At 63.4% G+C, this 56420-nt stretch carries 55 protein-coding genes and 1 tRNA gene (1 of these 56 running past the window's edge); 29 read left to right on the forward strand and 27 right to left on the reverse strand.

The genetic code is table 11. From position 1 onward, the window contains the following. Positions 1–176: 176 nt before the first annotated feature. Entirely contained in the window at positions 177–1196 is a 1020-nt protein-coding gene (locus E4L98_RS25345) for a S41 family peptidase (RefSeq protein WP_135204312.1), read from the reverse strand. A gap of 109 nt (positions 1197–1305) precedes the next feature. Between E4L98_RS25345 and E4L98_RS25350 the strand changes: the two genes are divergently transcribed. From E4L98_RS25350 to E4L98_RS25405, 12 genes are all read left to right on the forward strand, one after another. Then, on the forward strand, positions 1306–2085 hold the full coding sequence (locus E4L98_RS25350) for a uracil-DNA glycosylase family protein (RefSeq protein ID WP_135204313.1): 780 nt from the start codon (positions 1306–1308) through the stop codon (positions 2083–2085). 111 nt (positions 2086–2196) lie between these two features. Next, positions 2197–2673, forward strand: coding sequence for a Fe-S cluster assembly transcriptional regulator IscR (gene iscR / locus E4L98_RS25355; RefSeq protein ID WP_135204314.1), 477 nt, complete (start codon positions 2197–2199; stop codon positions 2671–2673). Positions 2674–2714: 41 nt separating this feature from the next. Beyond that, positions 2715–3971, forward strand: a complete 1257-nt coding sequence (locus E4L98_RS25360) for an IscS subfamily cysteine desulfurase (RefSeq protein ID WP_135204315.1) — start codon at positions 2715–2717, stop codon at positions 3969–3971. 24 nt (positions 3972–3995) lie between these two features. Further along, a complete protein-coding gene (iscU, locus tag E4L98_RS25365; RefSeq protein WP_135204316.1) occupies positions 3996–4391 on the forward strand; it encodes a Fe-S cluster assembly scaffold IscU in 396 nt (131 codons plus the stop codon). Positions 4392–4436: 45 nt separating this feature from the next. After that, positions 4437–4760: an iron-sulfur cluster assembly protein IscA gene (iscA, locus tag E4L98_RS25370; protein WP_135204317.1), complete on the forward strand. Its 324-nt coding sequence runs from the start codon at positions 4437–4439 to the stop codon at positions 4758–4760. A 6-nt stretch (positions 4761–4766) separates the two neighbouring features. After that, positions 4767–5282 carry a Fe-S protein assembly co-chaperone HscB gene (hscB, locus tag E4L98_RS25375; protein ID WP_135204318.1) on the forward strand — a complete coding sequence of 172 codons (516 nt, stop codon included), beginning with the start codon at positions 4767–4769 and terminating at the stop codon, positions 5280–5282. A 98-nt stretch (positions 5283–5380) separates the two neighbouring features. Further along, positions 5381–7261, forward strand: coding sequence for a Fe-S protein assembly chaperone HscA (gene hscA / locus E4L98_RS25380; RefSeq protein WP_135204319.1), 1881 nt, complete (start codon positions 5381–5383; stop codon positions 7259–7261). A gap of 20 nt (positions 7262–7281) precedes the next feature. Beyond that, complete coding sequence (fdx, locus tag E4L98_RS25385) at positions 7282–7623, forward strand: ISC system 2Fe-2S type ferredoxin (protein WP_135204320.1); 342 nt, start codon at positions 7282–7284, stop codon at positions 7621–7623. 2 nt (positions 7624–7625) lie between these two features. Then, positions 7626–7820, forward strand: coding sequence for a Fe-S cluster assembly protein IscX (iscX, locus tag E4L98_RS25390; protein ID WP_135204321.1), 195 nt, complete (start codon positions 7626–7628; stop codon positions 7818–7820). After that, positions 7807–8694 (forward strand): class I SAM-dependent methyltransferase, encoded by an 888-nt coding sequence (locus E4L98_RS25395; protein WP_135204322.1) that lies wholly within the window; start codon positions 7807–7809, stop codon positions 8692–8694. Before iscX ends, E4L98_RS25395 begins: the two co-directional genes overlap by 14 nt. After that, positions 8694–9704 (forward strand): low-specificity L-threonine aldolase, encoded by a 1011-nt coding sequence (gene ltaE, locus E4L98_RS25400; protein ID WP_135204323.1) that lies wholly within the window; start codon positions 8694–8696, stop codon positions 9702–9704. Before E4L98_RS25395 ends, ltaE begins: the two co-directional genes overlap by 1 nt. After that, on the forward strand, positions 9697–10377 hold the full coding sequence (locus tag E4L98_RS25405) for an RNA pseudouridine synthase (RefSeq protein WP_267874928.1): 681 nt from the start codon (positions 9697–9699) through the stop codon (positions 10375–10377). The genes ltaE and E4L98_RS25405 overlap by 8 nt, the downstream gene beginning before the upstream one ends. Before the next feature lie 34 nt (positions 10378–10411). On the opposite strand, the gene E4L98_RS25410 is transcribed toward E4L98_RS25405, so the two are convergent. The 5 genes from E4L98_RS25410 to E4L98_RS25430 are packed head-to-tail and all read right to left on the reverse strand — an operon-like array spanning position 10412 to position 14847. Then, a complete protein-coding gene (locus tag E4L98_RS25410) occupies positions 10412–12532 on the reverse strand; it encodes a prolyl oligopeptidase family serine peptidase (protein ID WP_135204325.1) in 2121 nt (706 codons plus the stop codon). A 52-nt stretch (positions 12533–12584) separates the two neighbouring features. Further along, positions 12585–13112: an RDD family protein gene (locus E4L98_RS25415; protein WP_135204326.1), complete on the reverse strand. Its 528-nt coding sequence runs from the start codon at positions 13110–13112 to the stop codon at positions 12585–12587. After that, positions 13102–13821, reverse strand: coding sequence for a DUF3106 domain-containing protein (locus E4L98_RS31100; RefSeq protein ID WP_267874929.1), 720 nt, complete (start codon positions 13819–13821; stop codon positions 13102–13104). Before E4L98_RS31100 ends, E4L98_RS25415 begins: the two co-directional genes overlap by 11 nt. 46 nt (positions 13822–13867) lie before the next feature. Continuing rightward, a complete protein-coding gene (locus E4L98_RS25425; protein ID WP_135204328.1) occupies positions 13868–14281 on the reverse strand; it encodes a DUF3619 family protein in 414 nt (137 codons plus the stop codon). Further along, entirely contained in the window at positions 14278–14847 is a 570-nt protein-coding gene (locus E4L98_RS25430; RefSeq protein ID WP_135204329.1) for an RNA polymerase sigma factor, read from the reverse strand. Before E4L98_RS25430 ends, E4L98_RS25425 begins: the two co-directional genes overlap by 4 nt. 480 nt (positions 14848–15327) lie before the next feature. On the opposite strand from E4L98_RS25430, the gene E4L98_RS25435 reads away from it, so the two are divergent. The 4 genes from E4L98_RS25435 (at position 15328) to E4L98_RS25450 (ending at position 19748) form a co-directional block, all read left to right on the forward strand. Further along, the gene (locus E4L98_RS25435) at positions 15328–17067 is read left to right on the forward strand and encodes an acetolactate synthase 3 catalytic subunit (RefSeq protein ID WP_135204330.1); all 1740 of its coding nucleotides are present in this window, start codon (positions 15328–15330) and stop codon (positions 17065–17067) included. Between the two features lies 1 nt (position 17068). Further along, complete coding sequence (ilvN, locus tag E4L98_RS25440; RefSeq protein ID WP_135204331.1) at positions 17069–17560, forward strand: acetolactate synthase small subunit; 492 nt, start codon at positions 17069–17071, stop codon at positions 17558–17560. 32 nt (positions 17561–17592) lie between these two features. Continuing rightward, entirely contained in the window at positions 17593–18609 is a 1017-nt protein-coding gene (ilvC, locus tag E4L98_RS25445) for a ketol-acid reductoisomerase (protein ID WP_135204332.1), read from the forward strand. Between the two features lie 113 nt (positions 18610–18722). Next, positions 18723–19748 (forward strand): DUF4351 domain-containing protein, encoded by a 1026-nt coding sequence (locus E4L98_RS25450; RefSeq protein WP_167761449.1) that lies wholly within the window; start codon positions 18723–18725, stop codon positions 19746–19748. Positions 19749–19809: 61 nt separating this feature from the next. Here the strand turns inward: E4L98_RS25450 and E4L98_RS25455 are convergent, their stop codons facing one another. Genes E4L98_RS25455 through E4L98_RS25470 form a run of 4 tightly spaced genes read right to left on the reverse strand, consistent with a single transcriptional unit; the run spans position 19810 to position 21743 of the window. Then, positions 19810–20004 carry a zf-HC2 domain-containing protein gene (locus E4L98_RS25455; protein ID WP_167761450.1) on the reverse strand — a complete coding sequence of 65 codons (195 nt, stop codon included), beginning with the start codon at positions 20002–20004 and terminating at the stop codon, positions 19810–19812. Further along, the gene (locus tag E4L98_RS25460; RefSeq protein ID WP_167761451.1) at positions 20004–20570 is read right to left on the reverse strand and encodes a sigma-70 family RNA polymerase sigma factor; all 567 of its coding nucleotides are present in this window, start codon (positions 20568–20570) and stop codon (positions 20004–20006) included. Before E4L98_RS25460 ends, E4L98_RS25455 begins: the two co-directional genes overlap by 1 nt. A gap of 4 nt (positions 20571–20574) precedes the next feature. Beyond that, the gene (locus tag E4L98_RS25465; RefSeq protein ID WP_135204336.1) at positions 20575–21492 is read right to left on the reverse strand and encodes a catalase; all 918 of its coding nucleotides are present in this window, start codon (positions 21490–21492) and stop codon (positions 20575–20577) included. 11 nt (positions 21493–21503) lie between these two features. Further along, entirely contained in the window at positions 21504–21743 is a 240-nt protein-coding gene (locus E4L98_RS25470; RefSeq protein ID WP_135204337.1) for a catalase family protein, read from the reverse strand. Between the two features lie 477 nt (positions 21744–22220). Here E4L98_RS25470 and E4L98_RS25475 point away from each other — a divergent pair, with 477 nt between their 5' ends. From E4L98_RS25475 to E4L98_RS25495, 5 genes are all read left to right on the forward strand, one after another. Next, on the forward strand, positions 22221–22985 hold the full coding sequence (locus E4L98_RS25475) for an SIMPL domain-containing protein (protein ID WP_135204338.1): 765 nt from the start codon (positions 22221–22223) through the stop codon (positions 22983–22985). A 58-nt stretch (positions 22986–23043) separates the two neighbouring features. After that, positions 23044–23796, forward strand: a complete 753-nt coding sequence (locus E4L98_RS25480; protein ID WP_135204339.1) for an SIMPL domain-containing protein — start codon at positions 23044–23046, stop codon at positions 23794–23796. 80 nt (positions 23797–23876) lie between these two features. Further along, complete coding sequence (pssA, locus tag E4L98_RS25485; protein WP_135204340.1) at positions 23877–24746, forward strand: CDP-diacylglycerol--serine O-phosphatidyltransferase; 870 nt, start codon at positions 23877–23879, stop codon at positions 24744–24746. 66 nt (positions 24747–24812) lie between these two features. After that, entirely contained in the window at positions 24813–26360 is a 1548-nt protein-coding gene (locus tag E4L98_RS25490; protein ID WP_135204341.1) for a 2-isopropylmalate synthase, read from the forward strand. Then, positions 26357–27271 (forward strand): sugar kinase, encoded by a 915-nt coding sequence (locus E4L98_RS25495; RefSeq protein ID WP_135204342.1) that lies wholly within the window; start codon positions 26357–26359, stop codon positions 27269–27271. Before E4L98_RS25490 ends, E4L98_RS25495 begins: the two co-directional genes overlap by 4 nt. A gap of 105 nt (positions 27272–27376) precedes the next feature. Here E4L98_RS25495 and E4L98_RS25500 read toward each other — a convergent pair whose 3' ends face one another. Both E4L98_RS25500 and bamE read right to left on the reverse strand, forming a co-directional pair. Then, positions 27377–28168, reverse strand: coding sequence for a hypothetical protein (locus tag E4L98_RS25500; RefSeq protein ID WP_135204343.1), 792 nt, complete (start codon positions 28166–28168; stop codon positions 27377–27379). 103 nt (positions 28169–28271) lie between these two features. Beyond that, on the reverse strand, positions 28272–28757 hold the full coding sequence (bamE, locus tag E4L98_RS25505; protein WP_135204344.1) for an outer membrane protein assembly factor BamE domain-containing protein: 486 nt from the start codon (positions 28755–28757) through the stop codon (positions 28272–28274). Positions 28758–28895: 138 nt separating this feature from the next. Between bamE and rpsO the strand changes: the two genes are divergently transcribed. The 5 genes from rpsO to E4L98_RS25530 all read left to right on the forward strand — a co-directional run bounded on the left by rpsO (position 28896) and on the right by E4L98_RS25530 (position 33626). Then, a complete protein-coding gene (rpsO, locus tag E4L98_RS25510) occupies positions 28896–29165 on the forward strand; it encodes a 30S ribosomal protein S15 (RefSeq protein WP_135204345.1) in 270 nt (89 codons plus the stop codon). A gap of 198 nt (positions 29166–29363) precedes the next feature. Next, complete coding sequence (pnp, locus tag E4L98_RS25515; RefSeq protein WP_135204346.1) at positions 29364–31493, forward strand: polyribonucleotide nucleotidyltransferase; 2130 nt, start codon at positions 29364–29366, stop codon at positions 31491–31493. Between the two features lie 170 nt (positions 31494–31663). Then, positions 31664–32068 carry a YybH family protein gene (locus E4L98_RS25520; protein ID WP_135204347.1) on the forward strand — a complete coding sequence of 135 codons (405 nt, stop codon included), beginning with the start codon at positions 31664–31666 and terminating at the stop codon, positions 32066–32068. Next, complete coding sequence (ada, locus tag E4L98_RS25525; RefSeq protein WP_135204348.1) at positions 32069–33130, forward strand: bifunctional DNA-binding transcriptional regulator/O6-methylguanine-DNA methyltransferase Ada; 1062 nt, start codon at positions 32069–32071, stop codon at positions 33128–33130. It begins immediately after the preceding gene. Positions 33131–33194: 64 nt separating this feature from the next. After that, positions 33195–33626 (forward strand): DUF29 domain-containing protein, encoded by a 432-nt coding sequence (locus tag E4L98_RS25530; protein ID WP_135204349.1) that lies wholly within the window; start codon positions 33195–33197, stop codon positions 33624–33626. Between the two features lie 21 nt (positions 33627–33647). On the opposite strand, the gene E4L98_RS25535 is transcribed toward E4L98_RS25530, so the two are convergent. Next, complete coding sequence (locus tag E4L98_RS25535; protein WP_135204350.1) at positions 33648–34601, reverse strand: MBL fold metallo-hydrolase; 954 nt, start codon at positions 34599–34601, stop codon at positions 33648–33650. A 143-nt stretch (positions 34602–34744) separates the two neighbouring features. On the opposite strand from E4L98_RS25535, the gene E4L98_RS25540 reads away from it, so the two are divergent. Beyond that, positions 34745–35173 (forward strand): DUF29 domain-containing protein, encoded by a 429-nt coding sequence (locus tag E4L98_RS25540; RefSeq protein WP_135204351.1) that lies wholly within the window; start codon positions 34745–34747, stop codon positions 35171–35173. Here E4L98_RS25540 and E4L98_RS25545 read toward each other — a convergent pair whose 3' ends face one another. Beyond that, the gene (locus tag E4L98_RS25545; RefSeq protein WP_135204352.1) at positions 35174–36607 is read right to left on the reverse strand and encodes a c-type cytochrome; all 1434 of its coding nucleotides are present in this window, start codon (positions 36605–36607) and stop codon (positions 35174–35176) included. A gap of 65 nt (positions 36608–36672) precedes the next feature. Further along, complete coding sequence (locus E4L98_RS31220; protein WP_135204353.1) at positions 36673–38313, reverse strand: methyl-accepting chemotaxis protein; 1641 nt, start codon at positions 38311–38313, stop codon at positions 36673–36675. Positions 38314–38439: 126 nt separating this feature from the next. Between E4L98_RS31220 and E4L98_RS25555 the strand changes: the two genes are divergently transcribed. Beyond that, positions 38440–39150 (forward strand): alpha/beta hydrolase, encoded by a 711-nt coding sequence (locus E4L98_RS25555; protein WP_135204354.1) that lies wholly within the window; start codon positions 38440–38442, stop codon positions 39148–39150. Here E4L98_RS25555 and E4L98_RS25560 read toward each other — a convergent pair. The 12 genes from E4L98_RS25560 to E4L98_RS25620 form a co-directional block, all read right to left on the reverse strand. Then, positions 39135–39230, reverse strand: a tRNA-Sec gene (locus tag E4L98_RS25560). The genes E4L98_RS25555 and E4L98_RS25560 overlap by 16 nt on opposite strands. An 8-nt stretch (positions 39231–39238) precedes the next feature. Further along, positions 39239–41140, reverse strand: coding sequence for a selenocysteine-specific translation elongation factor (gene selB / locus E4L98_RS25565; protein WP_135204355.1), 1902 nt, complete (start codon positions 41138–41140; stop codon positions 39239–39241). After that, positions 41137–42720 (reverse strand): L-seryl-tRNA(Sec) selenium transferase, encoded by a 1584-nt coding sequence (selA, locus tag E4L98_RS25570; protein WP_135204356.1) that lies wholly within the window; start codon positions 42718–42720, stop codon positions 41137–41139. The genes selB and selA overlap by 4 nt, the downstream gene beginning before the upstream one ends. Continuing rightward, entirely contained in the window at positions 42717–43718 is a 1002-nt protein-coding gene (fdhE, locus tag E4L98_RS25575) for a formate dehydrogenase accessory protein FdhE (RefSeq protein ID WP_135204357.1), read from the reverse strand. The genes selA and fdhE overlap by 4 nt, the downstream gene beginning before the upstream one ends. An 80-nt stretch (positions 43719–43798) precedes the next feature. Continuing rightward, positions 43799–44452: a formate dehydrogenase subunit gamma gene (locus E4L98_RS25580; RefSeq protein ID WP_135204358.1), complete on the reverse strand. Its 654-nt coding sequence runs from the start codon at positions 44450–44452 to the stop codon at positions 43799–43801. Beyond that, complete coding sequence (gene fdxH, locus E4L98_RS25585) at positions 44449–45363, reverse strand: formate dehydrogenase subunit beta (protein ID WP_135204359.1); 915 nt, start codon at positions 45361–45363, stop codon at positions 44449–44451. The genes E4L98_RS25580 and fdxH overlap by 4 nt, the downstream gene beginning before the upstream one ends. Before the next feature lie 18 nt (positions 45364–45381). Continuing rightward, entirely contained in the window at positions 45382–48453 is a 3072-nt protein-coding gene (fdnG, locus tag E4L98_RS25590) for a formate dehydrogenase-N subunit alpha (RefSeq protein ID WP_167761452.1), read from the reverse strand. Between the two features lie 115 nt (positions 48454–48568). Continuing rightward, entirely contained in the window at positions 48569–50071 is a 1503-nt protein-coding gene (locus tag E4L98_RS25600; RefSeq protein ID WP_135204362.1) for a histidine phosphatase family protein, read from the reverse strand. A 3-nt stretch (positions 50072–50074) separates the two neighbouring features. Continuing rightward, positions 50075–52183 (reverse strand): TonB-dependent siderophore receptor, encoded by a 2109-nt coding sequence (locus tag E4L98_RS25605; RefSeq protein ID WP_135204363.1) that lies wholly within the window; start codon positions 52181–52183, stop codon positions 50075–50077. A 100-nt stretch (positions 52184–52283) separates the two neighbouring features. Next, the gene (locus tag E4L98_RS25610) at positions 52284–53189 is read right to left on the reverse strand and encodes a carbohydrate kinase family protein (protein ID WP_135204364.1); all 906 of its coding nucleotides are present in this window, start codon (positions 53187–53189) and stop codon (positions 52284–52286) included. A gap of 1 nt (position 53190) precedes the next feature. After that, entirely contained in the window at positions 53191–54402 is a 1212-nt protein-coding gene (locus E4L98_RS25615; protein ID WP_135204365.1) for an AGE family epimerase/isomerase, read from the reverse strand. Between the two features lie 2 nt (positions 54403–54404). After that, positions 54405–55433, reverse strand: coding sequence for a LacI family DNA-binding transcriptional regulator (locus E4L98_RS25620; protein ID WP_135204366.1), 1029 nt, complete (start codon positions 55431–55433; stop codon positions 54405–54407). 312 nt (positions 55434–55745) lie between these two features. On the opposite strand from E4L98_RS25620, the gene E4L98_RS25625 reads away from it, so the two are divergent. Continuing rightward, positions 55746–56420, forward strand: the 5' portion of a protein-coding gene (locus tag E4L98_RS25625) for a glycoside hydrolase 5 family protein (RefSeq protein WP_229257566.1). Its footprint extends 648 nt past the window's final position; the window shows 675 of its 1323 coding nt (coding positions 1–675); its start codon is at positions 55746–55748; its stop codon lies off the right edge, out of view.

Consider the following 56420-nt stretch of genomic DNA (forward strand, 5'->3'; position numbering starts at 1 on the left):
CGCCCCCGGCGCGCCGGCCTGGCCGGGCGCGGGCGGCTTGTCGTCGCGGTCGATTTTCAGCCTCGAAATATCAGGAGTTGCCATGGCCGCCTCCCCAATCGGGTTGATATAAATGCATGGTGCGGCAAAAGCCGCGTGGCCGCAAGTCTTTCCTGATTTTTAGGGGGGGGCGTCGCTCAGCGCGTGAGGGCGTGCGTGTGGATGGCCTGTCTGGCCAGGGCGGTGGCGCTGTCCAGCGCATCGGCGGGGCGGACCATGCGGTCCGGCTGCACGCCCACCGTCTGCCAGTTGGCGCGGCTCGAGGTGTTGACGGCGCGGGTGACGGCGATGACGCCACGCAACTGGCGCGACAACGGCTGGCTGGCGCCGACCACCGCGTCGCCGGCGCTCGGCGCGCCGACCACCACCGCGCGGCCCTGGTATTGCTGCAGATCGTAAGCGAAGGCTTCGGCGGCGCCGCTGGTGCGCTCGCTGATCAGCACGAACAGCGGCTTGTCGCCGCCGAAGCGGGCGCCGCGCAAGTCGTCGTCGGTCCAGTATTCCTGCAGCGCGCGGCCGTCGCGATCGACCTGGTCGTGCAGGTGCAGCCGCTTGTCCTTGAAGACATAGCTGCGCTTGTCATCCAGCAGGTAACTGGACAGCAGGGCCGCCATCGCCTCGCCGTCGCCGCCGGCTTCGCGCAGGTCGATGATCAGGGCATCGTCATCGGCCGCCTGGGCCATGAAGCGGCCGGCCGCCTCCAGCGAGGCCCGGTGCAGCGGGCCGAAGCGGGTGATCTGCAGATAACCGATGTTGGCCCCGAGCTGCTGATATTTGCGCAAGCCGTAGTTGTCGGCCGGCGCCGGTGGCGCGGCCGGGCGCTGGCGCTCGTCGCTGAGGTCGTAGGGCACGTATTCGAGGTAGGTGTGGCGGTCCGGGATGATGGCCTGCACGTCGCGCGTCACCTGCGCCGCCAGACTGCGGGCGGTGCGCAATTCGTCGTAAGCGCCGTGCGCCAGTCGGCGGCGCAACTCGTCGGCCGCCTGTTTGGCGCGCGCCGCGTCGACGTGCTGGCCCGTCAGGCGCCGCGCGTATTCGCCGACGATGTGGGCGCGCGCGGGCGCATCCAGCGCCTCGTCCAGCGGCGGCGGCGGCGTTTGCGCACCCACGCCCGGCGACAGCATCAGCAAGGCGGCAAACCAGGCGTTACGGCTCAAAGTAGTCCTCCTCCAGCATGAATTAGTTCCCCGGCAATCTTAACACTTTCCGATCAGAAAACCTCGGCGGCGCGGTACAATCCCGCCTTTCCCCGAAAACGATGTCCCCATGACGATCCCGACCACCATCCTGGACGCGCTGGCGCGCGCCGATGCATCCTGGCACCCGCTGTTGCGCAAGGGCCTGGAGGCGATGATGCAGGCCACCCCCGACTATCTGCCGCAGCTGGCGCAGGATCAGTATCTGCCGACGGAGCAGCGCCTGTTCGCCGCCTTCGCGCAGCCGTTGGACAGGGTGAAGTATGTACTGGTCGGCGAGGGACCATATCCGCGAGCAGAGAGCGCCACCGGCGTCTGTTTCATGGATGGGGCGGTCGGCAGCCTGTGGTCGGACGAGGACGGCGGCGGCTTGTCCAAGCCGGTCAACAAGGCCACCTCGCTGCGCAACTTCATGAAGATGCTGCTGGTGGCCGATGGCCAGTTGCAGCTGGAGAACACGGCCGGCGCGGCCATGGCGGCAGTGTCGGCGCGGGCGCGCAGCGGCGCCGGCAGCCACATCCTGACGCTGGCCGAGATGCAGCAAAAGCTGACCGAACAGGGATTTTTGCTGCTCAATGCCTCGCTGGTCTTCCGCAGCCACGTGGCGCCGGCCAAGGACGCCAAGGCCTGGCTGCCATTCTTCGAGACCGTCATGGCCGGGCTGGCCGACCAGGCGGCGGTCACGCCAACCATGATTCTGTGGGGGAAGATCGCCGAGCTGCTGAGCAAGTTGCCAGTCATGAAACGTTTTCCGCAAATCGTCGCGGAACATCCGTATAACCTTAGTTTTATTGGCAATAAGCTTATGCATCAGCTGTTCCAGCCCATGCGGTTGCTGCAAGGGCGATGAGGTGGTCGCCAGCAAGCTTTATTAAAGTTTGGTATACTTGACTAAATCGATCAACTAATCCGGGTTTTGATTAGCGGAAAGATCGATATTTTAACCCGAACCGAGGTAGTGATGCGTCTGACCACCAAAGGCCGTTTTGCCGTGACTGCGATGATTGATTTGGCCATGCGCCAGGGCAAAGGCCCCGTCACGCTGTCTGGCATCAGCCAGCGGCAGGCGATTTCGCTGTCTTATCTGGAACAGTTGTTCGGCAAGCTGCGCCGGCACGAGATCGTCGAGTCCATCCGCGGTCCGGGCGGCGGCTACAGCCTGGCGCGCCGCGCCGACAAGGTGACGGTGGCCGACATCATCATCGCCGTCGATGAGCCGCTGGACGCGACCCAGTGCGGCGGCAAGGAGAATTGCCATGGCGCCGACGCGCACAGCGGCGCGCGCTGCATGACCCACGAATTGTGGGCCACGCTGAATGAAAAGATGGTTGATTATCTGGATTCCGTATCCTTGCAGGATCTGGTCGATCAACAGAAGCAAAAGAACGCTGAGCAGAACGTCGTGGTCATGCACCGCAACCAAGCCGCGCTTGGCTGAGCGCTTTTGCCCAAAACGATTACAGAACGGAGTAACCCCAGATGAACGCACCAGAAAAAAAGATCGCTGACGTGAACTTCCAGACCGCGCCGCATTTCCCGATCTACATGGACTATTCGGCCACCACGCCGATCGATCCGCGCGTGGCCGACGCCATGATCCCGTATCTGCGCGAGCAGTTCGGCAATCCGGCCTCGCGCAGCCACATGTACGGCTGGACCGCGGAAAAGGCGGTGGAAGAGGCGCGCGCCAACGTCGCCGCGCTGGTCAACGCCGATCCGCGTGAAATCATCTGGACCTCCGGCGCCACCGAGTCGAACAACCTGGCGCTGAAGGGCGCCGCGCAGTTCTACAAGACCAAGGGCAAGCACATCATCACCGTCAAGACCGAGCACAAGGCCGTGCTGGACACCGTGCGTGAACTGGAGCGCCAGGGTTTTGAAGCCACCTACCTGGACCCGCAGGATAACGGCCTGGTGAGCGTGGAGCAGATCGCCGCCGCCGTGCGTCCGGACACCATCCTGATCTCGGTCATGTACGTGAACAACGAGATCGGCGTGATTCAGCCGATCGCGGAAATCGGCGAATTCTGCCGCTCGAAAGGCATCATCTTCCACTGCGACGCGGCGCAGGCCACCGGCAAGGTGCACATCGACCTGCAAAAAACCAAGGTCGACCTGATGACTTTCACCGCCCACAAGACCTATGGTCCGAAAGGCGTCGGCGCGCTGTACGTGTGCCGCAAGCCGCGCGTGCGCATCGAAGCGCAGATGCACGGCGGCGGCCATGAGCGCGGTCTGCGCTCGGGCACCCTGCCGACCCACCAGATCGTCGGCATGGGCGAGGCGTTCCGCCTGGCCAAGGTCGAGATGGACAGCGAGATCGCCCGCATCAAGGCGCTGCGCGACCGTCTGGCCAAGGGCCTGCAGGAAATCGAGGAAACCTACATCAACGGCGACATGGACCACCGCGTGCCGCACAACCTGAACGTCAGCTTCAACTACGTCGAAGGCGAATCGCTGATCATGGCCGTGAAAGACCTGGCCGTGTCGTCCGGTTCCGCTTGTACTTCGGCCTCGCTGGAACCATCTTATGTGCTGCGCGCCCTGGGCCGCAGCGATGAACTGGCGCACAGCTCGATCCGCTTCACCATCGGCCGCTTCACCACCGAGGCCGACATCGACTTCGCGGTCGATCTGATGAAGTCGAAGGTCAACAAACTGCGCGAACTGTCGCCGCTGTGGGACATGTTCAAGGAAGGTATCGATATCAATTCGATCCAATGGGCAGCCCACTAATTTTTAAAGATACAGGAGCACAAAATGGCTTACTCGGATAAAGTGTTGGACCACTACGAAAACCCGCGCAACGTCGGCGCCTTCGAAAAAGGCGATGACAGCGTCGGCACCGGCATGGTCGGCGCGCCGGCCTGCGGCGACGTGATGAAGCTGCAGATCAAGGTCGGCGCCGACGGCGTGATCGAAGACGCCAAGTTCAAGACCTATGGCTGCGGTTCGGCCATCGCCTCGAGCTCGCTGGTGACCGAATGGGTCAAGGGCAAAACCCTGGACCAGGCGCTGGCCATCAAGAACACCCAGATCGCGGAAGAACTGGCGCTGCCGCCGGTGAAGATCCACTGCTCGATCCTGGCGGAAGACGCCATCAAGGCGGCAGTACAGGACTACCAGGCTAAGCACGGCGCCGCCGCCGCGGCGTAACTATGTGCCGTTCCCGCGCAGGCGGGAACGACAACGGAGAATCACATGGCAATCACCCTGACCGAAAAGGCAGCGAAACACATCAACCGCTACATCGAGCGTCGTGGCAAGGGCGTCGGTTTGCGCTTCGGCGTGCGCACCACCGGCTGCTCGGGTCTGGCCTACAAGCTGGAATATGTGGACGAAGTGGCGGACGAGGACAGCGTGTTCGAATCGCACGGCGTGAAAGTGTTCGTCGATCCGAAAAGCCTGCCGTACATCGACGGCACGGAGCTGGACTTCGCGCGCGAAGGCCTGAACGAAGGCTTCAAGTTCAACAACCCGAACGAGAAAGACGCTTGCGGTTGCGGTGAAAGCTTCCGCGTCTGACCGGTCATGCAAAATCACTTTGAGCTGTTCCATCTGCCGCAGCAGTTTGCCGTAGACGCGGGGGCGCTGGACAGCGCCTACCGCGACGTCCAGAACCGCGTCCATCCCGACAAATTCGTCAACGCCACCGACGCCGAAAAGCGCGTGGCGATGCAATGGGCCACCCGCGCCAACGAAGCCTACCAGACCCTGAAGAATCCGCAGAAGCGCGCGCAGTACCTGTGCGAGCTGAATGGCGTCGATCTGCAGACCGAGTCGAACACGGCGATGCCGATGGCCTTCCTGATGCAGCAGATGGAATGGCGCGAAGAACTGGGCGACGCCCGCGCCGCGAAGGACAGCGACGCGCTGGAAGCGCTGGACCAGCAACTGCGCGGCGCCCGCAAGCAGCAACTGGCGCAGATCGAACAACAGATTGACGCAGGCGATTTCGCCGCCGCCGCCCAAGGCGTGCGCGCGCTGATGTTCCTCGAAAAATTCGGCGAAGAAGTCCGCTTCGCCTTTGAAGCAATCGAAGCATAAAAAGTGGGGTCAGAGCCGACATTCGGACACGAACTCAAGCATTAAATAGTTGAGCCCGTGTCCGAATGTCGGCTCTGACCCCGAATTAAAGGTACACAATGGCACTTCTGCAAATTTCCGAACCCGGCATGTCGACCGCGCCGCACCAGCACCGGCTGGCGGTGGGGATCGATCTGGGCACCACCAATTCGCTGGTGGCGACTGTCCGCAACAGCATTCCAGAAGTGCTCAACGATGAGGACGGCCGCGCGCTGCTGCCTTCCGTGGTGCGTTATCTGCCGAATGGCCATGCCAATATCGGCTACAAGGCGCAGGCCGCGCAGACCATCGATCCGAAGAACACCATCGTGTCCGTCAAGCGTTTCATGGGCCGCGGTCTGGCCGATATCGCTTACGCGGAAAACCTGCCCTACGATTTCGTCGACAAGCCAGGCATGGTGCAGCTGAATACCATCGCCGGCGTGAAAAGTCCGGTCGAGGTGTCGGCGCAGATTCTGGCCACGCTGCGCCAGCGTGCCGAAGATTCGCTCGGCGATGATCTGGTCGGCGCGGTGATCACGGTGCCGGCGTATTTCGATGACGCGCAGCGTCAGGCCACCAAGGACGCGGCCCAGCTGGCCGGTCTGAATGTACTCCGCCTGCTGAGCGAGCCGACCGCCGCCGCCATCGCCTATGGCCTCGATAACGGTTCGGAAGGCATCTTCGCCGTCTACGATCTGGGCGGCGGTACCTTCGATATTTCGATCCTGAAGCTGAGCAAGGGCGTGTTCGAGGTGCTGGCCACCGGCGGCGATTCGGCGCTCGGCGGCGACGATTTCGATCACCGCCTGTTCTGCTATATCCACCAGCAGGAGAAGCTGGCGCCGCTGTCGGACGAGGACACCGCGCTGTTGATGGTGAAGGCGCGCGAAGCCAAGGAACTGCTGTCGACCAAGTCGGAAGTGATTGTCGACGCGGCGCTGAAGTCGGGCGAGCAGGTGCACATCAACATTACCGCCGAGACCTTCCAGGAGATCACCAGGCACCTGATCGACAAGACCATGAAGGCCATCAGGAAGGCGCTGCGCGACGCCAATGTCGATGCGGACGATGTCGATGGCGTGGTGATGGTCGGCGGCGCCACCCGCATGCCGCATGTGCACCGTGCGGTCAGCGAATACTTCCACACCACGCCGCACGCGAACATTGATCCGGACAAGGTGGTCGCGCTGGGTGCCGCCGTGCAGGCCAATCTGCTGGCCGGCAACCGCGCCCCTGGTGATGACTGGCTGCTGCTGGACGTGATCCCGCTGTCGCTCGGTATCGAGACCATGGGCGGTCTGGTGGAAAAGATCATTCCGCGCAATTCGACCATCCCGTGCGCCCGCGCGCAGGAGTTCACCACCTTCAAGGATGGGCAGACCGCGCTGGCGGTGCACGTGCTGCAGGGCGAGCGCGAACTGGTGGCCGATTGCCGTTCGCTGGCGCGCTTCGAGCTGCGCGGCATTCCGCCGATGGCGGCCGGCGCGGCGCGCATCCGCATCACCTATCAGGTCGATGCCGATGGTCTGCTGTCGGTGTCGGCGCGCGAGCTGCGCTCCGGCGTGGAAGCGTCGATCAGCGTCAAGCCGGCCTATGGCCTGGGCGATGACGATGTGGCGCGCATGCTGCAGGATTCCTACAAGTCGGCCGAAGTCGATATGAAGGCGCGCGCGCTGCGCGAAGAGCAGGTGGAAGCCGAACGCATTCTGCTGGCGACCCAGGCCGCGCTGGAGGAGGATGCGGAGCTGCTGTCGGACGACGAGCGTGTCGCGGTCGATGCGCTGATGGCCCGCACCCGCGAGATCTTGGCGCAGTCGCAGACCGGCGCGGTCGATCATCTGGCCGTCAAGGCGGCCGTGGAAGCGCTGGCACATGGCACCGAAGAATTCGCATCGCGCCGCATGGACCGCAGCGTGCGCAGCGCGCTGGCCGGCAAGGCGCTGGACCAGGTCGTTTAAACATATAAAGAGGTAAACAAGTGCCACAAATCGTATTCCTGCCCCACGCAAAACTGTGCCCGGACGGCGCGGTGGTCGATGCCCCAGCCGGCAAGACGCTGTGCGACGTCATGCTGGAGAATGACATCCACATCGAGCACGCCTGCGAGAAGTCCTGCGCCTGCACCACCTGCCACGTGCTGGTGCGCGAAGGCTTCGATTCGCTGAACGAGGCCAGCGAAACCGAGGAAGACCTGCTGGACAAGGCCTGGGGCCTGGAAGCGGTCTCGCGCCTGTCGTGCCAGGCCGTGGTGGCCGACGAGGATCTGGTTGTCGAAATTCCGAAGTACACCATCAATCACGCTAGCGAAGGCGGTCACTGATCATGAAGTGGACTGACATCACCGCGATTGCGGAAGCGCTGTACGACAAGTACCCGGACGTCGATCCGGCCACCATCCGCTTCACCGATCTGCACAACAAGATCATCGAGCTCGAAGATTTTGATGACGACAAGTCGCGCGGTGGCGAGAAAGTCCTCGAAGCAGTTCAGCAGGCATGGATCGATGAAGCAGCCTAAGAAACCGGTACACCAGATCGGTGCCACCGTCACCAGCGCCGACAACATGCCCGAAATCCGCGAAGGTCAGACTGTCGCGCTGCTGCAGGAGCTGCACATCCTGACCCGCGAGGGCAAGATGAACCAGGACAGCCGCCGCAAGCTGAAGCAGGTGTATCACCTGTACCAGTTCATCGAGCCGCTGCTGAAGGAAGTGCTGGCCGAGAAGGACAGCGTATCGCTGGTCGATCACGGCGCCGGCAAGTCCTACCTGGGCTTCATCATCTACGACCTGTTCTTCAAGGCGCTGCAGGGCGATTCGCACATCTACGGCATCGAGACGCGCGAGGAACTTGTGGCCCGCTCGCAGGAATTGGCCAAGCAGTTCAACTTCCCCGGCATGTCCTTCCTGCCGTTGTCGGTGGCCGAGTCCACCGAATCGAAGCTGCTGCCGGAGCAGATCGATATCGTCACCGCGCTCCACGCATGCAACACCGCCACCGACGACGCCATCCAGTTCGCGCTGAAGAAGAAGGCCAAATTCATGGTACTGGTGCCGTGCTGCCAGGCCGAAGTCGCGTCGGTGCTGAAGAAGAACAAGGGCCAGTCGCTGGGCAAGTCCGCGCTGACCGAAATCTGGCGCCACCCGATCCACACGCGCGAATTCGGCAGCCAGATCACCAACGTGCTGCGCTGCCTGCAGCTGGAAGCGCACGGCTACCAGGTCAATGTGACCGAGCTGGTGGGCTGGGAGCACTCGATGAAAAATGAACTGATCATCGCCACCTATAAAAACCTGCCGCGCAAGCGTCCGGCCGAGCGTCTGAAGGAAGTGCTGGACACCGTCGGCCTGCAGGAAATGAGCACCCGATTCTTTACCGAAGAGGCAGCGTAATGGACAACTGGCTCGATCTGCGCAGCGACACCATCACCCGTCCCGGCGCAGCGATGCGCGCAGCCATGAATGCGGCCGACGTCGGCGATGACGTTTATGGCGACGATCCAACCGTCAACCGCCTGCAGGAATATGCTGCCGATTTGTTCGGCTTCGAGGATGCGGTGTTCGCGCCCTCCGGCACGCAGAGCAATCTGCTGGCGTTGCTGGCGCACTGCGGTCGCGGCGACGAGTACCTGGTCGGCCAGGAAGCGCATACCTATCGCTATGAAGGCGGCGGTGCGGCGGTGCTGGGCAGCATACAGCCGCAGCCCATCATCAACCAGCCGGATGGCAGCATCGCGCTGGCCGACATCGAGTCCTACATCAAGCCGGATGATTTTCACTTCGCTCGCACCAAATTGCTGGCGCTGGAAAACACCATCAACGGCCGCGTGCTGCCGATGGAGTACGTGCAGCAGGCGACTGCGCTGGCGCATGATAAGGGCCTGTCCGCCCACCTGGATGGCGCGCGCATCTGCAATGCGGCCGTCAAGCTGGGTCTCACCCCGCGTGAGGTCGTGAAAGGTTTCGATTCCGTCTCCGTCTGCCTGTCCAAGGGCTTGGGCGCGCCGGTTGGTTCGCTGCTGCTGGGCAGCCGTCCTTTCATCAAGGACGCCAAGCGCTGGCGCAAGATGCTGGGCGGTGGCATGCGCCAGGCCGGCGTGATCGCGGCCGGCGGCCTGTATGCGCTGGAGCACAACATCCCGCGCCTGGCCGAAGACCACGACAACGCCGCTTACTTCGCCGGCGAACTGGCGAAGATGAAGAACATCAAGGTCAGCACGCCGCAGACCAATATCTTTTACGTCGACATTCCACAGTTCGTGCTCAAGGGCCTGGGCGATGTGCTGGAACTGACGCGCATCCGCGTCTCGCTGGCGCCGCGCCTGCGCATCGTCACGCACATGGATGCGAAGCGCGAGGACATCGAGCGTGCCATCACCGTGTTTGGAGACTTTTTTGGATAACGACGACAACAGCATCCGCCTCGCAAAGCGCGTGGCGGAGATGCGACCTTGCTCGCGCCGCGAGGCGGAGTTGTACATCGAAGGCGGTTTTGTCAGCGTCGATGGTGTCATCACCGAAGAGCCGGGCGCGCGCGTCACGCCTGAACAGCAGATCACCGTCGCCGATGACGCGACCTTGCTGGAGATCGTACCCGTCACCATGCTGCTGCACAAACCGGCCGGCGACGGCCAGCCGCAGCATCTGCTGAAAGCGGAAACGCAGACGCGCAGCGTGCCGGGCAAGCGCTTCCTCAAGCGTCATGTCGCGAATCTGACGCAGGTGCTGCCGCTGGACGCCAAGGCCAGCGGCCTGACCGTGTTCACCCAGGATTTCCGCGTCGCCCGCAAGTTCAGCGACGACACGGTGGAGCAGGAGATCATCGTCGAAGTCACCGGCGACATCATCGAAAACGGCCTGCAGCAGCTGAACCAGATCAACGGCAAAGTGAGCTGGCAAAACGAAAACCGCCTGCGCTTCGCCATCAAGGGCCTGAAGCTTGGCCTGATCGACAAGCTGTGCAAGGAAGTCGGTCTGACCGTGGTAAGCATGAAGCGCATCCGCATCGGCCGCATCGCCATGGCCAGCCTGCCGGCCGGCGAATGGCGCTATCTGCAGGACTACGAGCGCTTCTAGCGACCGCGCTGTGCAAGCGCCGAACGGGCAGTCGTCATTTGGCTCCCCCGGTCTGCGACAGGATGAAGGCGTAAGTGTCGGCCGCTTCCGCGTCCTGTTGCGCGCGGGTCGATCCCATGCCGTGGCCGGCATCGAAGTCCACGCGCAGCAGCACCGGTTTGCCGCTGGCTGTCGCCGCCTGCAGGCGTGCCGCCATCTTCGCCGGATGGAAGGGCGCCACGCGGGGATCGGTGACGCCGGTGGTCAGCAGCACCGCAGGATATTTGACGCCGTCCACCACCTGCTGATAGCTGTCGATACTTTTCAGCGCCTTGAAGCCGGCCGGATCGGCGATCGCGCCCCACTCAGGTTCTTCGCCGTAGCCGTTTTGCTCCGCGACGTAACGCAGAGGGTTGTGCCAACCGACGCCGGACACCACGGCCGCAAACAAATCGGGCCGTTCTTCCAGCGCGCGGCCCATGGTGATGCCGCCGGCCGAACGTCCGCCGATGGCCTGGTGGGCAGGCGAGGTGTAGCCTTTGGCCTGCATGTCTTCGCAGACGGCGATCAGGTCGCGCCAGGTGTTGGGTTTGTTTTCCAGTTGACCGGCGCGGTGCCATTCGCGGCCGAATTCACCACCGCCGCGCACGTTGGCGTAGCCGACGATGGCGCCCTGATCGACCAGGGCCAGCGTCTTGCCCGCAAACGAGGGCGTGTAGGCGGCCGCGCCATAGCTGCCGTAAGCCGAGATGAAGGCCGGGTTGGAACCGTCCATCTTCAGGCCTTTTTTATAGATCAGCGAGTACGGGATTTTGGTGCCGTCCTTGGCGGTGGCGTAGCGCCGCTCGGTGGTGTAGGCGCTGACGTCGATCGTCGGTTTGGGCGTGATGCCGGTATCGGCCAGCTTGCCGTCGGTGGCGACCGACCAGACGCCGCTCGGTTGCAGCCAGCCGGACAGGATCACCAGCGCGCCCGGCGCGTCCGGATCGGCTTCCACGGAGCCGAGCGTGCCGTCGAAGGGCAGGGCGATGTCGGCAAGCTTGCCGTCTGCGTCCAGTCGCCGCAGGCGACCGAGGCCACCATCCATGGCGCGGATGTACAGGCCATCTTTCGCGCGCGCCAGTCCTTGCAGCACGATGGCGGATTCCGCCACCACCTCCTTGGCGCTGCTCAGCGACGGCGACCTGGCCGAGGTTTTCAGCAGGCGTCCGCGCGGATGTCCCTTGTTCGATAGCAGATACAGATCGTCGCCGTGCAGATCGAGTTCGGTGACTTCGTCTTCAAAGTCGGCGGCCAGCTTCCATTTTGCCTTGCCGCTGAGGGCCTCCTTGAGCGGCGCGGTGTAGATGCGTTTTTCCTGGCGCACGTCGGCCAGGATCAGCACCGCGCTTTGCGCATGCGGCGCCACGCCGATGAAGGGCATCTGGATTTTTTCGTAAGCCACGGCAGCATCCAGGCCGCGCTTCATCAGGACGGGATCTTTGGCAGGATCGCTGCCGATTTTGTGGAAGCGCGCCTGCGCGTCAAGGAAGCGTTCCGGCGTGTTCACCTTGCCGGTCAGCTGGGTGTAAAAGAAGCCGGAGCCGTCGTCCAGCCAGTTCGGGTTCGCGGCTTGCGTATCGGCGATGCGCTCCTTCAGCACCGTGCCGCTGCGCACGTCCATGATGTGCAGCACCGAATCCTCGCTGCCGTCCTGCGACAGGCCGTAGACCAATTTGCTGCCGTCGGGCGAGGCCTGCCACCAGTCCAGCGAGGTATGGCTGGTCTTGGTGTCCAGCGTGGTGGGATCGACCAGCACGCGGTCCTTGCCGTTTTCGCGCACGAACAGCTTATAGTTGTTGGAGCCGGCGGGACGCTGCTGGAAGAACAGCCGTGCGCCGGCCTTCTGCACGCGCGAGGTGGCGGCGATGTCCCCGGACAGTTGCTGGATGCGTTTCAGCAGCTCATCGCGCTTGGGCAGCATATCGAGCACGGCGCGGGCATGAGCGTTTTGCTGCTTGAGGAACGGCAGCCAGTCGGGATCCTTGTCGTTCTCCATCCACCGGTAACGGTCGACGATGGCTTCGCCGAAGTAGGTATCGGTGACCGGCGCGACGCGCGCCACCGGCGCCGGCGGAATGTCGGCGGCAAAGGTGGCCGAGACGGTCAGGGCTAGTAGAACTCCGACAGCTTTCATGTGCAATCCTCCGTGGCGAAAACACCCATTTTGCCACGGAAGATTATTGAAATTACACCGCTGCCGCAGCTTTCTTCTTTTTTGGCAACGGTGGCAGCTGGACCAGGCGCGTACCGGCCAGTTTGTCGTGCAGGAACTGGCGGTCCTTGTCGAGGAAGGCCGTGAGCGACCACAGCAGAATGCCGGCCAGGATCGCGCCCAGCGCCTGCCAGCGGTGGAGGTCCAGCGCCAGCGCGACGATCAATGCTGGCAGGATCCACAGCCAGCTCAGCAGATAGCGCAAGGTGGCGGCGCGCGTGCTGATGCCGCCGCCGTCGACGCCGACCAATTTCATGCGCCAGGTTTTCATGGCCAGCGTCTGGCCGTCGCGCCGCCACTGGTGGATGAAATAAAACCCCAGCACCAGGAAGGCCAGCGCCTGGCGCATGTGCTCGATCACGGGCGTATGGCGGGCGCCAGTCGCCACTTCAAACACCAGGAAGGGCAGGAACAGCACGGCAAAGCCGAGCAGGGTTTCATACACCATCGAGATCAGGCGGCGCTTGACGGTCGGATTGGTCGTGGCGGGATTATTTGACATCGGCAGGGGCAGGTTGGGGCGGTGCGGACGAGGCTGGCGCGGCGGTCGCCGGTGCCGCAACGGGCGCCGGCGGCACCGGCGCGCCGGGACCGGTCGGCACTGGCGTCACGTTGGAGGCATTGGGCAATGCGGCATTCACGTCGGTCGCCGGCACGACGGGCGGCACCACCGGCGTGGCCACGCCCGGCGTGGCCGGCGGCACGGCCGGCTTGATCGGCGCCACCGTGTGCATGCGCGACTGCGCCGCGGTCGGCAGATTGGCGACCTGCTTCTTGGTGGCCGCCTTGGCCGCCAGCTGCTTCTTCTGCTCGTCGGACAGTTGCTGGTAGTTCTCCCACGACACCGATTTCTGCGTCGGATCCAGCTTTTGCGCGCGGGTGAAATTCTTGCGGACCTGGCTGCGTTGTTCCGGCGTCATGCGCACCCACTCGCGCATGCGCTCCTGCACGCGGGCCTGCTCGTCCGGCTTCATTCTGGCCCAGCGCTGGGCGATGCCCAACCATTTCTGCTTGCGCACCGGCTCCATCTGGTCCCACTCGCCGGCCAGCGGCTCCAGCGCCTTTTGCTGGATCGGCGTCAGATCCTTCCAACGCGTCTTGTCCTGTGCCTTGGCGTTGCCGCTGACTGCCGCCACCGGCGCCTTGACGAGGTCCGGCGCGTCGGGCCGCGAACCTACCCAAGCCGCGCCAGCCACTGCTACCGCTAACACCGCTGCTCCCGTACCCCACTTGGCGCGACTGCTCAATGCCATCCCGTTACTCGCTTTGCGACAGATAGGCGTTGAAACCGTGATCCAGGTAGGCGGTCGGCGGCAGTTCGTCCGCCAGCACGGCAGCATCGATGTCGGCCAGGTCGGCGATGCGCTCCTGCTGCTCGTACTGGTAGATGCCGGCCATGCCGATCACCAGCGCCAGGGCGGGGATCGCCATGCTGGCCTTGCCCAGCCAGCTGAACTGCGAGAAGAAGCCGCCGATGCCGCCGCCGGCCGTGGCCAGTTCCGTCTTGCTCACGCGCACGGACAACGGCGTCTCGACATGCGCTTTCTTGCGGGCGAGCGCCAGCTTGCGCGCCTGCGCCAGGCGGTCTGTGGTCGATGCGGGCAGCTCGTCCAGCTTTTCATTGAGCGCGTGGCGCACTTTGTAAGCGAAATTCAGATCGTCGGTGTTCATAATTTAATTCCCTTGGCTGCCAGCGCCCCGGCCAGCGCATGTGTTGCACGTGAGCAATGCGTTTTGACGCTGCCTTCCGAGCAGCCCATGGCCTCGGCCGTCTCGGCCACGTCCATATCCTGCCAATAACGCATCAGGAAGGCTTCGCGTTGACGCGCCGGCAGCTTTTGCACTTCGGCGTCGATGATGGCCAGCATCTGCTGGCGTTCGATCTTGTCCGCGCTCGATTCGGCGGCCTCGGAGCCGGCCTCGGCGGCATACGATTCGAGTATATCAAAGTCCTCGTGCTCGTCGCCCGCGGGGCCCATGCCGGAAAACAGGCTGACCCAGGTGTTGCGCACCTTTTCGCGGCGGAAGTAATCGAGGATGGTGGTCTGCAGGATGCGCTGGAACAGCATCGGCAGTTCGGCGGCCGGCTTGTCGCCGTATTTCTCGGCCAGCTTGATCATGGCGTCCTGGACGATGTCCAGCGCCGACTCGTCCTTGCGCACGGCATAGACGGCTTGTTTGAAGGCACGCCGCTCGACGCTTTCGAGGAAATCGGATAATTCTTTGTCTGTGGCCATCGTGGGCGGAAGGGGTGCTGCCGGGTGTTTTGAACTGAGGCGCATGCTAGCAAAAATCGGCCCGATTTGCATGTTTTTACATCAAAACCGCGGCGATTTGCATGAGTCAGGCAGGATTTGCCATTTTTTCCTTGTTTAATTCGGTGTGGCGGTGTACCGTATGGAACGCTTTGAACAACCCCGAAGCTCTATGGTCTGGTCGCAGCAGGCACACAACGCCGCATCGACACGACGCGCTTTCATTTAGTAGGCAGTTTGCTCTCACCCGCGCCACAAGCGCGAGAGGTATGCGGCACCACTACGGAAAACCCGGCCAAACGAGAGTTTGCGCTAGCACCGCTTTGCACGTCACTACGGTTGGCGGAAGAGGCAGTGCGACCGCATAAATAAAGGGAAGCTGGGCAGAGCTGTAGCGGTATTCGTACTTCGCATGGCTAGAGCATCCGATCAATCTCCTATGGACCTTGAAAGGAATGTTTCATGAATACCGAAGCATCTTCACAATCTGGTGGGCAACTTACAGGCGCGGAAATCGTCGTGCGCTGTCTGGCCGAAGAGGGCGTTGAGCACGTCTTTGGCTATCCCGGCGGTGCCGTTCTGTACATTTACGACGCCATCTTCAAGCAGGACAAATTCCAACACGTACTGGTACGCCACGAGCAGGCCGCGATCCACGCCGCCGATGCTTACTCGCGCTCCTCGAACAAGGTTGGTGTCGCGCTGGTGACCTCCGGTCCGGGCGTGACCAATGCGGTGACCGGTCTGTCCACCGCCTACATGGATTCGATTCCCATGGTGGTGATCTCGGGCCAGGTGCCCAGCCACGCCATCGGCCAGGACGCCTTCCAGGAATGCGACACCGTCGGCATCACCCGCCCGGTGGTCAAGCACAACTTCCTGGTGAAGGACGTCAAGGAACTGGCGGAAACCATCAAGAAAGCCTTCTTTATCGCCCGTACCGGCCGTCCCGGCCCCGTGCTGGTCGATATCCCGAAGGATATTTCCATGCACAAGACCACGTACTCGTACCCGAAAGAGGTCGAGATGCGTTCCTACCGTCCGGTGGACAAGGGCCACGCCGGCCAGATCCGCAAAGCCGTGCAGCTGCTGCTGCAGGCCGAACGTCCGATGATCTACACGGGCGGCGGCGTGATCCTGGCGAATGCCGCGCCGGAACTGAACAAGCTGGTCGACAAGCTCGGCTTCCCCGTCACCAATACGCTGATGGGCCTGGGCGCCTACCCCGCCAGCAACGAGAAATTCGTCGGCATGCCGGGCATGCACGGCACGTATGAAGCCAACATGGCGATGCAGAACTGCGACGTGCTGATCGCCATCGGCGCGCGCTTCGACGACCGTGTGATCGGCAATCCGAAACACTTCGCCAGCAACCCGCGCAAGATCATCCACGTCGACATCGACCCGTCGTCGATTTCCAAGCGCGTGAAGGTGGACATTCCGATCGTCGGCAACGTCAAGGACGTGCTGGTCGAATTCCTGTCGCAGCTGGACGCCGCCGACGCCAAGCCGAATCAGCCCGCGCTGAAAACCTGGTGGAAGCAGATCGAGGAATGGCGCGGCCGCGATTGCCTGAAGTTCCCGACCTCCGACCTGGTGATCAAGCCGCAGGCAGTGGTGCAGAAGCTGTGGGAAGTGACCAAAGGCGACGCCTTCATCACCTCCGATGTCGGCCAGCACCAGATGTGGGCCGCGCAGTACTATGGCTTCGACAAACCCAAGCGCTGGATCAACTCGGGCGGCCTGGGCACCATGGGCGTCGGCCTGCCGTACGCCATGGGCGTGCAGATGGCCAATCCCGATGCGACCGTCGCCTGCGTCACCGGCGAGGGATCGATCCAGATGTGCATCCAGGAGCTGGCGACCTGCAAGCAGTATCACCTGACGCCCAAGATCATCATGCTGAACAACCGTTTCCTCGGCATGGTGCGCCAGTGGCAGCAGATCGACTACGGTTCGCGCTATTCCGAGTCCTACATGGATTCGCTGCCCAACTTCGAGAAGCTGGCCGAGGCCTATGGCCACGTCGGCATGCGCATCGAAAAGCCGGGCGATGTGGACGGCGCGCTGCGCGATGCATTTGCCATGAAGGACAAGCTGGTCTTCATGAACTTCATCACCGATCAGGGAGAAAACGTCTGGCCTATGGTTAAGGCGGGCAAGGGCCTCTCCGAAATGCTGCTGGGCTCGGAGGATCTCTGACATGCGACACATTATTTCTGTCTTGCTGGAAAACGAAGCCGGCGCGCTGTCGCGCGTGGTGGGCCTGTTCTCGGCCCGCGGCTACAACATCGAAACGCTGACCGTGGCGCCGACCGAAGATCCGACGCTGTCGCGCATGACCATCGTCACCACCGGTTCCGACGACATCATCGAGCAGATCACCAAGCACCTGAACCGCCTGATCGAGGTGGTCAAGGTGGTGGACCTGACCGAAGGCCAGCACATCGAGCGCGAATTGATGCTGATCAAGGTGCGCGCGGTCGGCAAGGAACGCGAGGAAATGAAGCGTACCGCCGACATCTTCCGCGGCCGCATCATCGACGTCACCGAAAAGAGCTACACGATCGAACTGACCGGCGCCAAGAGCAAGCTCGACGCCTTCATCGATTCGATCGACCGCACCTCCATCCTGGAGACGGTCCGTACCGGCGGTTCCGGCATCGGACGCGGCGAACGTATCCTCAAGGTATAAACGATTTATAACGATTTTAATTAGGAATGAACATGAAAGTTTTCTACGACAAAGACGCTGACCTCTCCCTCATCAAAGGCAAGAACGTTGCCATCATCGGCTACGGTTCGCAGGGTCACGCCCACGCGCAGAACCTGAGCGATTCCGGCGTCAACGTCACCGTCGGCCTGCGCAAGGGTGGCGCCTCGTGGCAGAAGGTCGAGAAGGCCGGCTTGAAGGTCGCGGAAGTGAATGAAGCCGTCAAGGCCGCCGACGTCATCATGATCCTGCTGCCGGACGAGAACATCGCCCAGGTCTACAATGAAAACGTCGCGCCGAACGCCAAGGAAGGCGCGGTGCTGGCCTTCGCCCACGGCTTCAACGTGCACTATGGCCAGGTCGTGCCGCGCGCCGACCTGGACGTGATCATGGTGGCGCCGAAAGCCCCGGGCCACACCGTGCGCGCCACCTACACCCAGGGCGGCGGCGTGCCGCACCTGATCGCCGTCTACCAGGACAAGTCGGGCAGCGCGCGCGACATCGCCCTGTCGTACGCCTCGGCCAACGGCGGCGGCAAGGCCGGCATCATCGAAACCAACTTCCGTGAAGAGACCGAGACCGATTTGTTTGGCGAACAGGCCGTGCTGTGTGGCGGTACCGTCGAGCTGATCAAGGCCGGTTTCGAAACCCTGGTGGAAGCCGGTTATGCGCCGGAGATGGCTTACTTCGAGTGCCTGCACGAGCTGAAGCTGATCGTCGACCTGATCTACGAAGGCGGCATCGCCAACATGAACTACTCGATTTCGAACAACGCCGAGTACGGCGAGTACGTGACCGGTCCGAAAGTCGTAACCTCGGCCACCAAGGACGCGATGCGCCAGTGCCTGAAGGACATCCAGACCGGCGAATACGCCAAGTCCTTCATCCTGGAAAACAAGGCCGGCGCCCCGACCCTGATCTCGCGCCGCCGCCTGACCGCCGAGCACCAGATCGAAGAAGTCGGCGCCAAGCTGCGTGCCATGATGCCCTGGATCGCCAAGAACAAGATGGTCGACCAGTCGAAGAACTAAGCGGCTTCCTCTGCAAGCAAAAAGCCGGCCGTGTGCCGGCTTTTTTATTCGTCGGACGGGGCCTTTGTATTACCTCAATGCGGGAAGAGGCGACATGGTCATACACTGGCCGGATGCCGACCGCCGCCCCTGCCGCCCGTTATGATTCGCCCTGGAAAACCGCATTGACCCATGCGTTCCGGGACTTCATGGCCTTCTTTTTCGCCGCTCTCCATGCCGAGATCGACTGGACCAGGCGACCGCGCTTTCGCGACAAGGAGCTGGCCGGCATCAAATTCGGCGGTATCCCTGATGGTCTGATCGCCGATAAGCTGGTCGAGGTCGCATTGCATGACGGCCGCGTGCAATGGGTGTTGATTCACATCGAAGTTCAGGCGCAACGCGATACCGTGCTGGCGCGGCGCGTGCTCGACTATAACTACCGGATTTTCACCGAATATGCGCAGCCGGTCGCCAGTTTGGTGCTGTTGGCCGATGAAGATCCGAACTGGCGCCCACATGCATTCCATATCGAGGTGCTGGGAACAGTGATGGGGATTTCCTTCGCCACGGCCAAGCTGCTGGATTACACGGTAAAAGTCGATCAATTGCTGGCCTCGCACAACCCGTTCGCCTGGATCACGCTCGCCCATCTGCGCACGCAGCAAGCCCGACATAATCTCAATCGGTTATACGCGGCGAAGTGGCAAATGACCAAGCTTCTATATCAGCACGGGTGGGGAAAACAGCGGATAATCACCTTGTTCAAAGTGATCAACTGGATGATGGCTTTGCCTGAACCATATCAGCGGCGTTACTGGCGGGCCGTTCTTGCGCTGGAAAAGGAGCAGAACATGGAATGGATCAGCCCATTGGAGCAGTCCTTTATCGACAAGGGCTGGCAGCAGGGCCTGAAGAAAGGTCTTGAGCAAGGCAAGGAACAAGGCAGGGAGGAGGGCCGGCAGCAAGGTCGGATCGACGGCCTTGAGCAGGGGCGGAAAGAAGAAGCACTGGCTTTAGTCGAGCGACAGCTGATCAGACGTTTCGGCGCACTGCCCAAGACCGTACGTAGCAAGCTGAAGAAAGCCAGCCTGGTGCAGCTGGAGGCCTGGAGCGATGCACTACCAGAAGCGCAATCATTGAAACAGCTGTTCGAATGAACGCCAACCTCAGTGATCCTGGCGCAGCGAGGTGCGCTGATGCTTGCCTCGCTGCCCAAGGTTAAGGCTTGACGTCGCGCGCCAGCAGCGTGTCCAGCTGCGCGAACAACTGGCTAAACTGTTTGTTGGCGACCTGACAGTGGCTGCAGGTTTTCAGGTGCTCCGCCAGCGCGTCTATCTCGGACGACGACAGCGGCTCGTCGCGCGCGCCGATGACCAGATAGGTCGTCTCGCGGCAGGTTATAGGTTTTGCCATCATTCCAGTTCTCCCCAGCCGCGCACGGCGCATTCGCGCAAGCGCATGCGGGCGCGGTACAAAATCACACGTAAATTGCCGGCGCTGACAGTGCAGCGTTCCTCGATTTCAGCCAGCTCCATGCCCAGGTATTCGCGCATCAGGAACAGCCGAGCCGTTTCTTCCGGCAGGCGGTTCATGCACAGTTCGACGATGTCGAGCAGCTCGTTCTCCTCCGCCTTCCTGACGCTGCAGACGGTGTCGATGAAAACGTCCGGATGCCAGGCATTGTCGGCCGTGAAGAGCGCGTCGAATTCGTGCTCGTCGCCCGGCTCCGGGCAGTCGAACCTCAGCTGGCTGCGGCGGCGGATCGCGTCGACGATCTTGTTGCGCAGGATGGCGGTCAGCCAGCTGCGCAGGTTGGCCATGCCGCGGTAGCTGCTCCAGCCGTGCATCGCGCCCAGCAGCGCCTCCTGTACCGCGTCTTCCGCGTCGGCGGCGGAGGCCAGTTGCAGGCGCGCGAGCCGTAGCAGGAACGGCCGTTCCTGTGCCACCTGCTGCCAGACATCGGTTCCCGAGGGACTCATGGCCTCAATCCTTTTTCCTGCGGGCCAGCGAAATGCCGTAGGCGGCGCCACGCGCATGCAGGATGGGATCGTCGGAAACCGCAATGCCCGCCGGCAGATTCAGCGGCACGAACAGCACGTCGTCGCAAGCCTGGCTGTCATCGAGCGCGGTGACGCGCAGGCGACCCAGACTCACCATGCCGGCGCCGACCCAATGCTGGCTGGGATCGTCCAGCGAATCGCCGTCGGCCGGCAACTGCGCATACAGCTCGAATTCCACCGGCTCCCGGTTGAGGCGCCGCGTCAGCTCGTCCTGCAGGAAGTTGTCCGGGAACTGCTGCTCCTCGTCGTCCGTCAGATAACGCGTACCGATGGCCGGCGTGGCGATGATGCGCGCCGTCTGCCGGCGGCCGTCCTCCGCCTGGAAGATAAAGGCATTATTCGAATAATAGGGCGTGCTCGCGTACGACGCCGGCGCCGCATGTGCGGCCAGCAGCGCCGGCTGGCGGGTGCAGTCAGGGAAGCGGGCGTTGTGGGCGGCGACCTTCTGCGGGTCGGGTTTTTGGGTTTCAGTATCGGGCACGCGGGCGGCAAGAAAGCTCACGAAAGACTCCGGTGTGGCGGCGAAAAAAACCGGCTCCGAGATCAGCAGCAGATCCCAGAAGTCTTCTCCGCCGCTCAGGCGCATGGACAGGCCGCGTACCGAGCGGCTCTTGTCCGAGACGCCTGGATTGCCGCCGCCGACCGAGAAGCGCAGGATGGCTTTCAGTGTACCTCGGCTGAACAGCGGACCGTCGACAAATTTTTGCACTTCGGGCGTGGGCGTGAAGGCGCCGTGCGCGCACAAGCCCTTGGCGTGCGAGGCGCGCTTGCCGGCGTGCTTGCCGAAGGTGTTGTTCAGGGCGTCGACCATGGCCGCTGGTGCGATCGTCGTGGAAGTCATGTTGTTTCTCCTTATTGTGAACGTCGGCCGAGCGATACGGCATAAGCCGGTGCGCGCGCGGCGAGGATGCTGTCATCCGATGCTGTAATCCCGGTCGGCAGCGTGACGGGCATGAATACCAGGCCGACGCAGGTTTCCTGGCCGGCCAGGCCTGTTACGCGCAGCTTGCCCAACGCGACGCGCTCTTTTCCTGTCCATGGCTGCGACGAATCGGTGAGCGGATCGCCGGCCGCGGGCAATTGCGCGTACATGGTGAATTCGGCCGGTCTGGAGGCGATGCGGGTTTTGAGTTCTTCCTCGAGGAAAGCGCACCGTGGTATCCAGCTTTGGTGTGGCGAAGAATGGACTCTTCACCAGTCGGTCGATGTTGGCGGCCGGCGTGAACTCGCCTTTGGCGCAGAAGCCCTTGGCGTGGGAGGCGCGCTTGCCGGCGTGTTTGCCGAAAGTGCCGTTAGGGCGTCGATCTGGGCGACCGGGTTGTCTGTCTGGGCATGGGCCGGCATCTGCATGCCCAGCATCAGGGCGCCGGCGGCAAGTAAGGGTGTTTTCATGGCTTCTCCAAAAGTGTGCTCTTGCTGTTAAGTCGGAGAAGCGCAGCGTTTGTTACACCTGTTTTTTTCTCGCCTTCGCCACCCGAATCTTGTTACAAAGACTCACCATGTCTTACAGGTGCGTCAGGGAAATTCGGGTAAAGTGCGGCTTGTCTTAACCTTAACATTGGAGCCCGTATGACTATCATGAAGAACTTCGCCGCCGTTGCCGCGATCACGTCTATCGCAATGGCCGCGCACGCCGCTCCGAGCGACTCCCTGCCGACGGCCGGCACGCTGGTGGTGGTGCCGGCCTATGGTGAGGTCAAACATGCCAACGATCAGGCGGTCGTGATGCTGGCCATCGAGGAGCAGGACAAGGACAAGGCCGCCGCCGCGTCGCGCGTGAATACCAGGATGAAGCAGGGCGTGGAGATCGTGAAGAAGGAGGATCCGCAGGCCAGCCTGAAGACGCAGGGCTATTACACCTATCCCGTCTATCCGGAAGAGCGTCCGCTGCCGAACGGCCAGGTGGTCAAGCAGCGCGTGCCGACCGCCTGGCGCGTCGGCCAGTATCTGCAGGTGACCACCACCAGCCTGGACAAGCTGCCCAGGACGGTGGCCGCGGCGCAGAAAGTACTGACCCTGAATGCGATTAATTTCGGCCTGACGCCCGAAACCACCAAAAAGCTGGACGATGAGCGCATCGCCGCCACTTACAAGAATCTGAATGAGCGCATCAATTCGATCGCCAATGCCATGGGCCGCAAGGTTGGCGATGCGGTGGTCGATACCATCGATTTCGAAGGTTCCGGCAATTACGCCGAAGGCCGCCCGGCCCCGGTGCCGATGATGGCGATGCGCATGAAGACCGCAGATATGAGCGAGGTGGCCGAGCCGAGCTTCGAGCCGGGCGAAACCACGCTGCAGATGCAGCTGGTCGGCAAGGTGCGTTTCAAATAAGCGCGCGCCGCGGCGCGGTGGGTTAGACTTGCTCTTATTTTAACGATGGAGCCAGGTCATGAAACAACTCGCCGCTGCCGTTTCCTTATCCGTTTGCACGCTTGCCATCCATGCCCAGTCGCTGCCGACCTCCGGCGCGCTGCTGGTGGTGCCGGCCGACGGTGAGGTCAGACACGTCAACGACCAGGCCACCGTCACCTTGACGGTAGAGGAAGTCGACAAGGACAAGGCCGCTGCCGCCTCGCGCGTCAACCAGAAGATGAAGCAGGGGCTGGAGATCGTCAGGAAGCAGGACCCGCAGGCCAGCCTGAAGACCCAGAACTATTACACTTACCCGGTCTATCCAGAAGAGCCGCCGCTGCAGCCGGGCCAGACTCGCAAGCCGCGCGTGGCGACCGCCTGGCGCGTCGGCCAGTCGCTGCAGGTGGTGACCACCCATCTCGACACTCTGCCCAGGACCGTGGCCGCCGCGCAGAACATCATGAGCCTGAGCGGCGTCTATTTCAGTCTGACGCCCGAAACCACCAAACAGCTGGAAGACCAGCGCATCGCCGCCACCTGGCAGAATTTCAATGAGCGTTTCGCCGCCATCGCCAAAGCCATGGGCCGCAGTCCCGCTGACGCGGTGCTGGATACGGTCGACTTCGAAGGTTCGGGCAATTACACCGACCGCGTCAGCGTCACCGGCGCGCGCATGATGGCTGCGCCGCCGCCTGCGCCCTACATCCCGCCCGGCGTCGAGGAAACCAGCTTCGAGCCGGGCGAAACCACGCTGCAGATGCGGCTGGTGGCCAAAGTGCGCTTCAAGTAGGCAAAATTGGGCAGAATAGAAGTTGTCTCCTCCTCTATAATGATGGCGCAACATGATTGGATAACGAGAAACGGATCACTATGCCCAACTTCCCCCGCCGCCGCGCCAAGAACGCGGCCATCGCCAAACTGCCCAAAACGTCACGTTTCAGCCGTTTTGCGCGCCGTGCCCGCGGCGAGGATCTGGACCGGCCGCGTCATCGCGGCATTTATCTGCTGCCCAACGCCTTCACCACGGCCGCGCTGTTCTGCGGCTTCTACGCCATCGTCATGGCGATGAACCAGAAGTTCGAGCATGCCTCCTGGGCCATCTTCATCGCCATGGTGCTCGACGGGCTCGATGGCCGCGTCGCGCGCCTGACCAACACCCAGAGCGAATTCGGCGCGCAATACGATTCGCTGTCGGACATGGTGTCCTTCGGCGCCGCGCCGGCGCTGGTGATGTATGAATGGTCGCTGCGCGGCCTCGGCAAGCTTGGCTGGATCGCCGCTTTCGTCTACTGCGCCGGCGCCGCGCTGCGCCTGGCGCGCTTCAACACCAATATCGAGGTGGTGGACAAGCGCTACTTCCAGGGGCTGCCGTCGCCATCGGCGGCGGCGCTGATGGCCGGCGTGATCCTGATGATGCTGGAGCTGGAGGTATCGGGCCTGGACATGGGCTGGGCCTCGTGGGGCATCGCGGTGTTCGCCGGTCTGACCATGGTCAGCAACGTGCCGTTCTACAGCTTCAAGGACGTCAACTTCCGCAAGTCGGTGCCGTTCATCGCGGTATTCCTGATCGCGCTGGGCCTGGCGCTGATCGCGATCAAGCCGTCGGTGACCTTGTTCCCGCTGTTCGCGATCTATGGCCTGTCCGGCTACCTGGTCGCCGCCTGGCGCGCGGCCAAGGGCAAGAAGGTCAGCCTGATCCAGACCGACATGGACAGCGACGATCCGAGCGAACGGCGCTAAGTGACCGGGGCGGCCGGCCCGGAGGGATTCCAGCAACGCAGCATCTAGCCTAGCCACGGAGCTATCATGAGCAACTCATCCAACCGCCTCATCATCTTCGACACCACGCTGCGCGACGGCGAGCAATCGCCGGGCGCGTCGATGACCAAGGACGAAAAGGTCCGCATCGCCAAGCAGCTGGAACGCCTGCGCGTGGACGTCATCGAAGCCGGCTTCGCCGCCGCCTCGCCCGGCGATTTCGAGGCCATCAAAGCGATCGCCTCGGCGGTGCGCGAATCGACCATCTGCTCGCTGTCGCGCGCCAACGACCGTGACATCGCCCGCGCCGCGGAAGCGCTGCTGCCGGCCGAGCGCAAACGCATCCACACCTTCATCGCCACCTCCAGGCTGCACATGGAAGCCAAGCTGCGCATGCTGCCGGAGCAGGTGCTGGAGCAGGCGCGCAACGCCGTGCGCTTCGCACGCCAGCACACCGACGACATCGAATTCAGCCCGGAAGACGGCAGCCGCTCGGACGAGGAATTCCTGTGCCGCGTGCTGGAAGGCGTGATCGAGGAGGGCGCCACCACCATCAACTTCCCGGACACGGTGGGCTACGCCGTGCCCGAACTGTTCGGCGAAACCATCCGCCGGCTGCGCGAGCGCATCCCCAATTCCGACAAGGCCGTGTGGTCGGTGCACTGCCATAACGACCTTGGTCTGGCGGTGGCCAACTCGCTGGCCGGCGTGATGATAGGCGGCGCGCGCCAGATCGAGTGCACCATCAATGGCCTCGGCGAGCGTGCCGGCAACACCGCGCTGGAAGAGGTGGTGATGGCGCTGCGTACGCGCGGCGGCTATTACAACCTCGAATGCGGCATCGACACCACGCAGATCGTGGCGGCGTCCAAGATGGTGTCGCAGATCACCGGCTTCGCCGTGCAGCCGAACAAGGCGGTGGTGGGCGCGAACGCGTTCGCCCACGCCTCCGGCATCCACCAGGACGGCATGCTGAAATCGCGCGAGACCTACGAGATCATGCGCGCCGAAGACGTGGGCTGGACCGCGACCAAGATCGTGCTGGGCAAGCTGTCTGGCCGTAACGCCTTCAAGCAGCGCTTGCAGGAACTGGGCATCGACCTGGAATCGGAGGCGGAAGTCAATGCCGCCTTCGCACGCTTCAAGGAACTGGCCGACCGCAAGGCCGAGATCTTCGACGAGGACATCCTGGCGCTGGTGTCGGACGAGCAGCAGTCGCAGGAGCATGAATACTACCGCTTCGTCTCGCTGGAGCAGCGCTCCGTCACGGGCGAAACGCCGACCGCGAAAATCGTGTTCCATATCGATGGCGAAGAACACTGCAACGTCGGCAAGGGCGACGGCCCGGTCGATGCCACCGTCAACGCCATCGAGGGAGAAGTCGGCAGCGGCGCGGAACTGGTGCTGTTTTCGGTGAACGCGATCAGCTCCGGCACGCAGTCGCAGGGCGAAGTGACCATGCGCTTGTCCAGGGATGGCCGCATCGTCAACGGCGTCGGCGCGGACCCGGACATCATCGTGGCCTCGGCCAAGGCCTACCTGTCGGCGCTGAACAAACTGCAATCGAAAATCGAGCGAGTGAATCCGCAACCATGAGTGATTTTGATGTCGTAGCGCTGGGCGAGGCAATGGTCGAGTTCAACCAGGCCAAATCCAGCGAACCTGTATACCGCCAGGGTTTCGGCGGCGACACCTCCAACGCGGTGATCGCCGCCAGCCGCCAGGGCGCACGCACGGCCTACCTGAGTCGCGTCGGGGAAGACCATTTCGGCCGCATGCTGCTGGACCTGTGGCAAAAGGAAGGCGTGGATACCGGCGCGGTGGCGTGCGACGCGCAGGCGCCGACCGGACTGTATTTCGTCAACCACGGATCGCAGGGGCACGCCTTCAGCTACCTGCGCGCCGGCTCTGCGGCCAGCCGCATGCAGCCGCAGACGATGGACCTGAGGCCGGCGCAGCGCACGCGCTGGCTGCACGTCTCGGGCATTTCGCAAGCCATCTCCGCCAGCGCCTGCGACACCGTATTTGCCGCCATCGGGATCGCGCGCGCGGCCGGCGCCAGGATCAGCTACGACCCGAACCTGCGCCTGTCGCTATGGCCGCTGGCGCGCGCCCGCGCAACGATCTGCGCCACCATCGCCCTGACCGACCTGTTTCTGCCGAGCCTGGACGAAGCGGTGACGCTGGCGGGCACCGACGACATCCCGGCCATCTTTGCCTGGTGCCGCGCGCATGGCGCACGCACGGTGGTGCTGAAAGCCGGTCCATCGGGCGCCTGGTATGCCGGACAGGGCGACGCGCCGCGGCTGATGGCAGCACGCGTCGTCGAGGCCGTGGACGCCACCGGCGCCGGCGACTGCTTCGACGGCAGCCTGCTGGCGCGACTGGCCGCCGGCGACAGCCTGGCCGACGCGGTGCGCTACGCCAATACCGCCGCCGGCCTGTCGACCCTGGGCCACGGCGCGGTCGCTCCCATCCCCACCGCCGACCAGGTCCGCGCCGTTTAATCCGGGGTCAGGTCTTTCATTGCGTCACGGGCCCAGCTGTAGCGTTTGCTACAGCTGGGCCCGTGACGCAATGAAAGACCTGACCCCGGAGTTTGCCACCGGAGTTTAGAAGCGGAACTTGACGTAGGCGGCGGGGCCGTTCAGGCGCACGTTGAGGTCGGAACCGTCGCGCTCGCGGTTCAACTTGATCTTGTTGGCGGTGTATTCAGCCACCACACCGATCGCCGGCGTCACGTACCATTCCACGCCCACGGCGCCGCCGTAGATGTGGCCGGTGATCTTGCCGCCGCTCTTGCGGATGCCCGAGGCGTCGGCGTAGACGCGCACGTTTTCCGACACCGCGTGGCGCCAGCCCAGCTCCAGCAGCGGCGCGAAGGCATCTTCGCTTTCGTCATAGGCGCCGCTGCCGGACACGCCGTTCAGCACGCCACTGGCCGTGCCTTTCACCTGCGCCTTGTAATACGCCGCGCCGACGCCGATGCCGAATACGTCGTTGCCGCTGCCGATCCACCATTTATACGCCAGGTTGGCCAGATCCAGTTTCAGCTTGGCGTTCAGACGGCCGTTGCCGGTCAGCGGCAGGCCGTTGATGTTGGTGCTGCCGCTCAGCGATGGCGTGTAGTTCTTGTCGTAGCGGTAATAGTCGAAGTCGAAGCCTTGCGAGTCGCCGAGCAGCAGCTGCGCTTTCACGCGCGGCAGCGTGACGTGGTCGGCCTTGTAGGTGCCGGTGTCGATGCGGCCGTAGTTGGTGTCGCCTTCGTAGCTGATGTGCGGTTCGGTGTAGAACGCGCCGACCGAGACGCTGGCGCGGTCCAGCGCCGGCGCTGGGTCGGCCCAGGCGGTGGCGCTCAGAGCAAGCAGGGAGGCGGCGTAAATGGCTTTGGTGCGGACAGACATGAAAACTCCATTGGGTTGCGATCAATATTGGGAAAATCATATCAACCGAACCCGGCTTTCCAAGTCGGCGCACACCCGGTATTTGCGTGGGACTGTTCCTACCTCAGCGGCGCTTGTTCTCGCGCTCCTCGTCCGGACCGTTGACCATGGCTTGCACCACGCCACGGCGGTCGAATTCCACCGACATCATGGAGTTCCACACGTCCTGCTCCTTGTAACGGTACAGCCAGACATCGCCCTCGACGCTGTAGTAGTGCGTGACCTGGGTCGGCCGGCCGAAGGTGCGCAGGATGGTCTCCTTGGTGTCCTTGCCGACCTTGACGGTGGCGAACTTCTGGCTGGTCAGTACCTGTTCGTACGAGATCAGCCGCCGATCCGGCCCCAGCCGCGCCATCCAGGTGTACTGGCCCCACGGTCCCCAGGCATATTCGAGCAGGGTGTCGGCGCCGTCCTGGTAGATATTGGTCGGGGTGCCCAGGCGCTGACGCACCGCCGCTTCCGCATCGCCGGGCTGCGGCGGCGGGGCCAGCATGGCGGCGCAGCCGGCCAGGGAAGTGGTCAGAATTGCCAGTGTCAGCAGCCTTTTCATGCCGGATCCTCAAAAAACGGTACACCTCGGGGTTTTTCCGCTATACTACCGGGTCTGGTCTTCGGGCCAGGTTCTTTTTGAAACGATCACGGTGGGCAGGGTTACGACTCCGCGCACCGCATGTTAAAGGTAAATATCATGACCGTAGAAAACATCAACAAAGCCGCGATCATCGCGGACAACGCCCGTGGCCAAAACGATACCGGCTCGCCAGAAGTGCAAGTTGCGCTGCTGACCGCCCGCATCAACGAACTGAACACCCACTTCAAAGAGCACACCAAGGACCATCACTCCCGCCGTGGCCTGATCAAGATGGTTAACCGTCGTAAGAGCCTGCTGTCCTACCTGAAGAATTCGGACGCGAACCGTTATCGCGACCTGATCGCCAAACTGGGTCTGCGTAAGTAATTTTTGCGCTATCCGGCTTAAATCAAAATGCCTGCGCCAGTTTGCTGACGCGGGCATTTTGTCATTGGGCGAGTTGATAGCTTGCTAACTGGAATTTGTGGTTGTAGAAGTGGCAGTAAAGGCGGTCACAACGGCCGCCCGCAGGTGAGGTGAACGACAGCTCCTGAAAATCTGTCGGCAAATAGAAAGGGATTACCCATGTTTAATAAAGTTACGAAAACCTTCCAGTACGGTCAACACACCGTCACGCTGGAAACCGGCGAGATCGCTCGTCAGGCCTCCGGCGCGGTGTTGGTGTCGATTGAAGACACCGTGGTGCTGGCGACCGTGGTGGCGCGCAAGGACGCCAAGCCGGGCCAGGACTTCTTCCCGCTGACCGTCGATTACGTTGAAAAGACCTATGCAGCCGGCAAGATCCCGGGCGGTTTCTTCAAGCGTGAAGGTCGCCCTTCGGAAAAAGAAACGTTGACGTCCCGCCTGATCGACCGTCCTATCCGCCCGCTGTTCCCGGAAGGTTACATGAACGAAGTGCAGGTGATCGTGCACGTGCTGTCGGTCAATCCTGAAATCGATCCGGACATCGCCTCGATGATCGGCGCCTCGGCCGCCCTGTGCGTGGCCGGCGTGCCGTTCAACGGCCCGATCGGCGCCGCCCGCGTGGGTTACGCCAACGGCCAGTACATCCTGAACCCGACCGTCGAGCAACTGAAGACCTCGAAGATGGATCTGGTGGTGGCCGGTACCGAAACCGCCGTGCTGATGGTGGAATCGGAAGCGCAGCAACTGTCGGAAGAAATCATGCTGGGCGCCGTGGTCTTTGGTCACGAACAGATGAAAGTCGTGATCGACGCCATCCACGACCTGGTGGCCGAAGGCGGCAAGCCGGAGCACGAGTGGACCGCGCCGGCCAAGAACGAAGCGCTGATCGGCCGCGTGGCCCACTTCGCCGAAGCCAAGATCCGCGACGCTTACCAGACCCGCGACAAGCAGGCCCGCACCGATAAACTGCGCGCCATGTCGTCGCAGGTGCAGGCCGACCTGGCCGCCGAAGCCGCCGCCGCCGGCACCGACGCGCCTGACTCGGTGGAAGTCGGCAACATCCTGTTCGAAATGGAATCCAAGGTCGTGCGTTCGCAGATCCTGGAAGGCGAGCCACGCATCGACGGCCGCGACACCCGCACCGTGCGTCCGATCTCGATCCGCACCTCGGTGCTGCCACGTACCCACGGTTCGGCGCTGTTCACCCGCGGCGAAACCCAGGCACTGGTGGTGGCGACCCTGGGCACCGCCCGCGATTCGCAGAAGATCGACGCGCTGATGGGCGAGTACACCGACGACTTCATGCTGCACTACAACATGCCGCCGTTCGCCACCGGCGAAACCGGCCGCGTCGGTACGCCGAAGCGCCGCGAAATCGGCCACGGCCGTCTGGCCAAGCGCGCGCTGGTCGCCGCGCTGCCGTCGCAGGACGAGTTCAGCTACTCGGTGCGTCTGGTGTCGGAAATCACCGAATCGAACGGTTCCTCGTCGATGGCCTCCGTCTGCGGCGGCTGCTTGGCGCTGATGGATGCCGGCGTGCCGATGAAAGAGCACGTGGCCGGTATCGCCATGGGCCTGATCAAGGAAGGCGGCCGTTTCGCCGTGCTGTCCGACATCCTGGGCGATGAAGATCACCTGGGCGACATGGACTTCAAGGTGGCCGGTACCCGCAACGGTATCACCGCGCTGCAGATGGACATCAAGATCCAGGGCATCACCAAGGAAATCATGCAAGTGGCGCTGGCGCAAGCCAAGGAAGGCCGCGAGCACATCCTGGGCGAAATGCAGAAGGCCGTGCCGACCGTGAAGACCGAGCTGTCGAGCTTCGCGCCACGCCTGATCACCATCAAGATCAACCCCGAGAAGATCCGTGACGTGATCGGCAAGGGCGGCGCCGTGATCCGCGCGCTGACCGAAGAAACCGGCACCCAGATCGACATCAGCGACGAAGGCGTGGTCACCATCGCCTCCGTGGACGCTGCCGCCGGCCAGGAAGCCAAGCGCCGCATCGAAGAGCTGACCGCCTCGGTCGAAGTGGGCAAGTCCTACGACGGTACCGTGCTGAAGCTGCTGGACTTCGGCGCCATCGTGCAGGTGATGCCGGGCAAGGATGGCCTGCTGCACATCTCGCAGATCGCCAACGAGCGCGTCAACGCCGTCGCCGACTACCTGAAAGAAGGCCAGCAAGTGCGCGTCAAGGTGCTGGAAACCGACGACCGCGGCCGTCTGAAGCTGTCGATGAAAGCCGCTGCGGAAGAAGCCGCGGCCGCTGCCGCCAACGCGCAGTAAGCCGTCGCAGCGTCAAAAAACCGCCGGGTGCGCAAGCCCCGGCGGTTTTTTTTCGCCCGCGTGCTGGCAGCGGTGCTATGCTGGCACGCAAGTTTGAAAGCAGGATTTCGAGTTCGGACCGGCGCGGCGCTGCCTAGAATGATGGCTCGATCAACGAAAGAAAGTTTTCCATGTCCTCCTTCTATCCCCTCGCCACCGTCCCCGAAGGCATCGTCGACTCCCTGCTGGCGCACATCAATTCACTGGACGAAGACATCATGCTGGGCTTTTATGAGCCGGGCGCGATCCTGGTCAGCGCCGACGGCACGCCACAGCGCGGCGCGGCCGCCATTCGCAGCGAACTGACCAAGTATTTCCGCCTCGGTCTGCCGATGGCCATCCACGCGCGGCATATTTTCGTTGCCGGCGATATCGCATCGCTGGTGCTGGACTGGTCGATCACCGGCACCACCGCCGACGGCACGGAAGTCAACATGGTGGCTACCGCCAACGATATCGCGCGCCGCGGCGCCGACGGCTGCTGGCGCTACCTGATCGACAATCCGTTCGGCACCGCGGTCCGCGCGGAGGGCTGAATGCAGCGGGGCAAGACGGCCGACGATCCGCGCTGGCACGCCATCGTCGCGCGTGATCAAAACGCGGACGGCACGTTCTGGTATTCGGTCAGCAGCACGCGCGTATATTGCCGTCCGTCGTGCCCGTCGCGTACCGCTCACCCGCGTTACGTGCAGATCCATGACACACTGGCGCAGGCCCGGGCGACCGGCTACCGGCCCTGCCTGCGCTGTCATCCGGACCAGCCCTCCGTACACGCGATCAACCGCGACATCGTGGTCCGGGCCTGTCAACTGATTGCGTCCAGCGAGCACGAGCTGCCGCTGGAGGCGCTGGCAGTGACCTTCCATCGCAGCCCCAGCCATTTCCACAGGCTGTTCAAGGCGACGGTGGGGATTACGCCCAAGGCCTATCACCAGGCTTGCCGCGCGCAACGGCTGCAACAGCAATTGCATGGCGGTGCCTCGATCACGCAGGCGTATTACGCTGCCGGCTTCGAATCGAGCGCGCAATTCTACGAGGCCGCGCCGCGGCTGCTCGGCATGGCGCCGACCCGTTACCGCTCTGGCGGCCAGCGCGAGCGGATACACTTCGCGCTCGGACAGTGCAGCCTGGGCGTGATCGCGGTCGCCTCGACCAGCGTCGGCGTGGCCGCCATCCTGCTGGGCGACGATCCGGAGGTGGTGCTGCGCGATGTGCAAGACCGTTTTCCCAAAGCCGAGCTGGTCGGCGGCGATCGCCAGTTCGAAGCGCTGGTCGCCACGGTGGTGGGGATGATTGAAAATCCATGCATCCCGGTCAACCTGCCGCTGGACATACGCGGCACGGCGTTTCAGCAAAAAGTGTGGCAGATACTCAGCAGCGTGCCGCCGGGCGCCACCATCACCTATGCCGAGATCGCACGGCAACTCGGCACGCCGCGCGCGACGCGGGCGGTGGCCGCAGCCTGTGCCGCCAATCCGCTGGCGGTGGCGATACCGTGCCATCGCGTGGTCCGCAACGACGGCACGTATTGGGGTTATACCTGGGGACTGGAGCGCAAGCAGGCGTTGCTCAGCCGGGAGGCTCGCGGGCAGACCTGAACCGGCACACAACATGGCAGAACTTTGACCGCGCAGCCTGGTCCAAGTTGGAAAGGAGGATGCCATGAGCAATCTTTACGACGAGGACGTCGCCGCGTGGGCGGAGCAACAGGTGGCGCTGCTGCGCTCCAGGCAGTGGGCCTTGCTGGATATCGACCATATCGTCGAGGAAATCGAGGATATGAACATCAGCCACAGGCATGAGCTTGCCAACCGGATGTCGATCTTGATCGCGCATTTATTGAAATGGAAGTATCAGGAAGATCGGCGCGGCGCCAGTTGGCACAATACGATTTCTACCCAGCGCAACAGGATTGCCAGGCTGCTCAAAAAAATGCCGAGCCTGAAGCATTTGTTGAACGATTTCGAATGGAACCAGGACGTCTGGGAAGATGCCGTGGAGATCGCTGGCCGCGAGGCAAATCTGGCAGACCTGCCCAGGGAGCGCGAATGGACCCTTGAGCAGGTGCTATCGGACGATTATTTCCCAACGTGAGCCGACCCGGCGCCCCGCGGGTTATTTGCCGTTCAGACCGTCATACACCAGCTTGGTGAAGAAGCCGCCATTGATCACGAAGCCGCCGTATTTGGCGTCGTACGCGGCGGTCGGGTTGGCGGCGACGATCTCGTCCAGCGATTTGCCTTGCTGTTTCAGCGTAGCCACCTTGCCGCGCACATCGACCAGCATGTCGCGCCAGGCGATCAGGTCGGCCCGGTTGCCGGTGGCGCCATGGCCCGGCACGATGATGGTGTGGTCGGTGCTGGCGTCGATCGCCTTGTTGGCCCAGACGATGGCGGTATCGATGCTGCCACCGTGTTCATTGTCGATGAACGGGTAGTAGTTGTTCCAGAAGGTGTCGCCCAGGGCCAGCACGTCGGCCTGCTTGAAGTAAACCCACAGGTCGCCATCGGTGTGGCCCTTGCCGAAGTTCTGGATCGCGATCCGTTCGCCGCCGAAGTTCATGGTCTTGCTGCCCTTGACGATGATGCTGGGGCGGGCCGCCATCGGCAGCGGGTCGAAAGTGTAATTCCAGTCATCGACGCGGGTCGATTTCGACAGGTGCAGGGCGGTCATCGGCGCGCCGATGATGGTGGCGCCGGCCGCGTGCATCCAGGCGTTGCCGTCGGTGTGGTCCCAGTGGTAGTGGGTGTTGACCAGGTATTTCAGCGGCCCCGGGCCGATGCCGTTCAGGACTGCGGCGATCTTGTCTTTGGAAACGGCGATGCCGGCATCGACCACGAACTTGCCTTGCGCGCTGTTGTAGACGATGATGTTGCCCCCCGAGCCGGACAGCACGCTGATGTTGCCGCGCAGGGTTTCGACGTTCACGTCGGCCTTGGCGGTGGCGTCATTGATCTTGACCACCGGGCTGCTGGCGTCGGCGGCCTGCGCCGGCGCGAACCAGGCGCTGCTTGCCAGGGCCACAGCGGCGGCCAGGACCAGGGGGCGGAACACGGTAGCGGTTTTCATGATGGACTCCTTGTATGTGATTGATGAGTCCATTGTAGGGAGCGGGACTGAGCCGGACCATGCTGAAAATCGGCGAAAATTTGCTCATCCGTCTCACTGAACTTTTCTCCGCGCGCCGACTCTAACTGATGGAAGAGGACGCCATGGGCAATCTCTACGACGAAGATGTCATCGCCTGGGCCGAACAGCAGGCCGGACTGCTGCGCGCGCGCCAGTGGTCGCGGCTCGATATCGATAACCTTGCCGAGGAGATCGCGGATGTGGGCAGGAGCGAGAAGCGGGAACTGCGTCACCGTCTGGCCGTGCTGATCGAGCATTTGATCAAGTGGAAGTGGCTGCCCATGCGGCGCGGTTCCAGCTGGCTGACGACGATACGCATCCAGCGCATGGACGTGGAAAAACTGCTGATCAAAGTGCCGCGCCTGAAACGGCTGCTTGACAAGGAGCTGGCGGACGCAGCATGGCGGGATGCCGTGGTGTTCGCCGTCAGGGAAGCGGAAATAGGCGGCCTGCCTGACGCTAGTCCCTGGTCATTGCAGCAGATACTGACCAGGGACTTTCTGCCTGACTGACTACTTGCCTTCGTAAGAGACGCGGAAGACGCGGCCGCCGTAGTCGTCGGACACGAGCAGCGATCCATCTGCCAGTTGCACCACGTCGACCGGACGGCCGACCACCTCATCGCCGCGCAGGAAGCCGTCGATAAAGGCGGTGTCGCTGACCACTTTGCTGTTGTTCAGCGTGATCAGGTGCACCGTGTAGCCGATCTTGTTCTCGCGGTTCCACGAACCGTGTTCGGCGACGAAGATGTTGTTGCGGTAGGTTTGCTGCGGGAACTGCGTGCCGGTGTAGAAAGTCATGCCCAGCGGCGCCACGTGCGGTCCCAGCTTGGCGGCCGGCGGTTCGAATTCGTCGCAAGTGCGACCCCTGCCGAACTCGGGGTCCGCCACCACGCCGCCATGGCAATAGGGGAAGCCGAAGTGCTGCCTTGGCTTGGTAATGACGTTGAGCTCGCACGATGGCGTGTTGTCGCCAAGCTCGTCACGGCCATTGTCGGTGAACCACAGCTGTTTGGTGGTCGGGTGGAAGTCATAGCCAACCGTGTTGCGGATGCCGCGCGCCACTTCCTCCAGCTGGCTGCCGTCCGCGTTCATGCGATACAGCTTGGCGCTCTTGGTATCGTCCGTGTCGCAGATATTGCAAGGCGCGCCGACCGGGATGTAGAGCTTGCCATCGGGGCCGGAACGTATCATTTTTTCGCCGTGCCATTTGTCTTTCGGCAGATCCACCTTGACCACCTCGTACGACGGCTTTTTCGCGTAGCGCTGGTCGATGTTGTCGAAGCGGATCACGCGGCTGATCTCGCCCACGTACAGCGCGCCGTTCAACAGCGTCACGCCGATCGGGCTGTCCAGACCTTCGGCCACGGTGACCACGTCGGCGCTTTGCTTGTCGGCGCGCGGCACCAGCGCGTAGATCTTGCCGGCCTTGCGCGAGCCGAGGTAGACCACGCCGTTGCTCGAGACCGCCATGCTGCGCGCGGTGGCGGCGCCGTCGGCATACACGCTGATGCGGAAACCCTTGGGCAGCTTGAAGCCACTGAGCAAGGCGGATCCCGAACTCGCCTTGGTCGCGGCTGCCGCTGCCGCTGCCGGTGTGGCAGCCGCAGCAGGCGTCGCTGTGGCGGGCTTCTTGCCGCTGCTGTTGGCGGCAACGATGAAATCGGCCAGGGCACCGATCTGCTCGCCGTTCAGCGTCTGCTTCCATGCCGGCATATCGGTGCCGGGCACGCCTTCGCTGATCACCTTGACCAGATTGGCCTTGCTTGGTGTGCCGATGGTCCAGGCATGGTCGGTCAGCGCCGGGCCGAGGATGCCTTCCATCTTGCCGCCGTGGCAGGCGGCGCAGTTGTCCAGGTACAGCTTGTCGGCGGCCGGTGCGGCTTGCGCCGTGATGGATGCGAACGCAATGCCGACGGCGGCGGCTTGCAGAGCGGTGCGTTTCATGTTGATGAGTCCCCTTGTGAGTCGATGCAGCATTGTGCCAGTTTCTAACGCTGGAGACATCATCATCATGCGGCCTGCAACTGCGGCGGGACTGCCGGGACACGCGTGCCGGCCGCCAGCGCGCCGCTGCGACGCCGGCCGGCGTGCCGCTTCACCTCCACCGTGAAGACACTGACCAGGCTGGCCAGATGCGTGGCCTGTCCCTGCATCGCCTCGGCGGCCGCCGCGGCTTCCTCCACCAGCGCCGCGTTCTGCTGCGTCACGCCATCCATTTCGATGATGGCCCGATTGATCTGCTCGATGCCGGCCTCCTGCTCGCCGCTGGCGCTGGTGATCTGCTCCATGATCTCGCTGACGTTGCGGATGCTGCGCACGATCTCTTCCATCGTCTGCCCGGCCTCGTCGACCAGCATGGCGCCGTTGGCGATCTTGTCGACCGACTGGCCGATCAGGTCCTTGATGTCCTTGGCCGCGCTGGCCGAGCGTTGCGCCAGGTTGCGCACCTCGGTGGCGACCACGGCGAAGCCGCGTCCCTGCTCACCGGCGCGGGCCGCCTCCACCGCCGCGTTCAGCGCCAGGATGTTGGTCTGAAAAGCGATGCCGTCGATCACGCCGATGATGTCGGCAATCTGGCGCGACGAGGCGCTGATGGCGCCCATGGTGGCCACCACCTCACCGACCACCTCGCCACCGCGCGCGGCAACACCGGATGCGCCGGCCGCCAACTGGTTGGCCTGACGGGCGAATTCGGTGTTCTGCTTGACGGTGGCGGTCAGTTCCTCCATCGACGAAGCGGTTTCTTCCAGCGAACCGGCCTGCTGCTCGGTGCGCGACGACAGATCGAGATTGCCGCGGGCGATCTCGTCGGCGGCGGTGGCCACGGAGTCGGTGCTGCCGCGCACCTCGCGCACGATGGCGGCCAGGCGGTCGCGCATGGAGACGATGCTGTACAGCAGGCTGGAGCGGTCATCGGCGGCCAGCTCGACGTGCACGGTCAGGTCGCCGGCGGCGATGCGGTCGGTGATGCCGGCGGCATAGGCCGGCTCGCCACCCAGTTGCCGCAGCAGCGAACGGCTGATCAGCCAGCCCAGCACGGTGGCGGTGACGGCCGATGCCAGGCTGAGCAGGGCGATGGTCACCGACGTGCCGATGCCGCGCTCATGGATGTTGTAGCCGATTTCGTCGATGACGCCGCGTTCGCGTTCCACCAGCGCGTTCATGCTGGCCAGGTAGGCGTCGCCGGCTGGCACGAACTCGCGCTCGATGATCTGATTGGCCTGCTCCAGATCGCCGGCCGCCTTGGCGGCAAAGGCGCGCTTGCGGATGGCCTGGTACAGCGTGCGCTTTTCCTGCGCGGCGTCATACAGCGCCTTGGCCTGGCTGTCGTCCAGCAGCCCGGCGATCTTCCGCTGCGCCGCCTCGGCTGTTCTGGAGCTGGTGGCAATACCATCTTCAAACATCTTTTGCGTCACGGGATCGGCGGCCCGCGATGCCGCCAGCGAGCGTTGCAGGTTCGCCTCGACGATGGATTTCCAGGAGCTGACCAGGCGTTCGGTCTGCAGTTGCTGGGTGAGCAGGGTGTTGGTATCTTCGGCTGTCTGGCGGATGCTCATGAAGCTGGCGCTGGCCACCGCCAGCAACAGGAACAGGGTGGCGCCGAAACCCAGGGCCAGGCGCTTGCCGACCTTCATATCCGATAATTTCATGGTGCCTCCGAATTAATGTTTTATGAATAACATATGTTTCCTGTGGTTATTTTATAGCTGAAATTGATGCTGTGCCGGACGATTACGCAGATTTACAATAGGGAACTTTGTGATACTTGGAGAGCCATGTCCGTTACCGATTTCGATGTGCCGTTCGAAGGCACGCTGCTGAAGGGCGATCACTACGCCGGCAGCGACAGCAACCGCATCCTGTACCTGCATGGCGCCGGGCAAAGCAGCCGCCACGGCCACCGTTTGCTGCGCGGCGCACTGCAGCAGCGTGGACTGGGCAGTACCTGCTTCGATTGCATCGGCCATGGCGATACGGGAGGTGCTCTGGCGCAGTCCTCGGTCGCCAGCCGCACACGGCAGGCGAGGGCGGTGGCCGCGGCGCGCGCCCTGCCGCAGCCGCTGGCCGTGTTCGGCGCCAGCATGGGCGCCTACAACGCCATCCGCATGACCGGGAGCCACCAGGTCGATGCGCTGGTGCTGATGGTGCCGGGCGTGTACACGCCGGCGGCGTACGAGGTGCCGTTCGGCCCGGACTTTTCAGCCGTGATCCGGCGCGAGCGCAGCTGGGCCGACAGCGACGCCTGGGACATCCTGTCGCGTTTTGAGGGCCGTTTGCTGGTGATCGCCGCCGAGCACGACGCCACCATCCCGCTGGAAATCCCCGAACGCCTGGTCGCTAGCGCCACGCGCGCCGCCGCGCGCCTGCTGCACGTGGTGCAAGGGGCCGAGCACAACCGTCTGTGGTCGCTGCTGGCAGAAACGCCCGCGCTGTTCGATCGTACGGTTGATATGGTGGCAGACGTGGTAAATGGCGGAAGGCAGTAGGAGTCGAACGTACGAGGGAGCGGCTGACGCCCCCCACCGGGTTTGAAGCCCGGCCCCATCACCGGATGAGTATGCCTTCCGTATAGCCTTAGTGGCTACTGTATGACCAGACCGCGTTCGGCCTGATCAGGTGGATGTTTCCAACCCGGCGAGTATAGCCGACCCGGTCGAAGAATTCCAAGATCTGTATCGCCCGCTTGCGTCCCAGACCGGTGGCATCACGGAAGGAAGACGCTTGCACTTCCGGCAGCGTGGCCACCAGTCTTGCCAGTTCGTCCAGCTGTTGTGGATGATAGAACAGGTCCTTGACGACCTGGCTGATCTCGCCCGTCTTGGACAGCTTGAGCAGCAGGCGGCGGACTTCCGCTTCCGGCAAGTGATGCTCGCGCATCAGGTCGCGCACCCACGGCGGGTCGAAGCCGCCGGCCAGCAGCGAGGCCAGCAGCGGCGCCACGGCCGCCTGTTCCTGCGCGCTCAGCTCGACGCTGTGATCGGGCAGGTGCAGGCTGCGGCCGCGCTGGCAGATGCTGCCGCTGCCCAGCAGCGCGTCGATCAGATAGGTCCACAGCCGGTCTTCCATCTCCGGCGAGACGATGCGCTTCAGGCGCCACAGTTCGGGGCCGGCGTCGTCCGGCGCGCGCGCGTGGAACTCGGCCAGCGCCGCCAGGATGCGCTGCCGCAGCGCTGCGCTTTCGGCGGCGGCGATCAGCAGCGCGTCGCCGCCCTGCAGGCTGATGGCCACCGTGTCCGGCGGCGGGACGATCTGCTCGGCCGGCAGCTGCGACAGCCGCACCAGCGTCGATACGCGCAAACCCAGCGGATTGCGCGCCAGCAGGGCGGCAATGTCGCCGCTGTCGATGAACGATGCCAGCGCCTCCAGCCAGGCCAGGCGCCCCGGGCTGCGGCGCTTGCGCGCCGGGCCGAAGGGATCGAGCACCCTGCCGCCGCCCACCGTGGCCGTGGCCTGCGCATTGCGGATCACGAAGCGGTCGCCGGGTACGGCATGTACCGGCGCGTCCAGCACCAGCTGCACGCGAGCGGTGTGGCCGGGCGCCAGCACTTCACCGTCCAGCATCACCACGTTGGCCGTGTGATGCGCCGCGCCCAGGTGCACGTGCACCGGCGACCAGGGCTTCAAGGTCAGGCTGCAGTCGGACGTCAGTGTCAGTTCGACGTCGATGCGCTCGGAGCAGGCGGCCAGCGCGGGCGACACCACCCAGCTGCCGCGTGCGATGTCGTCCTTGGCCGCGCCGCTCAGGTTCAGTGCCAGGCGCTGGCCGGCGCGGCCCATGTCGGCGGCGCGGTTTTGCGCGTGGATGCTGCGCACGCGCACCTGCTGTTCGCCGGGCGCCAGCTGCAGCGTGTCGCCCACGCGCACGCTGCCCGCCAGCGCGGTGCCGGTGACGATGGTGCCCTGGCCGGCCAGCGTGAACACCCGGTCCACGCCCAACCGGAACAGGCGGCGCTCGTCGTTGGCCGGCAGCGCGGCCGACATCACCGACAGATGATGAAGCAGCGCCCTGACGCCGACATCATCGGGCGCGGTGGCGTTGGTGCGGAAGATCTGCGCGCCGGCGAAATCGGTGGACGCCAGCAGCTGTTTGATTTCCTGTTCCAGCTGTTCGAGGCGATTGGCATCCACGCGGTCGATCTTGGTCAGCGCCACGGCGCCGCGTCCGACGCCCAGCAGGCGCAGGATCGCCAGATGCTCCAGCGTTTGCGGCATGATGCCGTCATCGGCGGCGATCACCAGCAGCGCGGCGTCGATGCCGGTGACGCCGGCCGCCATGGTGCGGATGAATTTCTCGTGGCCCGGCACGTCGATCACGCCCAGCGTGTCGCCGTTGGCCAGCGGCGCGTAGGCGTAACCGAGTTCGATCGAAATGCCGCGCGCCTTTTCCTCTTTCAGCCGGTCGGTATCGACTCCGGTCAGGGCGCGCGTCAGCGTGGTCTTGCCGTGGTCGATGTGGCCTGCGGTGCCGACGATCATGCTGCGAGCAGGGACAGTTGTTCGACGAAGCGCTGCTGCTGATGCTCCTGCAGGCAGCGCAGGTCCAGCCACAGCGCGTCCTGCGCCACGCGGCCGATCACCGGCAGCGGCAGCGCGCGCAGGCGCTGTTCCAGCACGCCCAGCGCATTGCTGATGCGGCCCGCTGCGGACGGCCGCACCACCAGCCCATGGCTGGGCAGCTGATCGACGGGCAGGGCACCGCTGCCGATCTGGCTCATCATGGATTCGTCGCTGACTACATAGCCCTTGCCCAGCGCCGCCTGCAGGGCCGGCAGGATGGCCTGCGCCTGCGCGCGCATCTGCGCGGCGGGACGGGTCAGCAGCTTGAGGGTGGTCAGGCGCTCCGGCAGCAGGTCGGGCGCACGGTACAGCGCCAGTACCGGCTCCAGCGCGGCCAGCGTCAGTTTGCTGACGCGCAGGGCGCGCTTCAGCGGATTCTTTTTGATCTTCGCGATCAGGTCCTTGCGGCCGACGATGATGCCGCATTGCGGGCCGCCCAGCAGCTTGTCGCCGCTGAAGGTGACCAGGTCGGCGCCGCCGGCGATGGTTTCGCGCACGGTGGTTTCGTGCGGCAGGCCATATTGTTCCAGGTCCACCAGCGTGCCGCTGCCCAGGTCCACCGCCATCGGAATGTTGTGCTTCTTCGCCAGCGGCGCCAGTTCGTCCAGTTCCACGCTCTTGGTGAAGCCGGTGATGGCGTAATTGCTGGTGTGGACTTTCATCAGCAGTGCGGTGTCGGGCGCGCAGGCTTCGTCGTAGTCCTTCAGGTGCGTGCGGTTGGTGGCGCCGACTTCGCGCAGCACCGCGCCGGCGCGCGTCATCACGTCCGGGATGCGGAAGGCGCCGCCGATTTCCACCAGCTCGCCGCGCGAGACGATCACCTCTTTGCCGAGCGCCATGGTGTTGAGCATCAGCAGCACGGCGGCGGCGTTGTTGTTGACGATGGTGGCAGCTTCGGCGCCGGTCAGTTCCAGCAGCAGTTCTTCGATCAGGTTGTCGCGGTCGCCGCGCTTGCCGGTGTCGATGTCCCATTCCAGGTTCATCGGCCAGCGCAGCGCTTCCACCACGGCCTGCACGGCGCTGTCGGGCAGCAGCGCGCGTCCGAGGTTGGTGTGCAGGACGGTGCCGGTCAGGTTGAATACGGGGCGCAGCGGCGAGCGGTTCCGCTCGCGCAGGCGTTCCGACAGCATCGCCAGCAGCGACGGGATGCCGGTGTCCGGTACGCCGGTGGCTGCCGCGGTGACGGCATCGCCGCCGTTGCGCGCGGCCAGCAGCATGGCGCGCAGTTCGGCCAGCAGCAGGCGTGCCGCTTCCAGCGTCTGCACGCGGCCATACTCCGCAATCAGCGGCGCGCAGCCGGCGTCGGACAGGATCAGATGTACCGCAGGCAGCCGGATGGCGGCTGCTCCGCAGGCGCCGCTCGCGAGGACGCCATTGCCGTCATTTGGCACGACGCCGAACGCGCCGGGTGCCGCGACGCTGTCTGCGGCGCCAGCATCTGCCGACGCATTTGCTGGCGCTGCGCCGGCGGCGGTCCGCTGGTCTGGTTGCTTGCTCATTCGGCGTTGAACCACAGCAGAGGGTTGCCGCTGGCGCGCGAGTAGCCGGCTTCGCCGACCAGCAAGTCCAGCGCCAGGCTGGCCAGATCGTCGGCTACCGGATCGACGTACAGATCGTGTTCCTGATTGAAGATCTTGCGGTAGGTATGGCAGTCGTCGCAGGTCTCGGCGCGCGCCACCTTGCTTGGGTCGTTGGCCTTGTTGACCGGCTCCGTCGCCGCGGGCATGCCGTCTTCCTGCTCGATGCTCTGGTAAGCCACCTTGGAGGTGCTTTCGCAGCACGAGCATTTCACCCGCACCATGTGCCACTCGCTGGAGCAGAAGCTGCAATGCAGATAGCGATAGCCCTGCGCCTGGCCGCCGAGGCGGATCACGCTGGATACCGGATGCGCGCCGCAGGTCGGGCACAGGGTGTTGGTCACCAGCGGTTGCACTTCCTTGGCGTTCAGCTGGCTGGCGCGCACGGTCCACATGACTTGCAAGGCTGCGGCCACGAACGGCGCATGCAGCGGATGTACGCCTTCGGTCAGCTCGGCCAGCACGGCGTCGGCGCAACCCTCCAGTTCGGCGCTGTCGAGCGCGCGCAGTTCGGCCAGGACGTTGGCCAGTTGCGGCTGGCTGGCGGCCAGCGGGTCCAGCTCATCGAGGATGGCGGCGAACACGCGGCGCCAGGTGGCCGGCCGCTGGCCGCTGACCGGCAGCGGCGGCATGTGATGATCGATTGCCAACTGGATGGTGGCGGCATCGGGCAGGGCGAAGGTTTCGGGCGGCAGCGATTTGATCACCGCGGCCTGGGCGTCGACCAGCGCGGCCATCATCTGCAGATAGCCTTTCATCGTGTCGCCGACCGGAATGCCCTTGATCTGATTGTCCGCCAGCTGGCGGAGACGCGCTGCGCGCGCGGTGAACAAACTGCGTGCTTCCGGGAGCAGCAGGCGTGGTATGGCGGTGTGATCGAGCGATTCGATCTCGCCAGGTTCTAGCAAGCGTTGTACCAAAAAAAATCTCCCGTTTTGCCGGCAGCGGAAAGCTGCCGGCTCAGGGAGTATTTTAATCCCAATCGGGGACTACTGCAGCCTTAGTCGCGGCTTTTGCGGACAACTTCCTCGAACCAGCGCGGATGGTGCTTGCGCGCCCAGCCATAGCTGACCGTGCCGCGCACCATGGCGCCGATCGAGCCCTTGACCCAGAACGCCGCGTAGATATGCACGATGATCGAGCAGATGATCACGAATGCGCAGAACGCGTGCAGCAGGGCCGCCAGGCGCACGATCTCGATCGGGAAGTAGAACGAGAAGTAAGCGCGCCAGATGACCACACCCGACAACAGCAGGCCAAGCATGGCGCCGACCAGCACGAAAAACAGGATCTTCTGACCGGCGTTGTACATGCCGATCTTCGGAAGCTTTTCTTCGCGGTTGTTGAGCACATCGTCCATTTGCTTCAGCCACTGCTTGTCCGCCGCGTCGATCTTGTTGTGGTGCCAGAAGCGCGCCACCAGCAGAGCGAACGAGATGAACATCACCAGCCCGATGAACGGGTGCAGGATGCGGGTCCACTGACCGCCGCCCAGGAACACGTACATCCAGGATGTCGCCGGATGGAACATGGCCAGGCCGGACACCGCCAGCAGAATGAAGCAGATCGCCGTGACCCAGTGGTTGCTGCGGTCGTTCTTGCTGTAGCGCTGGATCAGCGGATTGCCGTCCTTATCACGGTTGGGTGAGCTCATGGTGCTTCCTCCCTGATACGTTTGGCCTCTGCGACGGCTTCGGCCTCCTCTTCCTTCGACACCTCGTTAGGACCGATGCGCGAGTAGTGGAACCAGCCGGCCAATGCCGTCACCGCCATACCGGCCAGCGCCAGCGGCTTGGTCAAGCCCTTCCACAAGCCCACGGTCGGGCTGATGCTCGGATCGCTCTTCAGGCCATGGTACAGCGACGGCTGATCGGCGTGGTGCAGCACGTACATCACGTGCGTGCCGCCGACACCGGCCGGGTTGTACAGACCCGCGTTCGAGAAACCGCGCGACTTCAGGTCTTCGATACGCTCGGCCGCGTGCTCCTTCATGTCCTCCTTGGTGCCAAAGGTGATGGCGCCGGTAGGGCAGGTCTTGACGCATGCGGGCTCCTGGCCGACCGCCACGCGGTCGGAGCACAGGGTGCACTTGTATGCGCGGTCGTCCTGCTTGGAGATGCGCGGCACGTTGAACGGGCAGCCGGCGACGCAGTAGCCGCAGCCAATGCAGTTCTCCTGATGGAAATCCACGATGCCGTTGGTGTACTGCACGATCGCGCCCGGCGAAGGGCAGGCCTTGAGGCAGCCCGGATCTTCGCAGTGCATGCAGCCGTCCTTGCGGATCAGCCATTCCAGATCGCCCTTCGGATTCTCGTATTCCGAGAAGCGCATGACGGTCCAGGATTGCGGCGTCAGGTCGAGCGGGTTGTCGTAGACGCCGGTGGTTTCACCCACCTCGTCGCGCAGGTCGTTCCATTCCATGCAGGCGGTCTGGCAAGCCTTGCAGCCGATGCACTTGGAAACGTCGATCAGCTTGGCGACGGTGCCGGTCACCGGCGACCGCGCCACCGGCTCCTGCACCGTCGTCGCCGACATGCGCTTGATATCAAGTGATTGTAATGCCATGTTTTATCTCCCTCGGCCTTAAGCTTTTTCCACTTTCACCAGGAACGACTTCGATTCCGGTGTCTGCGAATTGCCGTCGCCCACAACAGGCGTCAGCGTGTTAACCAGGTAGCCCGGTTTGGTGAGCCCCTTGAAGCCGAAGTTGATCGGCAGGCCGACGTGGTGCATCGGTTTGCCGTCAATGGTCAGTTGCTTGATACGCTTGGTCACCACCGCCTTGGCGATGATGTAGCCGCGTCCCGAGGACACCTTCACCCGGTCGCCATGCACCACGCCGACTTCCTTGGCCAGCGCCTCGCCGATTTCGACGAACTGCTCCGGCTGAATGATCGAATTCAGACGCGCATGCTTGGTCCAGAAGTGGAAGTGCTCGGTCAGGCGGTAGCTGGTGGCCGCGTGCGGGAACTGATCCTTCTTGCCCAGTTTCTTGCGGTCGTTCGGGAACATGCGACCGGCAGGATTGTTGAAGGCTTTCGGATTGTTCGGATGCAGCGGGTTGTGCCCGATCGGCGACTCGAACGGCTCGTAGTGCTCGGGGAATGGACCCTCGGCCATCGCATCGCGCGAGAAGAAGCGTGCCACGCCTTCCTGCAGCATGATGAATGGACCCATGCCGTTTTCCGGCGGTTCGTCGGCCTTGTAGTCCGGCACGTCGGCGCCGCCCCAGGCCGTGCCGTTCCACGCGATCAGCTTGCGGGTCGGATCCCACGGCTTGCCTTTCGGGTCGCAGGAGGCGCGGTTGTACAGCACGCGGCGGTTGGCCGGCCATGCCCAGGCCCAGTTCAGGGTCTGGCCGATGCCGGTCGGGTCGCTGTTGTCGCGGCGGCCCATCTGGTTGCCCTGCGCGGTCCAGGAACCGGCAAAGATCCAGCAACCGCAGGCGGTGCTGCCGTCGTCCTTGAGCTGGGCGAAACCGGCCAGCTGCTCGTTCTTCTTGAGCAGGACCTTGGTTGGGTCCTTCGGATCGGTGATTTCCTTCAGCGCCTTGCCGTTGTACTCCATCGCCAGTTCTTCCGGCGAAGGGAAGTTCGGGTTGGCGTAGTTCCAGGTCAGATTGACGATAGGATCCGGGAACTTGCCGCCTTCGGTCTGATACGCCTTCTTCAGGCGCTGGAACAGGCCGGCCATGATTTCCAGGTCGCTGCGCGACTGGCCAGGACCTTCGGCGCCTTGCCAGTGCCACTGCAGCACGCGCGAGGAGCTCACCAGCGAGCCGCGTTCTTCGGCGAAGCAGGTGGTCGGCAGGCTGAACACCTCGGTCTGGATCTTGGTCGGGTCGACCTTGTGGAAGTCGCCGTGCGGTTTCCAGAACTCGGACGTTTCGGTCTGCAGGGGATCCATGATCACCAGCCACTTCAGCTTGGACAGCGCATCGGTGGTCTTTTGCTTGTCCGGCGCCGAGGCCAGGATGTTGAAGCCCTGGCAGATGTAGCCGGTCATCTTGCCCTGATTCATCAGCTCGAACGCCTGCATCATGTCGTACGGCTTGTCCAGCTTGGGCAGGTAGTCGAAGGCGTAGTGATTCTCTTCGGTCGCGGCGTCGCCCCACCAGGCCTTCATGAAGGAGACCAGGAATTTTTTGGAGTTGCTGTAGTAGCTCAGCTGGTTCGGACGCAGCGGCTTCAGTGCGCGCTTGGCCACGTAGGCATCCCAGTCCTGCTCCGCCTCGGCCGGCAGGGTCAGGTAACCCGGCAGCATGTTGGTCAGCAGGCCCAGGTCGGTCAGACCCTGGATGTTGGAGTGGCCGCGCAGCGCGTTCATGCCGCCGCCGGCGATACCCATGTTGCCCAGCAGCAGCTGCACCATCGCGCCGGTACGCAAGGTTTCCGCGCCGGTCGAGTGCTGGGTCCAGCCCAGGGCGTACAGGATGGTCGCGGCACGGCCCGGCACGGCGGTCGAGGCCAAGGCTTCGGCCACCAGGTGGAATTTCTCCGGCGGCACGCCGCAGGCTTTCTCCACCATTTCCGGCGTGTAGCGCGAGTAGTGCTTCTTCATCAGCTGGTACACGCAACGCGGATGTTCCAGCGTCGGGTCGATCTTGGCATAGCCATCGTCGCCCATCTCGTAGTTCCAGCTGCTCTTGTCGGTGTACTTGTTCTTTTCGTCGTCCCAGCCCGAATACAGGCCGTCGTTGAAGGCGAAATCCTCGCGGACGATGAACGGCATGTCCGTGTAGTTGCGGACGTACTCGTGTTGAATCTTGTCGTTGGTGAGCAGGTAGTTGATGATACCGCCCAGGAAAACGATGTCCGCACCGGTACGGGTAGGGACGTAATGGTCCGCCACCGAAGCGGTTCGGGTAAAGCGCGGATCGACCACGATCAGCTTGGCGCCGCGATGCGCCTTGGCTTCCGTGACCCATTTAAAGCCGCAAGGATGTGCTTCTGCTGCGTTGCCGCCCATGACCAGGATGACATCGGCATTCTTGATGTCTACCCAGTGATTCGTCATCGCACCACGTCCAAATGTCGAGGCAAGACCTGCCACCGTTGGACCGTGTCAAACACGTGCTTGGTTGTCGAATGGAAGCATGCCGGTGGCACGCATCGTTTTATGGGTCAAGTAACCGACTTCATTGGTGGCAGCCGATGCACACAGCATACCGGTGGTGGTCCAGCGGTTGACCGTCTTGCCGTCCTCGGTCTTTTCGACGAAGTTGGCGTCGCGGTCGGCCTTCATCAGCTTGGCGATGCGGTTCAGCGCTTCGTCCCACGACATCGGCGACCAGTCGGTCGCGCCGGGGGCGCGGTATTGCGGCGCCAGCAAGCGGTTGGGCGAGTGGATGAAGTCGATCAGCGATGCGCCCTTCGGGCACAGCGTGCCGCGGTTGACCGGGTGGTCGGCGTCGCCTTCGATGTGAATGATGCTGGCGGTGGCGTTTTTGGCGCCGTCGCCCAGCCCGTACATCAAAATGCCGCAGCCGACGGAGCAGTACGGGCAGGTATTCCGGGTTTCGGTGCTGCGCGCCAGTTTGTATTGCCGGACTTCAGCCAAAGCTGTAGCCGGCGCAAAACCAAGCAGCGCGATGCTCGAACCCGCGATGGTCGCGCCAGTTACCCGAAGGAACTGGCGTCTGGACATCTGGTTCATGAGAAAGCCTCTCTGTGATAGGGAAAGACGTGTCGAGTGTAGCACCATCAAAAATGATGGGGCGCAATGACACATGTCAATTGTTGCGTTTGCGCCAGCGCAATATCTATTGTGGTTATTGCTTATCGACGTCAACAACGTTAACAATTATTTTATTATAGCAACTCCTTAATAACTTGTAGTTATAGAACTTACTATAAGTTCCCAGCCTCGCCGCCTGACAAAGGGGAGGGAAGGCTGTCTCTTTCTCGTTATACAGCATGCGCACGACAGTTTCGCCTGCTACATTTCGATACAAATCCCATTGGATATTGGCGGCCATCGGGGCCACTTCGTCGCCGCGCCAGTTGCTGTGTTGATAACTGTAGGGCAGGTGCGCCGGCAGTGGCTCCGACATGCCGCTCAGGCCGAACGCGGCGGCCAGCGGGATCACGGTCTCGGCGTGAGCGAAGCGCAGCTTGGCCGCGTGCGACAGGTCGCCGGCCGCAATGGCATCGGCTTCCTTGAAAAAGTCGGCTAGCAGGTGGCCGGCCATGCGCCAGTTGAGGTCGCCGTTTTCTGCGCGGCCCGGTCCTTTTTCATAGAACGCGATGGCGTCTTCCGTTTCGGCGTAGACGCGGGCCTGATCCGGCGCAATGTAACGGGTGAAGTCGGCTTTGAGTTCGGCCTGCATATCGGCTGCTGCCGCGTACATTTCGTACAGCGCCAATGCGGCTTCGGTGGCGTTGACGATGTGCGTGTCGCCGTCGCCTTCCAGATGATTGGTAAATTTGCCGTCGGCGCTGGTGTAGTCGCGCGTGCCCGTATTGGCGGCGCTGCGCTGGCCGGCGTCCAGGGCCTCGATGAAGGCGGGCTTGAAGATGCCCGCCAGCGTCGTCCGCGCCGCGGCCTTCAGTCCGGGCCGGGCGTGGATGTCGGCCTCGATGGCTTTCAGCGTCTCGCTTCTGGCCCAGCGCTGATAGGCCAGACTGGCCTCATAGGTCGGCCGCAGCTGATCGGTGACCTGGTCCTGTTTGCCCAGCTTGTGGAAGTAGAGCAGAAAGCGGTCGGTGCCGGCATCGACCAACGGCTGCAGCGACGGCTGCCGCTGCACCAGCGCGCGGCTGAAGAAGTAGCCGCTGTCCACCGCACGGTCCTTGCCCGAGGTGACGACGATGATTTTGCGTCCGTCCCGCGCCGCGCTGTCGAACAGCGATGGCAGCCGCGCATACAGGCGCTGTGCCATTTGCGTATGTTCCTGCACACCCTGCAGGCTCTCGTTGCCGTAGCCCGGCTTGCTGATGCCTGCCACGCCGTAACCGAGCAAGGCGTTCGCCTTCATCATCGCTTCCAGATCGGCGCCCAGCTGTTTGCCGAGCGGCGTGAGGGCGTCTTCGCGTTGTGCCAGCCGCCAGAGGTTGTATAGCGCCAGATCGGTCTTGAAACTGCTCAGCCCTCGCGAACCGTGGCGCGCGAGGAGCTGGGTGTACACCGGCCGATAGCCGGCCGGCGGCGCCTCGTAGCTGGCGCTGTCCTGCTGCGGCTGATACGGCGTCTTGGTCTGATAATACTGCTCGCCCAAGGCGTTCGACAGCAACAGGGACAGCGCGGCGCCAGCCGCAAGGCACAGAGGTTTCATACCTTAGAAGTCTACGCGAACATTCACGCTGGCGGTGCGCGGCGAGCCGATGTTCAGGTAGTTCTCCTGATAGTAAGTCCAGTACTTGCGGTTGGCGATGTTGGAGATGTTCGCGCGCACGCTGACCATCTTGCCCAAGTAGCGGTGACGGTAATTGAAACCGGCGTCGAACAGGGTGTACGCCGGCAGCGTGTTGGCATTGGCCGCATCCATCGCCAGTTCGCCCAGATACTGGGTGCCGGCGTGCAGCGCCAGGCCGGGCAGCACTTCGCGCCAGGTGGCCTGCACCGACAGCTGGCGGCGCGGCGCGCCCACGGCGCGTTTGCCGCTGTAGCCCGGCGCCGCGTCTTCCAGCGTCGCGCGCAGGAACATCGCGCCTCCTTCGATCGACAGGTTTTTCGCCGCCTGCACCACGGTGTTGAACTCCACGCCTTCGTACTTGGTCTGGCCGTCCGACACGTACACGTTGGCGGCGTTGGTGTACTGCGCACCGCGTTCGATGTGGAACAGGGCGGCGGTGGCGTTCCACCAGCTGCGCTCCGTCTTGACGCCGACTTCCGACTGCTTGCTCTTGATCGGCGCGAACACCTGGTTGGCGTTGACGGTGGAGGTCGGCGCGGTGGCTGCCTGTTCCAGCGCCTCCACGTAGCTGGCGTACAGCGTGGTGTCGGCGGCCGGCTTATACATCAGCGCCACGGTCGGCGTGGTCTTGTTGGCCGGGTAGCTGGCGGTGACGGCGCCCTTGGCCGAAAACGCGGTATCGACAAACCGGGTGTAGCGCAGGCCGCCGAGCACCGACCAGTTTTCGTTCAGCCTGACGGTGTCGCTGGCGAAGGCGGCTTCCTGTCGCGTGGCTTCATCGCGGTAAGTGCCGCCGCTGTAGTTGATGTTCCAGACGTTCAGGATGTTCGGCGCGTAAAGGTTGCCGGTGCCGATGTAAGTCTTGGGCGTAGTGACCGACGACGTCGATTCCAGATTCTGCGACATCAGGCCGAAGATCGCTTCGTGCGTCAGGCCGGCGGTATCAAACGTGCCGTTGATGCTGGCCTGGGTTTGTTCGAAGCGGTAGCCGTGCAGTTCCGAGGTCACGCGGTCGCGGTAGTCGCCGTTGTTGGCGGTGATGTAGTACTGGTCCTTCTTGTACACACGGGTCGAATCCGAGGTGCGGTAGGAGGCATTGACCGTCCACTCCGGATTCAAACGGTATTCGATGCCGGCGGTGGCCAGCGTGTATTCGACGTCGCTGCCGGCGCCGATGCTATTCAGCTTGCTGTCGCCGGCGATCGGCGCCGGCACCTTGAAGTTCGGCGCGATGATGATGTCCGTGCCACCGACGCTGTTGCGGCGCTGGTAGATGCTGTCGTAGGTCAGCGCCAGATCCTTGGTCACGCGCCATTCCAGATTCACGGCGGCGGCGTTGCGCTTGATCGAACCGCTTTCTTCCTGCAGGTTGCCGTCTTCGTGCAGCAGGTTGAGACGGTAGCCGAAGCCGCCTTCCTCGCCCAGGCGACCACCCATGTCGATGTGTTCCTTGATCGCGCCGCCTTCCTGATAACCCAGCGCCGCGCTGAAGCTCGGGCTGGTGGTCGGGCGCTTGCTGACGTAGTTGACGATGCCGCCCGGCGAACCGAAGCCGTACATATAACCGGTGAGGCCCTTCATCACCTCCACCGATTCGAACATCTCCAGCGGCATCTCGGTGCCGCGGTTGACGTTGGCCAGGCCGTTGACCTTGTAGCCGTTCAGGTCATCCAGGCGCAGGCCGCGCATCTGGATGGTGGCTGGGTGAGTGGAGATGGGCGGCGAGATGGCGGTGACGGAAGCGTCGTATTTGAGGACTTCGGAAATGCTGGTGGCCAGACGGTCTTCGATCTCGTCGCTGGAAACGGCCTTGGTGGAGAAGGGCGTATCGAGTTCCGACTTGCGTCCCAGTGCGCCGCTGCTGACGCTGTCGCCGAGTTTTTTCTTTTCGACGCTGGCCTTGACTTCAACGGTGGACAGGGCGCCGCCGAGGTCTTCCGCCGCCATGGCGGAGACATGAAGCGCGCACAGGCCGGCGGCGGCCAGTGCGAGGTGCAGGCGGGAAGGAACGAAAACAGTTTTCGAGGACATGAAGAACCTGAAGAGAGTTGGACATAAAGCCCGCTATCGTAGTGGGCGCATATGACGCCCTGATGACGAAGCGACCCTGTCTTCTTCAGGTTCAATCGATTTACAACAGCTTTTCGATATCGCTCAGCGATGGCGGCGTTGCGCCCTGCGCCATGCAGGCGGCGGCACCGGCGGCCACCGAAAAGCGCAGATGGTCGAGCGGCGCGGCGTCCGCGCGGTGCATCATGCTCCAGGCCAGCGCGGCGATGCTGGCGTCCCCGGCGCCGACGGTATCGACCACCAGCACCTGCGCCGCCGGCAGGTTCCACTCCTGATCGCCGATGTGCAGCGACGCGCCATCGCCGCCCTTGGTGTACAGACAGGCCGCGCCCGGATTCCAGCCGCGCAGCGTGGCGAAGGCGCCGGCGATATCGTCGGTACGGAACAGTCCCGCCAGATCTTCTTCCGACACCTTGATCACGTCCGCCAGCTCGGTCATGCGGCGCAAGGTGGCGTCGTAGCTGGCATCCATCAGCAGGCGGTAATTCGGATCGTAGCTGATGCGCACGCCGCGCTGCTTCAGACGCTCCGCCAGCGCGATCAGCTTGCCGGCCAGCGGCTGGCGCGCCAGACTGATACCGCCGAAATGCACCCAGCGGCAATGCGCCTCCCAGCCGTCCGGCAATTGCGCCGCGTCGAACTGCAGGTCGGCGCTATTCTCGCCGATGAAGAAATAGGCCGGAGGATCGGTACGGTGCACGATGGCCAGCAGTGGCGCATGATCGCAGCGCTGCAAAAAGCGCAGATCGAGGCGTGCCGCCTCGCTGGCCTGCCACAGCGCGTCGCCGAACACGTCGCGGCTGATGGCGCCGGCGAAGGCGGTCGGCTCGTCCAGTTTTGCCATGGCGCGCGCCACGTTCCAGGTCGAGCCACCGACCTGGCTGAGCCAGTGCTGCCGGTCCGGCCCCTGCACGATCATGTCGGTCAGCGCCTCGCCCGCGGCGACGAAGGTGGGAAAGCCAGCCATATCAATCCTTCTTCAACACGTTCAGCACTTCATAGCAGGCGCCCATGGTGTGGTAGTCCACCTTGCCGGCCGGGCTTTTCTCGTCGGTCAGCTTGCTGTTGTCGGCGCCGAGGATGCGGTACCAGGCGCCATAACGATGGTCGACGAAATGCTCCCAGCTGTAACCCCAGATCTTGTCGTACCAGGTCCAGTAGCGCGCTTCGCCGGTGCGGGCGGCCAGCAGGGCGGCGGTGGCCAGGCTTTCCGCCTGCACCCAGAAGTATTTGAGATCGTCGCAGATGCTGCCGTCGGGGGCGAAGCCGTAGTAGATGCCGCCGTGTTCATGGTCCCAGGCCTTGGCCAGCGCCGCATCGAACAGCTCCACAGCGCGCGGCAGCAGCCAGTTCGGATTCAGCGACAGGTGCGGCGCGTGACGCTCAAGCAGCAGCAGCAGCTTGGCCCACTCGGTGAGGTGGCCGGGCTGATAGCCCCATGGACGGAAGATGTTGGACTTGTTGTGACGGTTGTATTCCGCATCCACCGACCAGTCGGAATGATAGTGTTCCCACACCATGTTGTCGGCCAGCGAAGCCTGACGGATGGTGATGTTGTGCGCCAGCGTTTCCGCGCGCAGCAGATAATCGCGCTTGCCGGTGGCTTCGAAGGCGGCGATCAGGGCTTCGCAGGCGTGCATGTTGGCGTTCTGGCCGCGATAGCTGTCGAGGATCGACCAATCGGCGCTGGCCTCGTCGGCGTACAGACCGTATTCAGGCTCCCAGAAGCGCTTCTCCATCAATTCGAAGGTCTCGGCAATCCAGTCGGCGGCCTGGGTCTCACCGGCCATCAGCGCATGGCTGTAGGCCAGCAGCACGAAGGCCAGGCCGTAGCAGTGATTGGTGCCGTCGATGACGGTGCGTACTCCATCCTTCCATTCCAGCTGCCAGGCGTAGCCGCCGGTGTGCGGATTGCGGTGCGTCTCGCGCAGGAAGGATAGCGCGTGGCGCAGGCGCTGGCGGTCTTCCGTATCCCCGAATTGCCGCCACGCCATCGCGTAATTGAAAACGAAGCGCGTGCTGCTGACCAGATGGCGGGTATGCGCATCGTAGACCGTACCGTCGTCCTTATAGAAGTGGTACAAGCCGCCCGTCGGGTCGATGCAGCGGCTGTCGTAAAACTGCTTGGTGTGGCGGATGTGGTTCAGCATGGTGGTGCGGGAGCGGAAGTCAGGGGCCATTATCAGGTCCGTTTGAAAGTTACCAGGTTTTTAGGTCGCCAGCCGTCCATGACAGTGCTGGCGCGTACGATTAATTCGACCGGCGCAGTCTTCTCCACCGGTACGTCATGCGGGCCGTTGAGCAGCATATCCACGCCCAACTCGCCCAAAGCCTTCTTGTCGATGCGCAGCGTGGTGAGCGGGCGGTGTCCCAGCACGGCGGTCGAGATATCGTCGAAGCCGACGATCGCCACATCGTGCGGCACCTTCAGGCCTTTCGACAGACAGCAGCGCATGGCCACCAGCGCAGCGCTGTCGTTGTAGCAGAACACCGCATCGGGCGGATGCGGCAGATTCAATAACTGCTCCATCGCTTCCCAGGCGCCGGACTCCAGGTCGACGCCATCGGGCAGACAGGCTTCCAGGCGCGGATCGGCGAGGATGCCCTCCTCGAACAGCGCCTGGCGATAGCCGCGCGCGCGCTCGCGGATGCTGTAGTGCGCCAGCGGCCCGGAGATGAAACCGACGCGCGTGCGGCCGGTGTCGATCAAATGCTTGGTGGCCAGGTAGCCGCCCATCATATTGTCCGGATTGACCGAGCTGTAACCGCGCAGCTTCATATCGATCAGCACCAGCTGCTTGCCGGTGGAGCGCAACGCGCTGAGCGTCTCCGGCTCGAAGAAACCGGCGCAGACGATACCGTCCGGCGCGTGCATGCGGATCTGATCGATCAGGCCATCGGCCGGGCCGACCGCCATGAAAGACAGCACGATACCCTGCTTGCGGCAGGCTTCCTCGGCGCCGTGCAGCACGGGAGAATAGAACGGACTGCTGGCCGCCGTATTGTGCTGGCGATGCAGCAGGAAAGTCAGGCGGCGCAGACGTTTCGGGCGCAGTTTCTGAAAATCGTAGCCCAGGTCGCGGGCCGTTTCCAGCACCATCTGGCGCGTTGTTTCGGTAAGTCCCGGCTCATTTTTCAAAGCCCGTGAAATCGTCCCCGCCGATACGCCGGCGACCCGGGCGATATCCCTGATCGTGACATTCGTGCTCAATCCTGGTCTCCTTTATTGTGGTGGCAGTCTTGCATAAGCGTCTACAGCCGGTCAAACGGCACCTGAAATTTGGCAGGCAGTTTAGCGCAATTTACTAAACAAGCTCTCGCTGCCTTGAAGTCGGGGGCAGAGCCGACATTCGGACACGAGCTCTGCCGTTGCTCCGCCTGGGGTTGATGCCGTGTCCGAAGGTCGGCTCCGACCCCGATCGTGTTTAGTGAAGATGGCTAAACTGCGACCGAATTGCGCTTGTTGTTTGACCGCCCGCCGGCACCCATGCAGAATCGTTTCAATAACTACAAGGAGTGAGACGTGAATAAACTGGTTAAATTCTGTGCCGCGGCGCTGATGGTCAGCGCCTGCGGCATGGTTGAGGCGGCACCGGCGGCCAATAACGATTTCGTGACTGTGAAGGACAGCCACTTCGTGCGCAAGGGCCGGGCGTATTACATCGCCGGTGCGAATTTCTGGTACGGCGGCTATCTGGGTGCGGCCAATAGTGTCGGCGACCGCGCGCGTCTGATGAAGGAGCTCGATAACATGCGCGCGCTGGGCATCAACAACCTGCGTGTGCTGGCGGTGTCCGAAAAAACCGAGATGAAAAGCGCGGTGCGCCCGGCCACCACGTCCGCACCCGGCCAGTATGACGAGGAACTGCTCGCGGGGCTGGACTTCCTGATGGCGGAAGTGGCCAAGCGCGACATGACGGTGGTGATCTACCTGAACAATTTCTGGCAGTGGTCGGGCGGGATGACGCAGTACCTGAACTGGTTCGAAGGCACGCCGGCACTGGACCCGAACGTGACCAAGGATTACGACACCTACATGCAGAAGACGGCTGGCTTCTACCGCAATGCCGCGGCGCAGACCGAATACCGCAATGTGATCGCGAAAATCGTCAAGCGCGTGAACACCGTCACCGGCAAGCCGTACAGCGACGATGCGCACATCCTGTCCTGGCAGTTGGCGAACGAGCCGCGCCCCGGC

This window comes from Duganella callida, from assembly GCF_004614165.1.
GTDB lineage: Bacteria > Pseudomonadota > Gammaproteobacteria > Burkholderiales > Burkholderiaceae_D > Rugamonas > Rugamonas callida.

Coding starts and splice junctions, on each gene's coding strand:
- iscU (WP_135204316.1), top strand. CDS start 3,996: ATGGCTTACTCGGATAAAGTGTTGGACCACTACGAAAACCCGCGCAAC.
- E4L98_RS25410 (WP_135204325.1), bottom strand. CDS start 12,532: ATGAAAGCTGTCGGAGTTCTACTAGCCCTGACCGTCTCGGCCACCTTT.
- E4L98_RS25450 (WP_167761449.1), top strand. CDS start 18,723: ATGCCGACCGCCGCCCCTGCCGCCCGTTATGATTCGCCCTGGAAAACC.
- E4L98_RS25615 (WP_135204365.1), bottom strand. CDS start 54,402: ATGGCCCCTGACTTCCGCTCCCGCACCACCATGCTGAACCACATCCGC.
- E4L98_RS31220 (WP_135204353.1), bottom strand. CDS start 38,313: ATGAAATTATCGGATATGAAGGTCGGCAAGCGCCTGGCCCTGGGTTTC.
- pssA (WP_135204340.1), top strand. CDS start 23,877: ATGCCCAACTTCCCCCGCCGCCGCGCCAAGAACGCGGCCATCGCCAAA.
- E4L98_RS25490 (WP_135204341.1), top strand. CDS start 24,813: ATGAGCAACTCATCCAACCGCCTCATCATCTTCGACACCACGCTGCGC.
- iscA (WP_135204317.1), top strand. CDS start 4,437: ATGGCAATCACCCTGACCGAAAAGGCAGCGAAACACATCAACCGCTAC.
- E4L98_RS25540 (WP_135204351.1), top strand. CDS start 34,745: ATGGGCAATCTCTACGACGAAGATGTCATCGCCTGGGCCGAACAGCAG.
- E4L98_RS25475 (WP_135204338.1), top strand. CDS start 22,221: ATGACTATCATGAAGAACTTCGCCGCCGTTGCCGCGATCACGTCTATC.
- E4L98_RS25610 (WP_135204364.1), bottom strand. CDS start 53,189: ATGGCTGGCTTTCCCACCTTCGTCGCCGCGGGCGAGGCGCTGACCGAC.
- E4L98_RS25350 (WP_135204313.1), top strand. CDS start 1,306: ATGACGATCCCGACCACCATCCTGGACGCGCTGGCGCGCGCCGATGCA.
- E4L98_RS25425 (WP_135204328.1), bottom strand. CDS start 14,281: ATGAACACCGACGATCTGAATTTCGCTTACAAAGTGCGCCACGCGCTC.
- E4L98_RS25430 (WP_135204329.1), bottom strand. CDS start 14,847: ATGGCCACAGACAAAGAATTATCCGATTTCCTCGAAAGCGTCGAGCGG.
- E4L98_RS25470 (WP_135204337.1), bottom strand. CDS start 21,743: ATGTACGCGCAATTGCCCGCGGCCGGCGATCCGCTCACCGATTCGTCG.
- fdxH (WP_135204359.1), bottom strand. CDS start 45,363: ATGGCATTACAATCACTTGATATCAAGCGCATGTCGGCGACGACGGTG.
- E4L98_RS25580 (WP_135204358.1), bottom strand. CDS start 44,452: ATGAGCTCACCCAACCGTGATAAGGACGGCAATCCGCTGATCCAGCGC.
- ilvC (WP_135204332.1), top strand. CDS start 17,593: ATGAAAGTTTTCTACGACAAAGACGCTGACCTCTCCCTCATCAAAGGC.
- E4L98_RS25545 (WP_135204352.1), bottom strand. CDS start 36,607: ATGAAACGCACCGCTCTGCAAGCCGCCGCCGTCGGCATTGCGTTCGCA.
- E4L98_RS25495 (WP_135204342.1), top strand. CDS start 26,357: ATGAGTGATTTTGATGTCGTAGCGCTGGGCGAGGCAATGGTCGAGTTC.
- bamE (WP_135204344.1), bottom strand. CDS start 28,757: ATGAAAAGGCTGCTGACACTGGCAATTCTGACCACTTCCCTGGCCGGC.
- selB (WP_135204355.1), bottom strand. CDS start 41,140: ATGATCGTCGGCACCGCAGGCCACATCGACCACGGCAAGACCACGCTG.
- E4L98_RS25535 (WP_135204350.1), bottom strand. CDS start 34,601: ATGAAAACCGCTACCGTGTTCCGCCCCCTGGTCCTGGCCGCCGCTGTG.
- E4L98_RS25555 (WP_135204354.1), top strand. CDS start 38,440: ATGTCCGTTACCGATTTCGATGTGCCGTTCGAAGGCACGCTGCTGAAG.
- E4L98_RS25395 (WP_135204322.1), top strand. CDS start 7,807: ATGAAGCAGCCTAAGAAACCGGTACACCAGATCGGTGCCACCGTCACC.
- ada (WP_135204348.1), top strand. CDS start 32,069: ATGCAGCGGGGCAAGACGGCCGACGATCCGCGCTGGCACGCCATCGTC.
- hscB (WP_135204318.1), top strand. CDS start 4,767: ATGCAAAATCACTTTGAGCTGTTCCATCTGCCGCAGCAGTTTGCCGTA.
- E4L98_RS25600 (WP_135204362.1), bottom strand. CDS start 50,071: ATGAAACCTCTGTGCCTTGCGGCTGGCGCCGCGCTGTCCCTGTTGCTG.
- ilvN (WP_135204331.1), top strand. CDS start 17,069: ATGCGACACATTATTTCTGTCTTGCTGGAAAACGAAGCCGGCGCGCTG.
- hscA (WP_135204319.1), top strand. CDS start 5,381: ATGGCACTTCTGCAAATTTCCGAACCCGGCATGTCGACCGCGCCGCAC.
- E4L98_RS25530 (WP_135204349.1), top strand. CDS start 33,195: ATGAGCAATCTTTACGACGAGGACGTCGCCGCGTGGGCGGAGCAACAG.
- rpsO (WP_135204345.1), top strand. CDS start 28,896: ATGACCGTAGAAAACATCAACAAAGCCGCGATCATCGCGGACAACGCC.
- E4L98_RS25415 (WP_135204326.1), bottom strand. CDS start 13,112: ATGTCAAATAATCCCGCCACGACCAATCCGACCGTCAAGCGCCGCCTG.
- E4L98_RS25465 (WP_135204336.1), bottom strand. CDS start 21,492: ATGACTTCCACGACGATCGCACCAGCGGCCATGGTCGACGCCCTGAAC.
- E4L98_RS25500 (WP_135204343.1), bottom strand. CDS start 28,168: ATGTCTGTCCGCACCAAAGCCATTTACGCCGCCTCCCTGCTTGCTCTG.
- E4L98_RS25455 (WP_167761450.1), bottom strand. CDS start 20,004: ATGGCAAAACCTATAACCTGCCGCGAGACGACCTATCTGGTCATCGGC.
- iscR (WP_135204314.1), top strand. CDS start 2,197: ATGCGTCTGACCACCAAAGGCCGTTTTGCCGTGACTGCGATGATTGAT.
- iscX (WP_135204321.1), top strand. CDS start 7,626: ATGAAGTGGACTGACATCACCGCGATTGCGGAAGCGCTGTACGACAAG.
- pnp (WP_135204346.1), top strand. CDS start 29,364: ATGTTTAATAAAGTTACGAAAACCTTCCAGTACGGTCAACACACCGTC.
- E4L98_RS25605 (WP_135204363.1), bottom strand. CDS start 52,183: ATGTCCTCGAAAACTGTTTTCGTTCCTTCCCGCCTGCACCTCGCACTG.
- E4L98_RS25520 (WP_135204347.1), top strand. CDS start 31,664: ATGTCCTCCTTCTATCCCCTCGCCACCGTCCCCGAAGGCATCGTCGAC.
- selA (WP_135204356.1), bottom strand. CDS start 42,720: ATGAGCAAGCAACCAGACCAGCGGACCGCCGCCGGCGCAGCGCCAGCA.
- E4L98_RS25460 (WP_167761451.1), bottom strand. CDS start 20,570: ATGAGTCCCTCGGGAACCGATGTCTGGCAGCAGGTGGCACAGGAACGG.
- ltaE (WP_135204323.1), top strand. CDS start 8,694: ATGGACAACTGGCTCGATCTGCGCAGCGACACCATCACCCGTCCCGGC.
- E4L98_RS25480 (WP_135204339.1), top strand. CDS start 23,044: ATGAAACAACTCGCCGCTGCCGTTTCCTTATCCGTTTGCACGCTTGCC.
- E4L98_RS25360 (WP_135204315.1), top strand. CDS start 2,715: ATGAACGCACCAGAAAAAAAGATCGCTGACGTGAACTTCCAGACCGCG.
- E4L98_RS25435 (WP_135204330.1), top strand. CDS start 15,328: ATGAATACCGAAGCATCTTCACAATCTGGTGGGCAACTTACAGGCGCG.